Source organism: uncultured Salinisphaera sp. (assembly GCF_964012375.1).
In the GTDB taxonomy this organism is placed as follows: domain Bacteria; phylum Pseudomonadota; class Gammaproteobacteria; order Nevskiales; family Salinisphaeraceae; genus Salinisphaera.
The window spans coordinates 1-44,849 of record NZ_CAXGSH010000018.1 but is presented as its reverse complement, the minus strand read 5'-3'; the positions used below and the strand labels follow the sequence as shown (position 1 = coordinate 44,849).

Annotated in this window: 36 protein-coding genes and 1 pseudogene; 12 read left to right on the top strand and 25 right to left on the bottom strand. The window is 64.0% G+C overall.

Features of this window, described 5'->3' with window-relative positions:
• The first annotated feature begins 125 nt into the window (after positions 1-125).
• On the top strand, positions 126-848 hold the full coding sequence (locus ABNU97_RS05155; RefSeq protein WP_348765678.1) for an aspartate/glutamate racemase family protein: 723 nt from the start codon (positions 126-128) through the stop codon (positions 846-848).
• Between the two features lie 12 nt (positions 849-860).
• Here the strand turns inward: ABNU97_RS05155 and mprF are convergent, their stop codons facing one another.
• The gene (gene mprF, locus ABNU97_RS05150; protein ID WP_348765677.1) at positions 861-3,461 is read right to left on the bottom strand and encodes a bifunctional lysylphosphatidylglycerol flippase/synthetase MprF; all 2,601 of its coding nucleotides are present in this window, start codon (positions 3,459-3,461) and stop codon (positions 861-863) included.
• A 360-nt stretch (positions 3,462-3,821) separates the two neighbouring features.
• On the opposite strand from mprF, the gene ABNU97_RS05145 reads away from it, so the two are divergent.
• Both ABNU97_RS05145 and ABNU97_RS05140 read left to right on the top strand, forming a co-directional pair.
• Positions 3,822-4,178, top strand: a complete 357-nt coding sequence (locus tag ABNU97_RS05145) for a hypothetical protein (protein WP_348765676.1) — start codon at positions 3,822-3,824, stop codon at positions 4,176-4,178.
• Entirely contained in the window at positions 4,175-5,797 is a 1,623-nt protein-coding gene (locus ABNU97_RS05140) for a hypothetical protein (RefSeq protein ID WP_348765675.1), read from the top strand. The genes ABNU97_RS05145 and ABNU97_RS05140 overlap by 4 nt, the downstream gene beginning before the upstream one ends.
• 69 nt (positions 5,798-5,866) lie before the next feature.
• Here ABNU97_RS05140 and bla read toward each other — a convergent pair whose 3' ends face one another.
• Positions 5,867-6,751, bottom strand: a complete 885-nt coding sequence (bla, locus tag ABNU97_RS05135; RefSeq protein ID WP_348765674.1) for a class A beta-lactamase — start codon at positions 6,749-6,751, stop codon at positions 5,867-5,869.
• A gap of 190 nt (positions 6,752-6,941) precedes the next feature.
• Here bla and ABNU97_RS05130 point away from each other — a divergent pair, with 190 nt between their 5' ends.
• The 3 genes from ABNU97_RS05130 (at position 6,942) to ABNU97_RS05120 (ending at position 11,178) form a co-directional block, all read left to right on the top strand.
• Positions 6,942-8,108, top strand: a complete 1,167-nt coding sequence (locus tag ABNU97_RS05130) for an acetyl-CoA acetyltransferase (RefSeq protein ID WP_348765673.1) — start codon at positions 6,942-6,944, stop codon at positions 8,106-8,108.
• Between the two features lie 182 nt (positions 8,109-8,290).
• Positions 8,291-8,743 (top strand): hypothetical protein, encoded by a 453-nt coding sequence (locus ABNU97_RS05125; protein WP_348765672.1) that lies wholly within the window; start codon positions 8,291-8,293, stop codon positions 8,741-8,743.
• A 419-nt stretch (positions 8,744-9,162) separates the two neighbouring features.
• Positions 9,163-11,178: a nitrate- and nitrite sensing domain-containing protein gene (locus ABNU97_RS05120; protein WP_348765671.1), complete on the top strand. Its 2,016-nt coding sequence runs from the start codon at positions 9,163-9,165 to the stop codon at positions 11,176-11,178.
• Positions 11,179-11,504: 326 nt separating this feature from the next.
• Here ABNU97_RS05120 and ABNU97_RS05115 read toward each other — a convergent pair whose 3' ends face one another.
• The 3 genes from ABNU97_RS05115 to ABNU97_RS05105 all read right to left on the bottom strand — a co-directional run bounded on the left by ABNU97_RS05115 (position 11,505) and on the right by ABNU97_RS05105 (position 15,445).
• A complete protein-coding gene (locus ABNU97_RS05115) occupies positions 11,505-12,665 on the bottom strand; it encodes a diguanylate cyclase (protein WP_348765670.1) in 1,161 nt (386 codons plus the stop codon).
• Positions 12,666-12,827: 162 nt separating this feature from the next.
• A complete protein-coding gene (locus ABNU97_RS05110; protein ID WP_348765669.1) occupies positions 12,828-13,742 on the bottom strand; it encodes a bestrophin family ion channel in 915 nt (304 codons plus the stop codon).
• Positions 13,743-13,942: 200 nt separating this feature from the next.
• Positions 13,943-15,445, bottom strand: coding sequence for an NAD(P)/FAD-dependent oxidoreductase (locus ABNU97_RS05105; RefSeq protein ID WP_348765668.1), 1,503 nt, complete (start codon positions 15,443-15,445; stop codon positions 13,943-13,945).
• Positions 15,446-15,984: 539 nt separating this feature from the next.
• On the opposite strand from ABNU97_RS05105, the gene ABNU97_RS05100 reads away from it, so the two are divergent.
• Entirely contained in the window at positions 15,985-17,361 is a 1,377-nt protein-coding gene (locus ABNU97_RS05100) for a PAS domain-containing methyl-accepting chemotaxis protein (protein ID WP_348765667.1), read from the top strand.
• A gap of 307 nt (positions 17,362-17,668) precedes the next feature.
• Here the strand turns inward: ABNU97_RS05100 and ABNU97_RS05095 are convergent.
• A pseudogene (locus ABNU97_RS05095) lies at positions 17,669-17,785 on the bottom strand (MFS transporter); the annotation flags it as partial.
• A 219-nt stretch (positions 17,786-18,004) separates the two neighbouring features.
• Between ABNU97_RS05095 and ABNU97_RS05090 the strand changes: the two are divergent.
• Positions 18,005-20,221: a saccharopine dehydrogenase NADP-binding domain-containing protein gene (locus tag ABNU97_RS05090; RefSeq protein WP_348765666.1), complete on the top strand. Its 2,217-nt coding sequence runs from the start codon at positions 18,005-18,007 to the stop codon at positions 20,219-20,221.
• A gap of 236 nt (positions 20,222-20,457) precedes the next feature.
• On the opposite strand, the gene ABNU97_RS05085 is transcribed toward ABNU97_RS05090, so the two are convergent.
• From ABNU97_RS05085 to ABNU97_RS05030, 12 genes are all read right to left on the bottom strand, one after another.
• Positions 20,458-21,852, bottom strand: coding sequence for an amidase (locus ABNU97_RS05085; RefSeq protein ID WP_348765665.1), 1,395 nt, complete (start codon positions 21,850-21,852; stop codon positions 20,458-20,460).
• A complete protein-coding gene (locus ABNU97_RS05080; protein ID WP_348765664.1) occupies positions 21,849-22,049 on the bottom strand; it encodes a hypothetical protein in 201 nt (66 codons plus the stop codon). Before ABNU97_RS05080 ends, ABNU97_RS05085 begins: the two co-directional genes overlap by 4 nt.
• Positions 22,050-22,283: 234 nt before the next feature.
• The gene (locus ABNU97_RS05075) at positions 22,284-23,135 is read right to left on the bottom strand and encodes a hypothetical protein (protein WP_348765663.1); all 852 of its coding nucleotides are present in this window, start codon (positions 23,133-23,135) and stop codon (positions 22,284-22,286) included.
• Positions 23,136-23,308: 173 nt separating this feature from the next.
• Complete coding sequence (locus tag ABNU97_RS05070) at positions 23,309-24,646, bottom strand: diguanylate cyclase (RefSeq protein ID WP_348765662.1); 1,338 nt, start codon at positions 24,644-24,646, stop codon at positions 23,309-23,311.
• A gap of 432 nt (positions 24,647-25,078) precedes the next feature.
• The gene (locus ABNU97_RS05065) at positions 25,079-25,498 is read right to left on the bottom strand and encodes a hypothetical protein (RefSeq protein ID WP_348765661.1); all 420 of its coding nucleotides are present in this window, start codon (positions 25,496-25,498) and stop codon (positions 25,079-25,081) included.
• Between the two features lie 18 nt (positions 25,499-25,516).
• Entirely contained in the window at positions 25,517-25,876 is a 360-nt protein-coding gene (locus ABNU97_RS05060) for a DUF971 domain-containing protein (protein ID WP_348765660.1), read from the bottom strand.
• A 117-nt stretch (positions 25,877-25,993) separates the two neighbouring features.
• Positions 25,994-27,334, bottom strand: a complete 1,341-nt coding sequence (gene hslU / locus ABNU97_RS05055; RefSeq protein WP_348765679.1) for an ATP-dependent protease ATPase subunit HslU — start codon at positions 27,332-27,334, stop codon at positions 25,994-25,996.
• A 64-nt stretch (positions 27,335-27,398) separates the two neighbouring features.
• Positions 27,399-27,941: an ATP-dependent protease subunit HslV gene (hslV, locus tag ABNU97_RS05050; RefSeq protein ID WP_293623558.1), complete on the bottom strand. Its 543-nt coding sequence runs from the start codon at positions 27,939-27,941 to the stop codon at positions 27,399-27,401.
• A gap of 178 nt (positions 27,942-28,119) precedes the next feature.
• The gene (xerC, locus tag ABNU97_RS05045; RefSeq protein WP_348765659.1) at positions 28,120-29,034 is read right to left on the bottom strand and encodes a tyrosine recombinase XerC; all 915 of its coding nucleotides are present in this window, start codon (positions 29,032-29,034) and stop codon (positions 28,120-28,122) included.
• Positions 29,035-29,059: 25 nt separating this feature from the next.
• Entirely contained in the window at positions 29,060-29,788 is a 729-nt protein-coding gene (locus ABNU97_RS05040) for a DUF484 family protein (protein WP_348765658.1), read from the bottom strand.
• An 81-nt stretch (positions 29,789-29,869) separates the two neighbouring features.
• Entirely contained in the window at positions 29,870-30,712 is an 843-nt protein-coding gene (gene dapF / locus ABNU97_RS05035; RefSeq protein WP_348765657.1) for a diaminopimelate epimerase, read from the bottom strand.
• A 7-nt stretch (positions 30,713-30,719) separates the two neighbouring features.
• Positions 30,720-31,343, bottom strand: a complete 624-nt coding sequence (locus ABNU97_RS05030) for a copper chaperone PCu(A)C (protein WP_348765656.1) — start codon at positions 31,341-31,343, stop codon at positions 30,720-30,722.
• A 62-nt stretch (positions 31,344-31,405) separates the two neighbouring features.
• On the opposite strand from ABNU97_RS05030, the gene ABNU97_RS05025 reads away from it, so the two are divergent.
• Positions 31,406-31,840, top strand: coding sequence for a MerC domain-containing protein (locus ABNU97_RS05025; RefSeq protein WP_348765655.1), 435 nt, complete (start codon positions 31,406-31,408; stop codon positions 31,838-31,840).
• A gap of 266 nt (positions 31,841-32,106) precedes the next feature.
• Positions 32,107-32,601: a Fur family transcriptional regulator gene (locus ABNU97_RS05020; RefSeq protein WP_348765654.1), complete on the top strand. Its 495-nt coding sequence runs from the start codon at positions 32,107-32,109 to the stop codon at positions 32,599-32,601.
• 486 nt (positions 32,602-33,087) lie between these two features.
• Here ABNU97_RS05020 and ABNU97_RS05015 read toward each other — a convergent pair whose 3' ends face one another.
• The 7 genes from ABNU97_RS05015 to ABNU97_RS04985 all read right to left on the bottom strand — a co-directional run bounded on the left by ABNU97_RS05015 (position 33,088) and on the right by ABNU97_RS04985 (position 41,849).
• The gene (locus ABNU97_RS05015; RefSeq protein WP_348765653.1) at positions 33,088-34,770 is read right to left on the bottom strand and encodes an AMP-binding protein; all 1,683 of its coding nucleotides are present in this window, start codon (positions 34,768-34,770) and stop codon (positions 33,088-33,090) included.
• Positions 34,771-34,848: 78 nt separating this feature from the next.
• Positions 34,849-35,760 carry a 3-hydroxyisobutyrate dehydrogenase gene (mmsB, locus tag ABNU97_RS05010; protein ID WP_348765652.1) on the bottom strand — a complete coding sequence of 304 codons (912 nt, stop codon included), beginning with the start codon at positions 35,758-35,760 and terminating at the stop codon, positions 34,849-34,851.
• A gap of 54 nt (positions 35,761-35,814) precedes the next feature.
• Positions 35,815-36,954: an enoyl-CoA hydratase/isomerase family protein gene (locus ABNU97_RS05005; RefSeq protein WP_348765651.1), complete on the bottom strand. Its 1,140-nt coding sequence runs from the start codon at positions 36,952-36,954 to the stop codon at positions 35,815-35,817.
• Positions 36,951-37,742, bottom strand: a complete 792-nt coding sequence (locus tag ABNU97_RS05000) for an enoyl-CoA hydratase (RefSeq protein WP_348765650.1) — start codon at positions 37,740-37,742, stop codon at positions 36,951-36,953. Before ABNU97_RS05000 ends, ABNU97_RS05005 begins: the two co-directional genes overlap by 4 nt.
• Entirely contained in the window at positions 37,739-38,899 is a 1,161-nt protein-coding gene (locus ABNU97_RS04995) for an acyl-CoA dehydrogenase family protein (RefSeq protein ID WP_348765649.1), read from the bottom strand. Before ABNU97_RS04995 ends, ABNU97_RS05000 begins: the two co-directional genes overlap by 4 nt.
• 9 nt (positions 38,900-38,908) lie before the next feature.
• Entirely contained in the window at positions 38,909-40,435 is a 1,527-nt protein-coding gene (locus tag ABNU97_RS04990; RefSeq protein WP_348765648.1) for a CoA-acylating methylmalonate-semialdehyde dehydrogenase, read from the bottom strand.
• Between the two features lie 100 nt (positions 40,436-40,535).
• Positions 40,536-41,849 (bottom strand): GntP family permease, encoded by a 1,314-nt coding sequence (locus ABNU97_RS04985; protein ID WP_348765647.1) that lies wholly within the window; start codon positions 41,847-41,849, stop codon positions 40,536-40,538.
• 145 nt (positions 41,850-41,994) lie between these two features.
• Here ABNU97_RS04985 and ABNU97_RS04980 point away from each other — a divergent pair, with 145 nt between their 5' ends.
• Both ABNU97_RS04980 and ABNU97_RS04975 read left to right on the top strand, forming a co-directional pair.
• Positions 41,995-42,933 (top strand): AraC family transcriptional regulator, encoded by a 939-nt coding sequence (locus ABNU97_RS04980; protein WP_348765646.1) that lies wholly within the window; start codon positions 41,995-41,997, stop codon positions 42,931-42,933.
• 361 nt (positions 42,934-43,294) lie between these two features.
• Positions 43,295-44,849 (top strand): sulfatase (locus ABNU97_RS04975; RefSeq protein ID WP_348765645.1); only part of this gene is annotated, 1,555 nt, incomplete at its 3' end.

Here is a 44,849-nt window from a genome sequence, read left to right as displayed (position 1 = left end):
TTGCATGGCTTGGTCATAGGATGGCCATGACGCGGCGCCATGCGCCTTGTATCGAGGCCTTTTGGGACACAAACGCGATCCGTGCATGAACAGATCAAAGGTTCCCCAACTTAAAAGAGCATTGCATGCGAATTCTTATCGCCAACGTCAACACCACCACCTCCATGACCGACGCCATTGCCGCCCAGGCACGGCGCGTGGCCGCCCCCGGCACCGAAATTGTCCCCCTTACGCCCGCGTTCGGCGCCGAATCGGTGGAAGGCAACTATGAAAGCTATCTCGCCGCGATCGCGGTGATGGAAACCATTCGTGCCTACGAGGGCGAATACGACGCCATCATCCAGGCCGGCTACGGCGAACACGGCCGCGAGGGGCTACAGGAGCTGTTCGACGTGCCGGTGGTGGATATCACCGAAGCGGCGGCGGCGAGCGCGATGTTCGTCGGCCACAAATACTCGGTGGTCACCACGCTCGACCGGGCCGTGCCGCTCATCGAAGACCGCCTGCTGCTGGCCGGCTTCGATCGGCGCTGTGCCTCGGTACGGGCCAGCGGGCTAGCCGTGCTCGATCTCGAACGCGACCCGGACGCCGCTATCGAGCGCATCGTCGAACAGGCCGTGGCCGCCGTGGAAGAAGACCGGGCCGAGGCGATCTGCCTGGGCTGTGGCGGCATGTCGGGGCTGACCCAGCGCGTGATCGAGCGTACCGGCGTGCCGGTGATCGACGGCGTGGCCGCGGCCGTGTGCCTGGCCGAAGGGCTGGTCCGCCAAGGCCTGACCACCTCCAAGAGCCGCACCTATGCGCCGCCGCGGCCCAAGCAGTTCAAGAACTGGCCACCCGGCAGCTAAGGCGGGCTGGGCTCAGCCGTGGCCGAGAATACGCCGGTAGCCGCCGGCGATCAGCGCCGCGATATCGATCTGTAGCGTCGATAGCGGCGTGTTGGGTGGATAGGCCAGATAGACCGAGTGCCACTCGGGGTGCCATTTGTCCTTGAACGCTTTCAGGCCCTTGTAGTTGTAGAAGCGGTTGCCGTGTTCGAAGGCAATACGGGCCAGCTGTTCGGCCGGGCGGGCCCAGGGCGTGTCGCCCACGCCGGCCAGCGGCGCCACGCCCAGACAGAACCAGTCATAGCCGGCCGCCTGTGCGGTCTGCATGAGCCGCACGAACAGGAAATCCATGGTGCCGCCGGGGGCATCGCCCATATGGCGCATGAGGTCGATGGAATACTCCTCCTTGTGGCCGTAGCTGGGCAGAATGCTGGCAAAGGCGATGATGCGCCCCGAGGCCTCGCGTACCACCGCAATCGGCGCGCGCTGGAGATAGTCGCGATCGAAACAACCCAGCGAGAAGGCCTTTTCGGCCGGCCTGTCGCCCAGCCAGTCGTCGGAGACGCCGGCCAGATCATCCAGCAGGGCCGTCTCGAACGGTGGTTCGAGCACTTCGAAGTCCAGCCCCAGACGCTGGGCACGATTGAGGGCCCCGCGCTTGTTTTCGTTGCGTTTGCCGGTCATGGAGAAGTCGGCGAGGCTCACGCGTGCGATCTCGCCCAGCTTGAACAGCACGAAGCCGTTGTCCAGATAGGCCGATAGATCGTCCGGGCCAACCTGATAGAACACCGGCGTACAGTGCTGGGCCTCGGCCAGACGCCGAAATTCGGCGATGGCCGTACGCCGGGCCGCGGCATCGCCCACCGGGTCCGACAACGCGATCAGGCGATTGCGCACCGCCGCATAGCCGAGCAGCGCTTCACGGTTCGCGCCGCTGTAGAACAGGGCCTTGTCACCCAACAGCAGCAGGTGGGAATAGCCGTTGGAGCCGTGCGCGTTCAGCCACCCCACCAGATCGTCGAGGGCGGGCCCGTCCGGTTTGTCCAGCGTCGGCTCCGGCCAGCGCGGCCAGGTCCAGATCACCAGCACGACCACGCTCAAGGAGGCCACCAGCGCACCGCGCAGGAATCGTGTCGAATGGATATCGAAACCGAACACCAGCGGGTTGAGCGGTCCGCCGTTATAGAACACCTGGCCGAGCAGCAGATAGCCGACGAGTGCAACCAAAAGCGCCAGCGTCCACGGCCAGGCGCTGAGCTGGCGCGACAGGCTGCCGTGTCGATCGAAGGTATCGCGCCCTGCCCACAGCAACGCAGCAACCGCAAGCAGCAGTGCACTCGTGCCCCAGTCCAGACCGCGTATCAGACCGAACAGGGCGCCAGCCAGCAGCAGCGCGATCGCAAGCCAGAGCGCGCGCCGCAGCCGCAGTGCCAGCCCGCGGGCCGCCACGATGAGCGTCAGGCCGACCACAACGCTTGCCAGATGACTGACCTCGACCGCTGCCAGCGGCAGCCATTGCGACAGCAGCCGGTTGTGCGACAACAGGTTGGGAAACGCCGCGCCGGCTAGCAGCAGCACGCCGGCCACGGCGGTCAGCCCGGATAGCAGTCGCAGCCCGAGATTGACGGCCTGCGACAGCGGCCAGGCCAGAATCGAAACCACCGGATGACTGCGCAACGTCGCCGCCAGACGCGAACGGGCCAGCATGTCGGCGCCCAGAAACAGCGCGACGATCAACGGCACCAGATAATAGGCGACTCGATAGAGCACGAGCGCGGCGACCGCGGTTTCGGTATCGCTGCCCTGGGCCACGAGCAGGCCGACCAGCGTGGCATCGAACACGCCGAGCCCGCCCGGCAGAAAGCTGAGAATGCCCAGCGTCGCGGCCAGCACGAAAGATGCAATCAGCACCGTCGGCGGCATCGCTTCGCCCAGCACGAACACACAGCTCCACAGCACGGCGACGGCCAGCAGCCATTCGATGACCGACATCGACACAAAGGCACCGGCCTGCGTCGCGCTCAGGCGCTCCACGGAGGCGAAACGCCCGACCCGCCCCAACGAAGTCATGGCCAGCAACAGATAGACCGGCAGATACAGCGCCACCAGTCCGAGCGCGGCGAGCACGAGCCATTCCGGCATGGGCGTGGCCCCCAGCACAGCCGGGCGCGCGATCAGGGTGAGCACCGCCAGCGCCGACAGCCCCAGCGGCAGGGCCGCGGCCACCAGGCCGGCATAGCGCAATGCTGCCGACGTGGCGACCCCGTCGCCGCTGAGCAGGAGCACGCGCAGACTGGAGCCGGTCAGCCCCGACAGACTGGCGACGTTGTTGATGCCGGTCACGATCATGCCCACGCGCAGGCCGGTGAGCAGACGCCGCCGATAGCCGATCACGCGTGCTGCGATCACGTCGTAGCCGGCCGTGGCGCCGCTTGCCAGCACGCCGCCGAGCGCGAGCATCAGCAGATAGGGCGGTGCGACCGCGGCCAGATTTTTCTGAATCGCGCGCAGATCCACATGCCGCGCTTCAAAGACCAGCAGCGCGACGACCACCCCAACCACGACGAACGGCATCACCCGTGCCAGCAAACGCCAGGGCGACGGCGATTCCATCACTTCGTTTTCGCGGGTCATTGCGGGCGCCATCCTCGTGCAGGTTGTGCAGAAGTTAGGCCGTTTCGGGCCGGCAAACAACAACACGCGGGCTTTTTGAACCGGCCTGAAAATCGGGGCACCGACAAAGCGTGCGGCACTGAACACACAACGACCCAGAATCGGCCTTTTGCAGGCCGCATGGCATGCCCAGGCCAAACGCGGCAGTATGCCGATCACCACCGCACCCTCTTCTGTTGCATGCCCCTCGCATCCGAATCCAAGCCAAACGCCCGCGCCCCGGCGCGCGCGCCGCTAAGCCTGCGTCGGGCGCTGCAACTTAGCTGGGCGGGGACGTGGCGCTTCGCCCTGGCAGGGCCGCCGATCGGCACCGCGCTATTCGTGGTCCCGGCAATGCTGCTTTCGCCTACCGGTTCGCCGTTGACCCATGACGAAGTGCTCGGCGGCTGGCTGTTCTTCTCGATATTCGCCTATTTCTTTGCCGGCCCCTCCGCGGCCGTGGCCGGGGCGCTGTATGGCTGGATGAAATACCGCAGCAGCCATCGCAGCCGCTGGGGCCTGGGCGCGCTCGCCGGCACGCTGGGCTGGCTGCTGCAGATTTCGGTCGCTGCGCTATGGGCCGCCGACGCAGAGCACCTGCAGGCCGTCGCTTTCACCCCGCTTGCACTGGCGGCCGGCGCGCTGTGCGGGCGGTTGTTCGACCTTGACCGCTCGACAGCCGGCGCTCCGCCACCATGAGAACGACGCCGACCGTCGTCTGTAGCGGGCGTCGTCGCCTCTGGCCCGCTGCCCTGCTGTCGCTATTGCTCGCGCTGGTGGTGATCGGCTGTAGCGCGCCTTCCGAGTCGGTCGCCGATATCCGCATGGTGCCTTGGCGCGGCGCCGACGGGCAGTTCGGTTTCTCGACCCTAGAGGGGCGCACGCTCGTCGAGCCGCGCTTTGCACAGGCCCGGCCTGGCGGTCACGGTTATGCGCCGGTCGCCACCGCAGCGGATCGCTGGGGGCTGGTCGATGCCCACGGCCGTATGGCGCTGGATTTTGACTATACAGCGATGGAGTTCCTCGACACGCCGCATGCCGCGCTGGTCGTCACCAAGACCGAATACAACGCCTGGTGGCGGGTGTGGGAGTGGCGTTTCTGGCCGGAGTTCAACATCCTGAGTACGTCGCATAACGGGCCCACGCTGGTAACCCGGGTGCCGCGCGCGATCTGGCGGGTGTACAACCCGAACACCGGCCAGACCCTCTATGAAAGCAACCGGGCCGACGACAAGAAGGGCGGCGCCCCCAGCCGTTACTGGCGCGACGACTGGAAGCCCGAGCGTTATCGCCCGGCCGATCTGTGGATCGGCCATTGGCCCGACGGCGCAGTGGTTATCGACGACACGCTGTATGCGAGCGACGAGGCCGGCCGTTTCGTCGCCGTGGCCGAAGATATACGCGACCGCCTTGCCGACGGCACCTTCCTGCAACGTATCGAAGATAAGCGCCATCGCCGTGTCGGCCGCGACGGCCGGCCGGTCGATAAGCAGATATTTACCGAACGCTTCGGCGTGCCGGTCAAGACCGACGACGGCGATACGATTATCTTGGCGCGCAGCGAGGTTTTCGAAGACGAAAACGGGCGCTTCTATCTCTTCCCGGATCTGTCGCGCGCGTTGCCCGCTGCGCTACCGGACTTTCGTTTCGACGATGGCAATTATCTGGCCACCACGGTGTTCGCCCAGCCGGGCGCGGTGGCTGCACTCACGCCGGTCCCGAACAGCCGGTGGTTTGCGCTCACGTCGCGGGTGACGCGCACCGGCCGAATCGAGCCGGGCACGACGCTGACGTTCTTCTTCGACAGCGACGGTCAATGGGCGCCCGATTGGGAGCCGCGCCCTGGCTTTTACTGCATGCTCGCCGACGGGCGCATGCTGTTTCGCCATGCCGAGCCTTATGGCGTGCTCTCACCCGATCTGACCTTCGAGTCGCTGCCCATGACCGACATGGGCAGCGGCGCGCTCGGCCCGCACCGCTATGCAGGCACGGACAGCGAAGGCCGCAAGGGCATCTACGACACCGAACACCACCGCTGGGTATTTCGAGCAGCGAACATCGCCCTCGACAGCACGGCGCTCGCGCCCGACCGGGTCGTCTACCGCGCCAAGAACGGCGAGGGCAAGGCTGTTGGCGAAGGTCTGCTCGACAGTCAGAGCGGCGACATCGTCGTCGCGCCGGTCTACGGCTATATCGAAGACGACGGCCGCGTGCTGTTCGAACCGGACACCGGCGAGCCGATCCACTTCTATATCGACCTGCAAACGGGCCGCGAATACCGCGACGGCGCAGCGCGACGGCCGTCGACTCAGCCCTAAGCCCGTGTGCGTACCGGCGACCGCCAGGCGTCGCGCCGTACGCGGACCTGGCGGTTCAGCGATACGTATTCACGCTGAGGCATGCCAACGCGCCACCGCCGCACCCACCTCGGCGAGCACGCGATCACGTTGGGCGTTCGATGCGTCCGAGCCCGTGTAATAGGTGGCAATCAATACCGGCGCGGCACCATGGGGCCTGGCAATGGCGATATCGTTGCCGGTGTTGTTGCCGCCGGAACCGGTCTTGTCGCCGATACGCCAGCCTTCGCCCAGGCCGGCACGCAGGCGGTTGTCGCCGGTTTCATTGGCTTCGAGCCATGCAATGAGCTGGTCGCGCGAGGCCGAAGTAAGACGATCACCCAACAGAAGCTTCTGCATGAGTGCCACCATCGCTCGCGGCGTGGTGCTGTCGTGCGGGTTGCCGGGGATGTATTCGTTGAGCGCTGTCTCGTAGCGATCCAGCCGGGTCACGTCATCGCCGAGCGAACGCATGAAGGCGGTGAGCGCTTCCGGTCCGCCCAGACTCTCGAGCATGAGGTTGCCGGCGGTGTTGTCGCTCAACGTGATCGCGGCGCGACAGATCGCGCCCAGACGCATGCCGCTGCCGGCATGCTTTTCGGTCTCGGGCGAATAGGTCACGAGATCGTTCGTGCTGTAGTCGATATGTCGGTCGAGCGACTCTTCGTTCGCGTCCACGCGGGAGAGGATCATCGCCGCGGCGACAACCTTGAACGTGCTGCACAAAAGAAAGCGCTCGTCGCCGCGATGGGCGATATGTCGATCGTTGCCGGTATCGAGCACGGCGACGCCGAGGCGGCCGCCGTGGCGCTTTTCAAGCTCGTGCACCGTCGCCGCGAAATCGTCAGTCTCGCGGGCAACAACCGCCGGCATACCGAACACTGATAGCGCGGCACCCGCGGTGAGTTGTTTCAGAACACGACGACGTGTGGCCACAAGACATATCCATGATGAGAACCGCGCGCGAGCTTAGCAGCGGTGTCCCCTGGGCATCGCCAACGGCCATCGAAGCACCCGGCCCGGCAAAGCTCGCTTCGCGGTTGCGTAATCGCTGCCGCACTCGTAAAACGGTCGGCATAAGCGCCCCGGTTTATGGCGTCTACCTGTCCAACCCGAGACATACAATATGAGCAATACAGTGGCGATCGTCGGCAGCGGCCATACGAAATTCGGCCGGCTCGACGACAATCTGGAAGCCCTGATCGTGGCGGCTACGCGCGAAGCAGTGGAAGAATCCGGCCTCGCGCCCGAGCAGATCGACGCGGTCTTTCTCGGCCATTTCAACTCCGGCATGGTCACCGACGGCTTTGCTGCATCGTTGATTCATCAGGCCTATCCAGAGCTGCGCTTCAAACCGGCCATGCGCGCTGAAAATGCCTGTGCCTCAGGCTCGGCGGCCATCCATGCCGGCATGAACACCATCCAGGCCGGCAAGGCGAAAACCGTGCTCGTGGTCGGCGCCGAGAAAATGACCCATCGCTCGACCGCCGATGTCACCACGGCCCTCGCCGGCGCCGGCTATCAGAACGACGACCATGAAAAGACGCTGAGCTTTCCGCAGGTGTTCGGCGTGGCCGCGAACCAGTACGCCGAACGCTATGCGAGCCCGCTCGATGCGATGGCGCATATCGCGGCCAAGAACCACCACAACGCCATGCGTAACCCGCTGGCCCATATGCAGAAGGAATTCTCTTTCGAGGCCTGCAGTCAGGTCAGCGACAAGAACCCCGAGATTGCCCCGCCGTTGCGCCTGACCGATTGCTCGCTGGTCACTGACGGCGCCGCCGCGATCGTGCTCACGGCTGGCGACAACGCCGCGAACTTCGATAACGCCGCCCGTTTTCGCTCGGCCGTACACGTAAGCGATTTTCTGCCCATGGGCCGTCGGGATTTCGTGGCCTTCGAAGGCCCGGAACGCGCCTTCGCCATGGCACTCGAACAGGCCGGCGTGGCGCTCGCCGATATCGACTTCGCCGAAGTCCACGACTGTTTCACCATTGCCGAGCTGCTCACCTACGAAGCCATGGGCCTCGCGCCCAAAGGCGAAGGCGCACGCGCGATCGAGGACGGCAGCGTCTACCGCGACGGCCGCCTGCCGGTGAATCTGTCCGGCGGACTGAAAGCGAAAGGCCATCCGGTGGGCGCGACCGGCGTATCCATGCATGCAATCGCCTATCGCCAGCTCACCGGCCGGGCCGGCGAGCTGCAGCTGCCCAACGCCAAGCTGGGGCTGATCTTCAACATGGGCGGCGCGGCGGTAGCGAACTACGTATCCGTGCTCGAAGCGGGTTAGCGGTTACCGCGTAGGTTCCGTACGACGGGCGGCGGCGCGAGCCGAATACCGAACTTCATGCAAAATCGACACTCGGTGATCGGCTGTTGCGCCAAACCACGCCCGGCGCTGGACATTATCCGCGTTTGAACATCGCGTTGCCGGCATCGATACTCTCGACAACCGTACAAGCAACGAACGCCATGAGTGAAGACGACCTGATCGAAGCCAACCCCTGCAAACTGCGTAACGGCGACTGGGGCTGCAAAACGCAAGAGCCCGTTCAGGTGGGCGATACGGTGCAGATCGTCACCCGGGCGAACAAGCAATGGCCGGCGCAGATCACCCAAGTGGTATGGACCGATGGACAGGTCTGTATTTGTGCGACCGCCAGCGAAAAGCAGCAATCCAACGGCACCGACGACGCCCAAAAGCCGCCGCGCAAGAAGCCGGCGCAGAAGAGCGGGCAGGCCGCGCCGACCGCCCCCGCCGCCCGGGCCGACGCGGCGGAAGAAAATGCGCCGCCGGCCCCGCCCCGCTTCGACGTACCGCCCACCGACGAACTCGATGCCATGGCCGACAGCGCGGCCGAACAGGGCGACGATGACGACGACCTGATGAACGCGCTCAGCGAGTTCGAGCGCGACCCCGGCTAAACGCTCGAGGCTCGTGCCAGCCTGACGCTCTGGCCGCCCGCCGGCTGGCATGAGCCGGCTAATGGAAAACACCACCGTGCGGGCCGGCCGCCGGCCGAGATGCGCGCCATGGTGTTTGACCGACTCTGACGGCCGCGCTGGCGAATGCATCGGCCCGAATCACGCAGCCACACGAAGCCAACCCACCACCTGATACAGCCGAGCCGGGCCGGGCAGCGACCCATGCGTGGGCGCGGTCGGCCCGGCCACGATACTTGCGCTATGCGCACAGCCAACGCGTAACGCATGCCAAGGCGATCTTAAAAAAAACAATCCTCCCGCCGATAGGAAGCCAGAATCTCGACATCCCTGCCACCAAAGACAGTGGACGAGCCGTTTGTTCATGGGCTCGGCACGCGTCCCCAATCTTTACGCGGACCATGAAACACTTACTGCATCGTATCGGTATCAGTCGCAAGTTCTTGCTGGCATTGAGCCTGCCCGCCTTGGCCATGCTCTACTTTGCCGTGACCGGCATCGTCGAACGCCAGCAACTCGTCGGCGAAATGAAGCGCCTGCAGTCGTTGACCGCCGTGGCCCAGCAGGCCGGCGGGCTGGTGCATCAACTTCAGCTCGAGCGCGGCATGACCGCTGGCTTTCTGGGCAGCGCCGGCCAGAGCTTCGACAACGAACTGCGCGAACAACGCCCGGCCGTCGATAGCGCGGTCAAGTCCTTCATCAATCAGCTCGCCGCCCTGGACGACAATCACCTAAGCGCCGCCATCCGCGACCGGATCGACGACGCTCGGCAACGCCTGAATGCGACCGCCGCCATGCGCAGCCGCGTGGATGCGCTGTCGGTACCACTGGCGGATGCGCTGGGCCACTACACGAGCACCAACGCCGCGCTCATCGGTCTTGCCGGCGAACTGGGCGATATGACCAGCGAAGCCCCGATCGCACGCGCGCTGTCCGCGTACTACAATCTGCTGGAAGCCAAGGATCTCGCCGGTATCGAGCGGGCCGTGCTGGCAAACGCATTCGCCGCGGACGCGATGCCGCCGGCGCTGTACCGGCGCTTTCTCAACCTCATCGGTTCCGAGAGCGCGTTCCTGAAAGCCTTCGACACGCTGGCTGCCCCGGCCATGCGCGACGCATATCAAACCGCCTTGTCCGGTCCCGAGATCGACCGTCTTGGTGGCCTGCGGCAACGCGCCATCGAGCGCGCTGACCAGGGCGGTTTCGGAGTGGATCCACAGCAGTGGTTCGACTGGCAAACGGTCAAGATCGGCCGGCTCAAGAGTGTGGAAGACACGGTTACCGCGGATATCGTCAGCATGGCCGAGGCCTTGCGCAGCCAGGCCCGAACCGACCTCTGGGCTTATGCCGCCATCGCGATTCTGGCATCGCTGCTGACGCTGGCGCTGACCACGGCCATCGTGCGCGCGATCGTAGGCCCGCTCAAACGTGCACTGCATGACATCACCCATCGCGATGGCGATCTGAGTCAGCGGCTGGCGGTGCCCGGCACCGACGAACTATCGCAGCTCTATCGCGCTTTCAACGAGGCGACCGAAAGCACCGCCCAGCTGGTGCGAAACATTCAGCGCAGCGCCCTGTCGGTGGAAGTGGCCAGCGGTGAAATCTCCCAGGGCAATCAGGATCTGGCGCAACGAACCGAGCAGCAGTCGGCCTCCATCGAGGAAACCGCTGCCAGCCTTGAGGAAATCAACGCCACGGTCCGCCACACGGCCGAAAACGCGGGCGAGGCCCAGCGTCTGTCCGAAGACGTGTCCGAGCAGGCCTCGCAGGCGCGCGCGATCGCCGACAACGCACGCAAGGCGATGAACGATATCCATAGCGCCAACCAGGAAGTCACCGACATCGTCGAAGCGATCGACGGCATCGCCTTCCAGACCAACCTGCTGGCCCTGAACGCCTCGGTAGAGGCGGCCCGGGCCGGTGAACACGGCCGCGGCTTTGCCGTGGTTGCCTCGGAAGTACGCCAGCTCGCCAGCCGCAGCGCGAACGAAGCCCAGCGTATCCGCCAGTTGATCGAACGCAACGTATCGACCATCGATACGGGCAACAGGCTGGTGGGCGATACGCACACCACGTTGACGGATATCGCCTCGCGTATCCGCCAGGTTGCCGCACTGGTGACCGATATATCGAGCGCCACGAACGAACAGTCGCAAGGGATCGAACAGATCAACCAGGCCATTGCGCAGCTGGAATCGGTGACGCAGCAGAACTCGGCCCTGGTGGAACAGGTGGCTGCGGCCAGCAAGTCGCTCGACGAGCAGGCGGTAGAGATGACCCGCGAAGTCGGCCAGTTTACGGTCGACGAGCAAGCACCGGCCCACACGGACGCCACCCACACGCATGGTTCGCCCGTAGCGACGTCCCGCGCGCCGTCCGGCGGCATGGCGGGCGCACTCGCGCTGGGCAGCTAGCGCTGACGCAGGCCAGGGGCGACGGCGCCGATCCGCGAAGTGCGGTCGGCGCTTTTTTATGCGGCCGGTTTATGCGACCAGGCCGTGCAGGCCCCTTCGAACACCCGGCGTACCCGGGCCGACGGCCCGCCCGCTGCCGGGGCTGGCGTGACCGCGACGACGAGCCCATGGCCTGGCGTTATCGACGACTAAGACAGGCATTCGGTTCGGACACGGCGGCTGGGCCTGCATGACCCGACGCGGGCGTCGGTCTTGGCGCGTGCTCCGCGGGCCGCCAAGCCGGCGTTACACCGACGCTGGCGCGCCCCTTTGCGCGGCCGTCTGAACTAGTCGCCCAGAAAGCCGCTCTCCGTGCGATTGCGGCCGAGACTCTTGGCGCGATACAAGGCTTGGTCGGCGGCATCGATCGGTTCCCGTTTGGGCGCGCCGGGCGTCCAGTCGAGCGTATCGAACCGGCTGTAGCCGACGCTCACGGTGACGATGCCGAACGCGTCGGGGCGATAGGCATGCTCGATTGCCAGTGCTTCGACGGCGGCTCGCAGCCGCTCGGCCGCCGACCGGATATAGGCCGCGTCGGCCTGCGGCAACAGGATCATGAATTCTTCACCGCCGTAGCGCGCCACTATGTCGAAATCGCAGCGCGTGGCACCACGCAGGGCAGTGCCTATGGCATGCAGCGTTCTGTCGCCAAGCAGATGGCCGTAGTGGTCGTTGTAGAGCTTGAAATAGTCGATATCGCATAGCACGACGCCGACGGTCGCATCGGGCGTCTGCGACCAGCGCACCAGAAAGGCATCCACGGCGCGACGATTGGGCAACTCGGTGAGCGCATCGGTCGCACTCAGACGCTCGAGTTCCCGATTCGTCCGTCGCAGGCTCTGCTCGACGACGTCAATCTGATGCCGAAACAACAGCATGAAGGCGCTGATCAAAGCGACGGCGGCGGCCGCACTGAAGCCGAACGCCACGGAACGCGCCGTATCGGGCACGAGCAACGGCACCGTGCCGTTGCCGAAATACTGATCGCAGATCCAGAACAGCAGCACGTTGGCAAACGCCAGCGCGCCGATCGTCGTGGCCCGGGCCCGTTCGAACAACAGCGGCAGAATGCTTACGATCGTGAAGTAGAACAGGTGTACGCCCAGACCACGGCCCAGATACCAGGTCACAACCGCGAGTTGGATCATCGCGACTAAGACGACGAAATTGCGTGCCGAATCGTGCCGGCGACGGTGGTTGGCCCGCAGTGTCCACAGATAGCCCGACATGATCACGACATTGCTGGCGAACACCGGCGCATAATAGGTAAACGCCGTACAGGCATAGAACAGCTGATAAGGCAGGGTTGTCACGGCACCGAACACGGCGAGCTGATTGCTGAGCATGATTCGCCGTCGCATGGCCGGATCGGTGTCGCGGGCCCCGATCTTCCAGAGTTTGGCCAACCATTTCAGCATTGTATCGGGGCCGCCGTCCTTGGCCGGCATTGAAGGTGTTCGCGCGGGTATCGGCCGCACGCGATCCGCCGCAGGCCAAGCCAGACCACGGCTGCGCAGGGTGCGGCGCTATGCATGCCACCGCTGTCTTATCGGTATCGGCCGATGCGGGCAGAACCTGATCACGCCGCGCCTCGTTTCAACGGCAAGCGCCTACCAAAGAACGCCTTTAACCGGCTGGGTCGCCGGCGGGGCCGGCCTGTCGATCGATTCCATGAGATCGATTTCGATGGTGGTACACATGGCCTCGAGCGGCAGATCGTGCGCGTTGTTGGCAAACGGATCGACCAGTTCATCGCCGATGTGCAGGGCGGCCAGAAACATCAGCGCGACCAGCGACGAGCCGATGGGCGTGAATATGCCCAGATACGGCGCGATGCCAATGGGCAGCAGGATACAGAAAAGGCGTACGAACAGCTGCGGGAAAAACCGATACTGCATGGGCAGCGGCGTTTTCTTGATGCGCTCCATACCGCCCTGCGAATTGGCGATATCAACATTCACCGCTTCCATGCGCGACTGCTGGATCGTATCGATATAGCCGTGCGCCAGCGCCTGGCCGGCCAGACGCCCGTTTTCGTTGAGCAGGGCGTTGGCCGCATTGGTGTAGGCAAGCACGCGTTCGGCCCGCTCGGGCGGCAGCAGCCGATAGGCCGGCTCCGAGCGATCCGTACCGCGCAGCTGGCAGCGCAGGATATGCACGTAGGCGGCCTGATTGACCACCATCGCCTCACGCAGCTCGCGTGCCCGTGCATCGGCCGAGTCGATACACGACAGGGCCAGGCGCGTGATATTGCGGGACGCGTTGATCATCAGCCCCCACAGCACCCGGCCTTCCCACCAGCGCGCATACGCCGAGTTCGATCGAAACCCCAGAAACAGCACGATGACCGTGCCGAACAGGGTGAGCGTGGTTCGCGACAAGGCCGACGACTGAAATTCCTGGTAGCGCTCGGGCTGGGCGAAATACAACAGCGTAATCAGCACGTCCCAGATGAACATCAGCAGCAGCGGCCACCAGATGCCTTTCAGGATATGACGGAAGCCCGGAATGGTGGGAATGATCATTGTTCAGGCGCGCACCTCGGGGCGATCGCTAAATGGCAACGGGCGATCGCGCTGCGGCGCAGCAATCAATCGCGGTCGACTTACTTGCTTGACCGCGAATAGGCGCGCTCGTTCGCCTCGCCCGGCAAATCACCGGATCTCCAACGCGGCCCAAGGTTCGCCGCAGGTCGCTTCGAGCGCTCCAGCGCCTGCGTTCGCGCTTACACTAGCCGATGGTCGTCGCGCTTGAAGTTCTCGGCCATGCGACGGTAGGTGAACGTAAAGCCCGGGAACATAGCCGTCACGCGACCGGAAGCGCTCTTGTACCAGCTGTTACAGCCGCCGGTATGCCAGACGGTCTGCGCCATTTCGTCATGAATCTTCGCGGTATAACGCGCCTCGGCTTCGGGCGTGACCTCGATCTGGCCGGCGTCGCTTTTGAGCACCTTCTCCACGCACTGGATGATGTATTTCAGCTGCGATTCGATCATGAAGATATGCGAGGTATGGCCGATGCCGGTATTCGGCCCCGTGCCGATGAACAGATTGGGAAAACCCGGAATTGCGGTGCCGAGATAGGCCCGCGGATAGTCGGCCCAGAAATCGGCGAGCGTCTTGCCGTGGCGACCGATCACGGGGTAGGAAATCATGCCGTCGGTTGCGTCGTAGCCGGTAGACCAGACGATACAGTCCAGATCGATTGCTTCGCCCTGCTTCGTGCGAATACCCGTTTCGGTGACTTCTTCGATGCCGTCTTGCGCGTCGTGCAGGGTGACGTTGTCACGCATGAGCGCCGGGTAGAGCGTGTTCGAGAGAATGATGCGCTTGCAGCCGATGGTGAAATCCGGCGTAAGCCTGGCGCGCAGCGCCTCATCCGGCACCTGTTCTTCGAGATGCTTGTCGGCCTTTCGCTGGGCGATGAGGTTGAGCATGGTGCGCGAATACTTGAAACCGATGATGCGCGACTCCAGCCCCCAGTAGATCGCGGTGCGTACCGCCTTGTAGACCGGCTTGATCGCCAAAAGCCGCCGCGTGAGCGCGCCGAACTTGCGGTCCGGTCGCGGAATGACCCAGTGCGGGCTACGCTGGAACACGTGCAGCTCGGCGACGTCGGGCGCGATGGCCGGAATGATCTGGGCCGCGCTCGCGCCGCTGCCGATGATGGCCAGGCGTTTGCCGCGGTGATCGAAGTCGTGGTTCCAGTCGTTGGTATGAAAGCTTTCGCCCTCGAAGCGCTCACGCCCCGGAAAATTCGGGATGACAGGCGTCGATAGCGGCCCGGACGCGTTGATGAGCACGCGTGCGCGAATCGCGGGCCGGTCGGCCACCTGGATATGCCAGACGCCCTCGTCCTCCTGCCAGGCCACCTGTTCGACGTTGTGAGACAGACGGGTTTTCTCGCGCAGGCCGTATTTGTCGATGACGTGTGCGGTGTATTCGGCCAGCTCCTCGCGCTCGGCGAACATCTGCGTCCAGGGCCAGGGCTCGAACGACAACGAATACAACGGCGACTGCACATCCACGGCCGCGCCGGGATAGCTGTTCTGCTGCCAGGTGCCGCCCATGAAGTCGCGCCGCTCGAGCATCAGGAAGTCGTCGATATCGCGGCGCAGGAGGTTCACCGCCGTAGCCTGGCCGCCAAAACCCGTGCCGATGATGACGACCGGCCAGATGCGTTCTTCAATCGAACCGGCGCCGGCGGTCGCAGTATCGCTGGTATCCATTCACGTTCTCCATGCTTGTTAGAGGCCAAGTCGCTCAGCCGCTCAATGCCACATGGTCAGCTTACAGCGTCCACAAACCGGCTCAGACCGAAGGATCGCACCGACCCGCTTGAGCTTCAGACGGCACCGCCGGTCCAGGGCTCTACTCATACGATGGCCTGCGTTCTGCCGCCGCCTTGACCGCTTTGGCTTTGCCTCGACAAAGGCAGCCCAGCGCGATGGCCCGTCGTACACCCGGCGGTCGCCACGCCCGCATCATCATGCCGGAGCGTCACAGTTCGACTGAGTGCCGAGTGCTGCCATTTTATCGAGACTTCTAGCCTCAGCAGGCGCCTTCTACACTTCTCTAACTGCATTCTGGCGCCAGTCTGACGGATTTTTCTCAAGTATTGCTCGCGGCGAGCCGATGTTGCCGTCATGCGCCCAATAAAACTCATATACCCAGAACGGGCAGCGGCGCCTAACGGGGAGAAAAAGACGTGTTCAAATCGGAGGCAGCTTGCCATAAAACCGCGCTAATCAAGGCTATTCATCGATCCATGGCCGTGATCGAATTCGATCCGCAGGGCAAGATCCTGTGCGCCAATAGCGCGTTTCTGGAAACCACCGGTTATGACGCCGAGTCGATCATCGGCCAGCATCACAGCCTGCTTTGTTCTCGGGAATACGCACAAAGCGCGGATTACGCAGCGTTCTGGGCGCGGCTCCGCGAAGGCGAGTTCGTCAACGGCCGCTGCGAACGTTTGACCCAGGCTGGCGAGCGCCTGTGGCTGGAGGCTTCTTACAACCCTATCCACGACCGGCGCGGGCGCGTCGTTCGCGTGATCAAGATCGCAACCGACATCACGGCGAAGGTTAACGAAGAACAGGAAGTCAGCCGGCGGCTGCGGGCTATCAACCGCTCCATGGCGGTCATCGAATTTACGCCGAGTGGGCAAATCCTGACCGCCAACGACAACTTTCTGGCCACCGTGGGTTATACGCTGGATGAGATCGTCGGTGCTCATCATCGCATCTTCTGCGGTCGCGAGTTGGCCAGTAGCGCCCAATATCGCGATTTCTGGGCACGACTCAACGAAGGCAAGTTCATGGCGGGGCAATTCAAACGCTACGACCACGCCGGCCGGGTGCTGTGGCTGGAAGCCACCTACAACCCGATCTTTGACGAAGACGGCCAACTCTACAAAATCATCAAATTCGCCAGCGACATCACCGAGCGGGTCGACCGCGAAAGCGAAAGCATACGCACCGCCTGCCGTATTTCCGCCGACACCGAAACCGAAGCCGGCGCCGGCCAGCGCGTTATCGACGACACGGTGTGTGAAATCCGCAGCATGGCCGATCAGATCAGCGTCACCTCGAACCTGCTCGGCGAACTGGCCGGGCAGACGGACGCCATCACGGTCATCGTGGAAACCATTCGCTCGATTGCGTCGCAAACGAATATGCTTTCGCTGAACGCAGCCGTCGAAGCTGCACGAGCCGGCGAGCACGGCCGCGGCTTTTCCGTGGTGGCCCACGAAGTACGCCAGCTGGCGCACAGAACCGCCGAAGCGGCGAGCGAAATTTCCGAGATGATCGGCAAGCTGCAGACGCTTTCCGGCGACGCCACGGCCAGCATGCAAAACTGTCGCGGCAGCGTCGATCGAGGCGTCGATATGGCCCGCCATGCCGGCGAGGCCATCGTGCGCATTAGCGACTGCACCAACGGGCTGGTTACCGCGGTGCGCAACATGGCCACCACCGCAAATCTCGATGATGCGAAAGCGCTACACCAGGGAAGACCCTGTAGTTCATCCCCTCCACAGACGCGGCCGCCGCGCGCAGCCGCGAACCACGATGAGATCAGCGACGCTGACGCCGCCGCCAAAGCGCCAGGCGGTGAGGAATCGAATACCGTGCGCATCGCCTCGTAACGGCCGTATCAATTCTTCGCTATTGCGAGACGATCAAGGTAACGCTTGCCAGACCAACGAATCCGGCGCCGGGCCCCGGACACCGCGTGCACCCATCAAGCAGCCGGTCCAAGTGCATAGCTGGTGACATCTCAGTTTCGTTAATCTCGAAATAGGGTCAGTTTTTGACCCCTGTCAAAACTGCCATACCTCGTCTGCGGATCACTCGGCCGACGTATCGCCAAGATCGCGCTACGAGCTAGAACATAACCGTGCACGGACGACGCGCCATCTGCGTCGAAGCCTGACAGGCACTACGACCTGGGCATAGAGTGAGGCCAGCCAATAGGCGCCCGGTGGCGGTAGCCGACCAGCCCGGCTGCACATATAACGGCGGCAGCCATGCAAGCACCCGCGCATAGGCCGAGGTGCCGCCCCCAATAAAGAACGCAGGCGCCACGCCCGGGAAGTCGAACAACGCCGTCGATGCCTCTCCCGTCTTGTGGATTCGATCAACCGAGAGCACGAGAAATAGCAACGGCGACATCTGCTACGCGTGTTTTGAGGGGCGCGGCATATCCGCCGACGGTTTCACCGCAAAAACCCCTCGTTGCGAACTGTCACACGAGCAGACCTAGACAAAAGTAGTATGTTCGCTTAATTATTGCCCACGAAAACGCTTGGCTTATCTCGCGCCTCGAGAGGCTCTGGAGCACCGCTGCCGTGTCGCGGTCGGAACTTGAACCCACCGTCTCCAGGACAAGCAGGCGCCGGTGATCGTAAGACCTCGCGCCCAGAGCAAGTTGTTCGCACAAGAAAACGGACTGGGGAGCTGGCTTTGAAACACGTCATTTCCGTCTCGATGGGCCCGTCCGCGCAGGACTATTCCCTTAAAACCAAATTTTTGGGTAAGGACTTCACCGTCACCCGCCAGGGCGCGGACGGCGACGCGGATCGCGCCTGGGATCTGCTGCGCCGCGCGCAGTCCCACGCCGATGCGGTGGGGCTGGGTCTGATCCGCGACTACTGCGACGTGGGCACACGGCGTTTCGTGGATAAAGACAAGCTGCTGAAGGTGGTAACACGGGTACCGGCGACCACCGGCGCGCATCTGCGTCGCATGCTGCAGCTGCGCGCGGTGCGCCATGTGCACAAGACGTTGGGCAGCTACTTCAACAACAGCCGGGTGTTGTTCATGTCCGGCAGCTTGAACTACGACATCGCCGTCGAGATGTCGCATTACACGCCCAATTTGAGTTTTGCCGACGCGCTGTTACAGACGGGCACGCCCACCATGTTGTCGTCTTTGGCACAGCTGGAACTGTTCGCCACTGGCAGCGCCATGGCCAACGGCATCTGGGCGACACGCAAGCTAGGTGCAGTGCTGCCCAGGCTGGCGAAGATCAAGCAGCGCCTGCTGGCCCAGGAATTGGCCAAGTCGCATGTGATTGTCGGCGCGATCGAGGATATCCGCTCCTTTGCTGGCGACGGCAATCTAAAGGGCAAGACCCTGCTCAGCTCGGCGATCGATGAACAGAGCCTGGCCTGGCTGAAGGCACAGGAGGTCAATCTCGCGATCGATATCTGCCCGCAGCCGTTCAAGCAAGTGGTCGACGTCGACGTGATCGAGGCGATGATCCTCGCGGCGACCGAGCTTGAGCCGCAGGAGCTCTCGGACGAAACACGGGCCGGCATCATCGACGAGCTGGAGCTCACCGCGCAGCTGCTGCACCCCACCGGGCACTTCCGCAACGTGCGCCGTTTCGCGTTCATTATCCATCCGCTCAGCCAGCAAGCGATCCGGAAGGGCTTACCGCTGCTACCGAAATCCACACCCAAGCGCCTGATGGATCAGGTCGAAAAAGCCGCTGCCATGTTGCCGCCCATGGAGTACTGCAAGATGACGAACATCATCTCGCCGACCGGCGCGCAAGCGGAGGGCTGGCTGATTGCGGTAGGTGGCACGCCCAAGGAGATGCTCGCCCGTAGCCCGGAATTCACCTATCGCCGGCTGCTCGCGGCCGCGGACAAGGCACAGAAGATGGGCGCCCAGATCATCGGCCTGGGCGCATTCACGAAGGTTGTCGGTGACGCGGGCATGACCGTGGCCCAGCGCGCGAACCTGCCGGTGACCACCGGCAATAGTTACTCGGCGTCCGGCGCGCTCTGGGCCGCCGCCGACGCGATGCGCCGCATGGGCCTGGTGGAAGCGCCGAAAGGTGGCCGCGTACAGGCCAAGGCCATGGTGATCGGCGCGACCGGCTCGATCGGCTCGGTGAGCGCGCGCCTGCTGGCGATGACGTTCGACGAGGTCTATCTCGCCGGCCGCGATCAGGACAAGCTCGAGGTGCTGAAGGCATCCATCCTCGAAGAGACGCCCGAGGCGAAAGTGGTCGCGGCGGCCGACTACGAGGGGCATTTAGCCGAGATGGATATGATCGTCACCACGACCTCGGGCGCCGGCAAGAAGGTGCTGGACATCACCGCGGTCAAACCCGGCTGCGTAATCACCGACGTGGCCCGCCCGCTCGACCTGCCGCCCGAGGAATGCGCCAAGCGCCCGGACGTTCTGGTGATCGAATCCGGCGAAATCGAACTGCCCTCCAAGGTCCGCGGAATGCGCGATATCGCCCTGCCGGAAAACATCGTTTATGCCTGTCTCGCAGAGACCATCGTGCTGGCGTTGGAAGGCCGCTTCGAAGCGTTCACGGTCGGCCGCGATACCGAGTGGCGCAAGGTCAAGGAGATTTACAAGCTCGGCCTCAAGCACGGCATGAAGCTGGCCCCTATCGCGGGCGTGAACGGCGTTTATACGGACGAGGATATCGCCAGGGTCGTCGAGCTGGCGCGCGAACGGCGCAAGACCTGGGCGTCCGGCTAGGGGCTGCGACCAGACTGGCCGAACATCTCGCGATATCTGGCGCGATCTCTGGCGACAGGATGCTTCATCCCGGATTGCGGAAACCGATTAGCCCAAGGCTTTGAGCCGGCGCCACGAATTCGACATACAACACCCGAATGACCCTTCATCGCGGGGCAGTACAGCTTCATCGGGATAGCCAGTGGCGGCGCGGCTCAAGAACCGGATCGTTGTCGCCGCGCCGCCTGAACCTGTACTCAGATACCCGGGCGGCGTTGGTGCCAATCCGTCGCCGCCTCGTAGGCCGCACCCAGACGCAACACCGTGGATTCGTCGAAGGGACGACCGATCGCCTGGAAACCAATCGGCAAGCCGTTTTCGGTGAAACCGCAGGGAACGCTCATGGCCGGCAGCCCGGTGACGTTGCCGGGTACGGCAAAGCGTGTATAGGCCGACATCAGCGATTCTTCGCGGCCGTTGGGCCAGGTGACGGACTCGGTGCCTGCAGTGACCGCCGGGGCCGTGGTGGTCGGTGCGACGATGACATCGACCTGCTGGTAGAGCTGGCTGAATTGCTGCTGGATGAGATGGCGCACGCGCTGGGCACGAATATAGGCCGTTGCCGGCACGAGTTCGCCCGCCTCGAGCAGCACGCGCACGTCGTCGTTATACAGCTCGGCCTTCTCGCGCAGCATATCGCGATGATAATCGCTGGCTTCGGGCATCATGATGCCGAACTCCACAGGCACGAACTGATCGGCCATGGGCAGTTCGACCTCGACCAGTTCGGCCCCGAGTGCCTGAAGCTGCTCGTAGGCCTGGCGCACCGCGGCTTCGATTTCGGTGTCGACCCGGTCGAAGAAATAGTTCGTCGGCACGCCGACGCGTAGACCCTGGATGCCGTTGTGCAGGCCGGCCAGATAATCTGGCACCGGCTCGTTGACGCTGCCGGGGTCGCGCGGGTCGTAGCCGGCCAACGCCTGCAGCGAAAGCGCCGCGTCTTCGACCGTACGCGTCAAAGGCCCGGCATGATCCAGCCCCCAGGAAAGCGAGGTGATGCCAACGCGGCTGACACGCCCAAATGTCGGCTTCAGGCCCACGGTGCCGCACAAGCCGGCCGGAATGCGAATGGAGCCGCCGGTATCGCTGCCCATGGCCATGAACGCCCCGGCCGAAGCCACGGTGGCACCGGAGCCGCCGCTGGAACCGCCCGGCGTGCGCTCGGTATCCCACGGGTTGCGCGTGGTCGGCGTGCTGATGCCGTAGGCGAATTCGTGGGTATGGGTCTTGCCGAGAATCACCGCCCCGGCCTGCTTCAGCCGTTCGGCGGCGGCGCTGTCGGTCGTCGGCGTCCAGTCTTCACGCACGCGCGACGAGGCGGTCGTGGGCACATTCGCCAGATCGTAGAGGTCCTTGAGGGCCACCGGCACGCCGTGCAACGGCCCACGCCAGTCGCCGGCAGCAATCTCCTGTTCGGCCTGGCGGGCAGCAGCACGGGCCTCGTCGGCCAATACGCGCACGTAGGCATTGAGCTTGGGCTCGGTGGCTTCGATGCGTTCGAGGCAGGCCTCGACGGCGTCCACCGGCGACAGGTCGCGGGCCTTGAGTTTGGCGCCGAGCTCGGCAGCAGACAGCGAAAGTATATCGTTCATCGTTCTGCCTCCCAACGCGCATCGAAGGAATGAACCGGCACCGTTTCATCCACCTCTACGTCGTATAGGCGATCGAGCTGTTGCAGCACGCCGTCGAGCACTGGCCGCAACACTTCACGGCGCTCGGGCGAGAGTTCCAGCGCGGCCGCGGCGGCGAGCGTTTGCAAACGGGCATCATCCAGGGGCGGTCGAGACATCGCTAACCTCATATCGCTAAAGCAGTTCCTGTGAAACTACTACGCACAAAAATTGCGGTAAAGCGCGATGAGGACGTATCAGCGGCGCGCTTACGCTAACCCCGCTCGTCACCGCCGAAGCCCAGCAAGCGCGATCGACAGCCGGCGCGTCATCCGGGCGTCGGGCGGATAATTCAAAAAGCGTTGTCGCAATTACGACTCGTCACACCGGCCCAGCCTTGCCCACCACAGCGCCTACGCTTTGCCGGCGAGCCGTTCGCCGTAGCTGCTGGGCCTGAAGTTCGGGTCCAGCCGCTTACGCACGGCCAAGTAGAGCTTGTTGATCAGGTAACAGCCCAGCGCGACGATCGCGAAATCGGCGAGCAACGCCAGGAACAGAACCATGAACCCCGTTTGCAGCCATTGTTCGGTCGGGAAAAAATAGAGATACCCCGACGCCCCGATGACAATGCAGCTGATCACACCCGCGAACGTGCTTATGCTCTCGCGAATCAAGTAGTGGCGGCCATGCCGATTAAACACGGTATCGATATCAATATAATCGGCGAGATAAACAACGAGCGCTTCCTTGTTCGTGTCAACGCTTTCGCCGCCCGCTTTCTGCTTCGAGCGGGTTTCGATAAAAATGACGTCCAACTCGGTTTCGCGATACCCGTTTTTCTCGTTAGCGACAAAAGAAAGCAACGACGTGAACGGCGGCAACCAGAGCGTGATGTCTCCGACGAAGAACTCTTCTGCTCGTGAATTCTTGACGCGATGCGTGATGTAGGTGACGGGGCCTTTCACGGTGCACACGGTATCGCCCAGGACAGCACGTTTTCTTAGCCCCTGCCTGCCAATCCCCCGGCCGGCGTATATACCGATACCGATGGTCGGTATCCCCACAAACAATGTGGCCGGAACTCCCCCGCGACTCAGCACGAACGGTAGCGCCGCAATCAGCAGGCACGCCATGGCCAGGAGAAAGCCGCCAACCACAACATAAGCACGAAGCTGGAGATGTTTGAGCAGCAATACCTGCTTCGCATACGTTCGTTCATTGGCCGTGATCTGCCGCTCACCCTGAACAGTCACACGTGCGTTCATACCAATTCCTTCTCATCCGCTGCACCATGCGTCGGCCGGCTGAATGTTGCCATGGTTCGGGTATCGCGGCGCAGCGAGCCATATGGCCACGGCAGGCAGATATGTTGTCGGTGACGACGCGCGCCGTCAGCGCTGCACCCACGGCTCTGGCATTCAACGCCCGAGGGGGACGATCAACCGGTGTCGGCGTCTGGCGGGGTTGCGCGCGGCGTCTTCTTTTCGGCGTACATGGCCTGATCGGCCCGGCGCAGTAGGTCCTCGGCTCGTTTGCCATCCTGTGGGTAAACTGCGACACCGATACTCACGCCCACATGCAGACGCTGGCCCGATGCATCGAACGGCCGGCACAGCGCGATGCGTAAATTCGCCGCCACGCTTTCGGCTTCCGCAGGCGTGCGTAAATTCTCAAGCAGCACGACGAACTCGTCCCCGCCCAGACGCGCCACGAGGCTGGTTTCGCGCACGCTATGGCACAGGCGCCGGGCCGCAAGTTCGAGCAACGTGTCGCCCAGGGCATGGCCGTATCTATCGTTGACGTGCTTGAAGCCGTCCAGATCAAGATAGAGCACCGCCAGCCCGTTCGGTTTCGTGCCGGGGGAATTCAGCGCCGCGCGCAGGCGTTCGTAGAAGACTTCGCGGTTGGCCAGACCAGTGAGTCCATCGTATCGGGCCATATATTCCAGACGCTGAAACAGGCGCTTGCGCACGATGGCCTGGGCCACCTGGGTGGATACGAACTGCAACAGCTCGCGATCATTTTCGTCGTAGTACTGGCTGTCGCTATAGCTTTTCACCACCAGCGCGCCGATGGTGCCGTTGCCGCTGGTAAGCGGCACGCCCAACCAGGAGTGTTCGCCGTCCCAATCCGGCATGTCGTGCGGCGCCTCGTCCTCCAGCGCATCGGGCTGGGCCGGCAGCAACAGCTCGCGACCGTGGCGGATGAGCTGGCCGCATAGCGTATCCGCGCTCAGCCGGGCCGGCGCCGGCGGGCTGACGCGCTCGTCAATATGGTAGATATAACTCAGCTCGTCGCGGTCCACATCATGCAGGGCCACCGAGAAATTTTCGGCCGGCATGAGCGTGCTAATGACGGCGTGGATACGTGCCGACAGATCCGTCAGGTCGGCCGACAGATGCGCCGCTTCCGAAATCGCATAGACCGCGGCCTGGCGTTGTTGCGCCTGTTTGAGCGCCGTCACGTCCCGTGCCACGCCAATGCGTACCTCATCGACGTCCGACCAGCGTGCCGTCCACATGATGTGCGCGATTCCGCCGTCCTTACGGCGATAGCGATTCTCGAAATGGGTTTCGATGCCGCCGCGCATTACTCGCGTGGCTGCTGCCCGGGTCCGCTCGCGATCCTCTTCGAGCACCAGATCGAGCATACGCACCCCGACCAACTCGGCCGGCGTGTAACCAAAGATCCGTTCACAGGCCGCGCTCGCGGACACGAACCGGCCTTCCGCATCGACGACGCAAATCGCGTCCAGCAGTAGATCTGCGTAGTCCATGCGGTCCCCTCGCAAAACCGGCAGCCCACGGCCCGAATCGCATCGGGCCAGCACACAACGTTCGATCCTGTACGCCGACGCGACTCACAGGCAACGCGCGCCAGGCGACGGGAAGAACACTACCCCTCCTCGTCAGGGTAATTACGGAGTGTAGAGGAGTTACGGGAGCGGCGTCGGAATGAGAATCAGGCGCTTACTTTTCCGCGGGGGCAACGGATACTTAGGCACCGTATGGTTCGAAATAGGTCGAAACTTTTCGATGTGTGGCGCGAGCGCGCCGCTAGAGATAGTTCGTTCGCGCTGATAACGAACTACGAGAACGGTCAAATTCGCCTCGTCGGTGATTCCTAACAGGGCGAAATCGGCGGGGCTGCCGAAGTGTATGACGCGTTCACGCAATACGGCGTTTCTTCGGACGCCTTGCTGCAGGACCTAGGTAGAGCAGCGACCGTACTTGAACGCCCCCGGCGCGGCGTCCTTGCCGTATTCGCGGCGTATGAGCGTCTGGCCGTTGTCTTGCACGTCCAGGGCCATGTCGCGCTGCCAGGTCATGCCTTCGCCGGTGAAATCGAAGCTCGCGCGCAGGTGCGTCGCATCGATCTCGCCCAGCGTCGCGGTGGCTTCGTAGAAGCGCATCTTCTTTTCGCCGATCACCAGCAGGCCCTTGGCATCGCTGCGGCCCGGCTCACAGTCGGCCGGCACCAGGCCCCAACGGCCCTGGATTGCCTCGGGGATAATCTCGGCTTTGGGCGTATCGGCCGTCGGCGGCACATTGCTTTGGGGCGCTGGTCCGGTCGTCGCGCAGGCGGTGAGTAGTATTGCGGCGACAAGCGCCACAATCGATGAACGCATGGTCCTATCCGTAAACGTTCAATGCCAGAGTTTATCCCGCGAGGCTTCGGCCTTTTCCAGCCGGCCGAGGTATTCCTTCCAGTTCTCTTCGTACTGATCGCCGAGTTCGCGCAGCGTCTGCCAGGAGAAGATGCCGGTGTTGTGGCCATCGTCGAAGTAGAGCTGGATGGCGTAGTTGCCGACCGGTTCGATCTTTTCCACGCCGACGTCGCGCTTGCCGGTGACCAGCTGCATGGGGCCGCCGTGGCCGCGTACTTCCGCCGAGGGCGAGTACACACGCAGGTATTCCAACGGCAGCTTGTAGTTCGCGCCGTCGGGGAATTCGACCTCCAGAACCTTTGATTTCTGGTGCAGGGTGATGTCGGTGGGTGCATCCATGGCGTTCGCCTTGGTTGAGGACATGAAAAAGCCGGGACAGGATAAACCCGCCCCGGCTCGTTCGAGCAATGCCGCACTCGAGACCGACCTGTCGGACTCGAGCATAGCGCGCCCGCGTTACAGGATGTAGCGCGACAGGTCTTCGTCGGCCGCCAGATCCTTGAGCTTGGAGTCGACGTATTCGGCGTCGACCTTGAGCGTTTCACCGGCCTTGTCCGGGCCTTCGAAGGAGATTTCCTCCATCAGCCGTTCCATGACGGTATGCAGGCGCCGGGCGCCGATGTTCTCGGTGCCTTCGTTGACCTTGAAGGCCATCTCGGCGATGCGGTGCACGCCGTCGTCGGTGAACTCGATGGTTACGCCTTCGGTGTTCATCAACGCGCCGTACTGTTCGGTGAGCGAGCAGTGCGGCTCGGTGAGGATGCGCACGAAGTCTTCGGCCTTGAGCGCGTCGAGTTCGACCCGAATCGGCAGACGGCCCTGCAGCTCGGGGATCAGGTCCGAGGGCTTGGCCACATGGAACGCACCCGAGGCGATGAACAGGATATGGTCGGTCTTGACCATCCCGTACTTGGTGGACACGGTCGAGCCTTCCACCAGCGGCAGCAGGTCGCGCTGCACGCCTTCGCGCGACACATCGCCGCCGGACGAGCCGCCCGCATCGGAGCGCTTGCAGACCTTGTCGATCTCGTCGATAAAGACGATGCCCGAGTTCTCCACCTGATCGATGGCCTGGGTCTTGATCTGCTCTTCGTCGACCAGCTTGGCGGCCTCTTCGTCCACGATCTGACGGTAGGCGTCCTTGATCTTGATCTTCTTGCGCTTGGTCTTGTCGCCCTTCATGTTCTGGAACATGGACTGGAGCTGGTTGGTCATCTCCTCCATGCCCGGGGGCGCCATGATCTCGAAGCTCTGGCCGCCCTGCTGCAGCTCCAGCTCGATTTCCTTGTCGTCGAGCTTGCCTTCGCGCAGGCGCTTGCGAAATACCTGACGCGTGGCGGTGGACTCGACCGCCTTTTGGTCGGATTCGCCGGCTTCTTCCCAGCTGCTGGGCTTGGGCAGCAGCGCATCGAGAATGCGTTCTTCGGCGGCGTCTTCGGCCTTGATCCGCACGGCCTTCTTGGCGGCTTCGCGCGTCATCTTGATGGCCACTTCCACCAGATCGCGGATGATGGAATCCACTTCCTTGCCGACATAGCCCACTTCCGTGAACTTGGTCGCCTCGATCTTGGTGAACGGGGCATTGGCAAGCTTGGCCAGCCGGCGCGCGATTTCGGTCTTGCCGACGCCGGTCGGGCCGATCATGAGAATGTTCTTGGGCGTGATCTCGCCGCGGATGGATTCATCCAGCTGCATGCGCCGCCAGCGGTTGCGCAGCGCGATGGCGACCGAGCGCTTGGCTTCGCCCTGGCCGATGATATGGCGGTCGAGTTCGGCCACGATCTCGCGCGGCGTCATTTCGTGGCGCGGCAACGCAGCGGTTTGTTCGCGGTTGTCGTCGGCCATGGTCTCGGAGGCTGTATCAGACATTGTCCAGCACCTCGACGGTGATGTGGTGATTGGTATAGATGCAGGTATCGGCTGCGATATGCATCGCGGTTTCGGCGATAGTGGGCGCATCCATGTCGGTATGTTCGACCAGCGCGCGACCCGCGGCCTGGGCATAGGAGCCACCCGAGCCGATCGCCATGCAGGCGAATTCCGGCTCCATGACGTCGCCGTTGCCGGAAATCATCAGCGTGGCGGTTTCGTCGGCCACCAGCAGCAGCGCTTCCAGGCGCCGCAGCGCGCGGTCGGTACGCCAGTCCTTGGCCATTTCCACCGCGGCTTTGACGAGCTGGCCGCCGTGTTCCTGAAGCTTGCCTTCAAAACGCTCGAACAGCGTGAAGGCGTCGGCCGTGCCGCCTGCAAAGCCGGCGAGCACCTTGTCGTTATAGAGCCGGCGCACCTTGCGCGCATTGCCCTTGAACATGGTGTCGCCCATGGAAACCTGGCCATCGCCGGCCAGGGCCACCTTGCCGTTATGGCGTACGGCGAGAATTGTTGTGCCGTCGAATTGTTTCAAAGCGTTTGCCCTGCGTTGACGTCGATCTGTTTCGAGTTGGGGCCATGCGCGAGCCGATTCAAGCGATCGTCTCGCGGGGCCGTTCGGCCACCGTTCAGCTTAGCGGTCAAAGCGCATGCAGGGCGTTGTACAAAGGTCGGAGTCGGCGCTGGGGGCGGAGAAGCCGCTCGGGCTGAAGCTAAGCCTCGTCGGAATCGGCGCGGCGACCGGCGCGCGGGTGGGCAGCATCGTAGACCTTGGCCAGATGGGCGAAGTCCAGATGGGTATAGATCTGGGTGGTGCCGATATTGGCGTGGCCCAGCAGTTCCTGGACCGCGCGCAGGTCGGCGCTGGATTCGAGCAGATGGGTGGCAAAGGAATGGCGCAGCTTGTGCGGGTGCAGATGCACGGGCAGACCGTGCTGTTGCGCCCAGCGCTGCATGCGGGCGGCCACGCTCGAACGCGACAGCCGGCTGCCGCGCTGGGAGACGAACAGTGCGGTTTCGTTGGCTGCGGCCAGCTGCGGGCGGACCTTGAGCCAATTTCGAAGTGCGGCGATCGCCCGCGAGCCGATCGGCACGCTGCGCTGGCGCGAACCCTTGCCGAGCACGCGCGCCTCACCCGCGGCCATATCCACGTCGCTGATATCCAGGCCTACGGCTTCGGCCAGACGCACGCCGGCAGAGTAGAACAGCTCCAGCAGGGCATGGTCGCGAATTTCGAGATCGTCTTCGGGGGTCACGTCGAGCATCGCGGCCAGATCGTCGACGTCCACGGTTTCCGGCAGGCGTACCGGGCGTTTGGGCGCGCGCACGTCGGTGGCCGGGTTGCGTCGGGCCAGACCCTCGCGCATCTGCCAGACATAGAAGCTGCGCAGCGCGGAAACCAGCCGGGCCAGACTGGCCGGCTTCAGGCCGGCGCGATGACGGCCGGCCACGAACTCGCGCAGATCGGCGGTGGTGATACGGCCCCAGTCCGTCAGCCCCCGCTCCTGCAGCCAGCCAGCGGCACTGCCCAGATCGCGTGCATAGGCGGACTGGGTATGCGCGGACATACGCCGTTCATGGGCGAGATGAGCCAGAAAGGCATCGACCCGGTCAGTGAGCGCGCTCACGGTGTGATCGGTGCCCGAATCAAGTCTAGGGCAACGCGTCGCGGCCGAGCAGGCGTTGCAGCGCGGCGGTGACGAGTTCGCCCGTCAGTTCCAGAAACAGCGTGCCCACCTCCGGCACGAAGCGATCGCCCTTGCGGCTGGCCAGCACCAGGGCCCCGTGCACGCCGCGCGCGCCCAGCGGAATCATGGCTGCGCTCGCCATGGCCGGCGCATCGTTGCTGCGCGTGGCAAACAGCGCTTCGGACTGCTGTTCGGAGATCGGCCCGCAGATCGGCTTGCCGCGGCGATAGACGTTGGTGAGCGCCTTGCCGGCAGGACTTTCGTCGGTAATCGCATGGATCTGGCCATCGGCCAGGGCTTCGACATCGGCGGCCGTGCCCGACAGCCCGACATAGATATCGTCCACGTCCAGATGCTGTTGCAGGCATTGCGTAAGTTGCGGCACCAGTTCGGCCGCGCTCTGCACGGTGACAAGCACCTTGGCCATGCGATTGAGCTGGACCACGCGCTGTTCGTTGTCGCGGGCGGTTTCCACCAGGTCGTTGAAGCGGGCCTGCAGCTGGCGGTTGGTGGTGCGCAGGCCGGCAACCTGGCGCTCGATCAGCGAAACCGCGTTGCCGCTGTCGTGGGACACCTCCAGCGCTTCCAACACCGCCGGATAGCGGTCGATCAGGCCCGGGTGTGCCTGCAGGTAGGCTGCAACTTCGGCTTCATCCAGGGCCGGCGCTGGCGTTTGTTTTTCGGCTTCGTTCATGTCGGAGCATCTCGTCCAAGAGGTGTAAAAGTGCCCGTTTCCAGGCAACGCACGAATCGCGCCATGCCGCGGCTATTCGTTTCAACCGCCCGCCTTCGACGATACCAGTTCGCCGTCGAATACGCGCTCGGCCGGCCCACTCAAATATACCTGCCTACCCTCACCAGCCCAGTCCACGGTTGCCGTGCCGCCGGGCAGCTCGACGGCCACGCTGGGTTCGAGCACACCGGCGCGCATACCCACGATTGCCGCAGCGGCCGCGCCGCTGCCACAGGCCAGCGTTTCGCCGGCGCCGCGCTCGTAGACCCGCAGCCGAATATGCTGCGGCGTGACGACCTGCATAAAGCCCACGTTCACCCGCTCGGGAAAGGCCGGATGGCTTTCCAGCGCGGGGCCGACAGACTCGACATCGGCGCTATCGATATCATCTACGCGTAAAACCGCGTGCGGGTTGCCGATCGAGAGCGCCGCGAAACGTATCGTACGCCCGGCGACATCGTCGAGCCGGTATTCATCGGCCGTATCGAAGCCGCTCAAGGGGATATCGGCCGGGTCGAACGCGGGTATACCGAGCGCCACGCGATAGTGTTCGTCGCCGAGGCTTTCCAGCACCATCTGGCCGTCGCGCACATCGACCACGATCTCGTGCTTGTCGGTCAGCCCCTGCTCGCGCACATAGCGCGCAAAGCAGCGTGCCCCGTTGCCGCACTGGCCGGATTCGCTACCGTCCGAGTTGAGAATGCGATAGCCGAAATCGGCGTTGGCGCTACGCGCCGCTTCCACGATGAGAATCTGGTCGCAGCCGATACCGAAATGCCGATCGGCAATCGCCCGGGCGGAGACTTCGTCGAGGGACACCGGCGCCTGCGTGCCGTCGAGCACCACGAAGTCGTTGCCCAGACCGTGCATCTTGGTAAAACGCATGAGCTTCCTATTCGGCGCTGGCCGAGTCTTCGTTGGCGCTGCCGGCATTGTCGCTGTCCTCGGACAGCGCCGGTTCGTCGTTTTCGTGCGCGGCATCGCCGTGATTCATGTCGCCCATGTCGTGCCCATCGTGCTGCATCTGTTCGTCCGGGCCGTCCGCGCGCACGGTGGCGGCCACCGGCAGCTCGGCCTGATCGGCACCGCAGGCCAGCACCAGCTCGACCTGGTCGCCGGCGGCATAGGCCTGGCTGGGCGAGAACAGCATCACGTGACGCCCGCCGGCTTCAAAGGCAACCTCTTCGCCTGGTGCCACCACCACGCGCTCGATCGGCTGCATGCTCGCCTGGCCATCGTCGTTGACCACGGTTTCGTGCATTTCGGCGCGGTCGAACTGGGTACTGGACACGCCATTGACCACCACCTTGTCTTCGCCGTCGTTGACGAGGGTGAAATAGGCGCCCATCACGTCCGCGCCTTGGGGCGCGGCACGCACCCACGGCTCATCCACGCGCAGCGCGCCGCAGTCGGGCGCCTCGGCCGTGCCGCAGGCCACGAGCGGCAGCGACAGTACGCCGGTCACGGTAAACAGCAGCCACCGCCGTGCCTGTTGCCCGATAAATGTCTGTCCCATCGCTTGCTCCGCTTAAAATGTTATATACTAACGATTGAATATTTTTCGTTCAGGGCATCGCCGTGAGCCTAGGCTCGTCTTCCAATGTTACCGGCAAACTCGACAAGGCCGCAGTCATCCTTTCGGGCATCTGTCTGGTTCATTGCCTGGTGCTTCCGCTGCTGATCGCGCTGTTCCCGGTGTTCGGGTTTTCCTTCGTTTCGCATACCACTTTCCACCAGATCATTCTGGTGGTGGTTGTGCCCACCACCGCCATCGCGCTCGGCATGGGGTATTGGCGCCATCGGCACGCGAGCGTGCCGGCGCTGGGCGTGTTCGGCGTGTTGATGCTGGTGCTGGCCGCATTCGGCGCCCATGCGCTGGGCGCAGAAAGCCTAGAGCGCGGGGTGACGGTTGTCGGTGGCTTGCTGCTGGCCGCGGCCCATATCCAGAATTATCGACTCACACGCAGCAATCACTGCCCCCATCATGAACGTGCACACGTATCGGGTGTCTAGGGCCTGTTAACGCTAATGAAATCGTCGCGCCGCGCTCTATTTTTTCGCAAGACAAGGCGCAGTACGCGTTGTGTAGCGAGGCTACATGAGCGCGCTGCAACGCCGGATTGCGAAAAAATAGCGCGCGTCCCTTCGGATTGCGCCCAAAATCCTGCCATACGGCGTTGCGCGGCTTGTCTGCCACGATTTTGAGCAGCAACGCGGCGATTGTCATTAGGGTTAACAGACCCTAGCCTTTTAGACTCGAAGCGTGCACGCTCGCATTTATGATTGAAGCCCCCGCGAACTCCGTATTCGATGCCAGCGGCCACGACCACGGTGCCTGTATCCACGATGCCCTGGCCCGCGCCGAAACGCTTTGTGCGCAAAAGGGGCTGCGCCTGACCGCGATTCGTCGCCGCGTGCTTGAACTGATCTGGGAAAATCACCGGCCCACCAAGGCCTACGATCTGCTCAATTCGATCAACGCCGAACGCGGCAACGCAGCCCCGCCCACGGTCTATCGCGCGCTGGATTTCCTGCTCGATGCCGGTCTCGTTCACAAGATCGAATCGCTCAACGCCTTCATCGGCTGCGACGCCGCCCATGGCGACGGCCATCCGAAGTTTCTGATCTGTCGGGCCTGCGAGCGCGTGGCCGAAATCCCCAGTCCGGCCGTGGACACCGCCCTGGCACGCGAGGCCAAGCGCGCCGGTTTCACCATCGATCACGAAACCATCGAAATCGGCGGCACCTGTGCCGCCTGTGCGCAACGCGACTGACGCCCACTTTCGCCTGGCGCATGCAACGGCTGGCCGCGAACCGCCCCAGCCAGTAACGTCGTACGGGATGACACGGCGGCCCACACGAAAGCAAACGCACGACAGCTGGGGCGAGCGCCTGGCGGGCGCGGCGGCCTCGCTTTTCTTTACCGTGCCAACCGCAGTATTCCTATGGTTCGCACTTAACGCCTCGCCTTTCATGCTTTGCCGTTTTATGAGGGATCGGTTGGGGGCGGGTGGCTGATTGGCGCCATCGTCTTACTCACCGGCTTCGCTTTCCTCTTGCCGCGACGATTCACGCGTCTGCTTGGCGGCACCTGGCATGTGGTGCACCGCCTGACCACTGGATGGTGGTGAGGCCGACACGCGAACGGGCCAGCTGATAAGCCGATTTCCAGACAAGGCCGGCTGATTCCAAACACTGGCACGCCGCGATGCCGGGGCTGCGGACAGCCCCGACCAGAGCCCTGCTTTTTGTAGCCCGTGCTATGTCTTGAGCTCGGGAAAATCGGTTTCGCTATAGGCGAACTCGCCCCTGTCGTCGCCGGCGGCGTGCGCGCGCAGCTCGACGCGCCGGATCTTGCCGGAAATGGTCTTGGGCAGCTCGGCGAACTCGAGTTCGCGGATACGCATATAGGCCGGCATGCGCTCGCGGCTGAATTCGAACAGCGCCTTCGCCGCCTCGCGTCCGGGTTCGTGGCCACGTCGCAGCACGACATAGGCCTTGGGCACGTTCAGGCGCAGATCGTCGGGCGCGGGCACCACGGCCGCCTCGGCCACGGATTCGTGCTCGATGAGGATCGACTCCAGCTCGAACGGCGACACCCGATAGTCGGAGGACTTGAACACGTCGTCGGCACGGCCGACATACCAGTAGTAGCCGTCTTCGTCGCGGCTGGCGACGTCGCCCGTGCGGTAATAGCCGTCGTGCAGGGCCTGGGCCATACGCTCGGGGTCGTCGCGATATTCCTGCATCAGCCCGAGCGGACGGTCGGCACGTACGTCGATAGCGATCTCGCCTTCGTTACCCTCTTCGTCGAAAGCATCGAGCAGCGCGATCTTATAGCCCGGCAGCGGCCGGCCCATGGAGCCGGACTTCATCGGCTGACCGGGCGGGTTGCCGATCTGGGCGGTGGTTTCGGTCTGACCGTAGCCGTCGCGAATCTTGAGGCCCCAGAGGCGTTCCACCCGGGCGATCACTTCCGGGTTGAGCGGCTCGCCGGCGCCGACCAGGCTTTTGAGCTTCACATCAAACGCCGACAGATCCTCCTGGATGAGCAGCCGCCAGACGGTGGGCGGCGCGCACAGGCTGGTCACACCCTTGTCGGCAATGACCTGCAGCGCTTGCGGCGCCGAAAAACGCGCGCTGCGATAGACGAACACGGTACAGCCGGCATCCCAGGGCGCGAACAGATTGGACCAGGCATGCTTGGCCCAGCCCGGCGAGCTGATATTGAAATGGATATCGTCCGGCTGCAGGCCGAGCCAGTACATGGTCGACAGCGAGCCGACCGGATAGCTCTGGTGCGTATGCAGCACCAGCTTCGGCTTGGAGGTAGTGCCGGAGGTGAAATACAGCAGCATGGGATCGGTGGCGTGGGTGGCGTCCACGGGCTCGAACTCGGTGGCACATTCGTAGGCCGCTTCATAGCCGATCCATTGGCCGGCGGTTTCACCCGCGGCGATACAGGTCAGCCCGTCGGCCACGCCTTCGAACTTGGCGATATGTTCTTCGGCGGCCAGGATATGGCTCACGCCGCCCCGGCCGAGGCGATCGCCCAGGTCCTTTTGCGACAACAGGGTGGTGGCCGGGATGACCACCGCGCCCAGCTTGATCGCGGCCAGCATCGTCTCCCAGAGCTCCACCACGTTATCGAGCATCACCAGCAGCGTATCGCCGCGGCCGAGGTCGTGGTCACGCAGGAAGTTGGCGACCTGATTCGAGCGCTGGCGCAGGGCCTCGAAGCTGTAGCGCTGTTCGCTGCCGTCGGCGTCGACCAGCCATAAGGCGATCTTGTCGTTGCCCCGGGCGTAGTCGTCGAACCAGTCCAGCGCCCAGTTGAACTCATCGAGTTCGGGCCACTTGAACGCCGCGTAGGCCCGAGCATAGTCCTCTCGCATGTCCAGCAGTTGCTGGCGTGCGGCCTTGAATGCGTCTGCCGATTGCATCGTGGTCTCCTTCTCGCAGTCGGCGGTCCGGTGTTCGGCCGCCGTGATTATGTTTTTTCGCCTTGAAAACGCCGCTGTTCAGACATCGACGCTTTTGTCGTCATAGCCCTTGAGCAGGTTGAGAATGCTCGAGAAATCGTCGCCGCCGTGCCCGGCCTGGCTATGCACCGAGTAGAGGTTGCGTGCCATCGAACCCAGCGGCGTGGCCACGCCTTTCTTCAGGCTGGAATCCATGGCCAGCCCCAGGTCCTTCAACATCAGATCCACGCCGAAGCCGGGCTTATAGCCGTTCGAGGCCGGGGCGTTGTCCATCACGCCGGGATAGGGGTTGTAGACGTTGAGCGCCCAGTTGCCGCCGGAGGCGTTTTTCATGATGTCGGACACCACGCTCGGATCGAGGCCGTTGGCCACGGCCAGATTGATGGCCTCCGAGGTGCCGGTCATGAGAATGCCCAGCAGCATGTTGTTGCACATCTTGGCGACCTGGCCCGCGCCGGCCGGCCCGGCATGGAAATAGGTCTTGCCCATGACGTCGAACAACGGGCTGGCCTGTTCCACCGCGTCGGCCTCGCCGCCCACCATGAAGGTCAGCCCGCCGGCCTTGGCGCCGTTCACGCCGCCGGATACGGGCGCATCGAGCATCGGCAGACCGCGTTCGCTGGCCGCGGCCGCGACCTGGCGCGCCGTTTCGGCGTCGATGGTCGAACAGTCGACGAGCAGCGTACCTTCGGCCACCGCAGCCAGCAGGCCGGCTTCGCCCTGATAGAGTTCGGCCACGTGCTTGCCCGCCGGCAGCATGGAGATGACGATCTCGGCACCGCTGGCCGCATCGGCCGCGCTATTGGCGCGCTTGGCGCCCTGGGCCACGGCATCGGCCATGGCCTGCTCCACCAGATCGAACACGGTGAGCTGATAGCCGGCTTCGATCAGGTTGGCGGCCATGGGCGCGCCCATGTTGCCCAGGCCGATAAAAGCGATTCTGGCAGCCATATTCTCCTCCTTGTCTTGAGTCTTTGATCTTTTTTAACCGCTGGTTGGCGACCGCTAGAGGTCGGCCAGCGGATGCTGTGCGTAGTCGTCGGGCAGCTCGAAATGGGCCGCGATCTGTTGTTCTTCGACCGCGTCGAGCGTGGCCGGCGACCACTGCGGGTTCTTGTCCTTGTCGACCAGCAAGGCACGTATGCCCTCGGCGAAATCGGGCCGGCGCGTGCAGGCAACGGCCATCGCCAGCTCGCGTTGAAAAACCTGTTCTATCGACCGTTTCGGATCGCCGGCGAGCTGGCGATGCACCACGGCCAACGACAACGGCGACGCGCCGGCCATGGCCTTGGCACCGTGGGCAAACCAGTCGTCGGTTTCGGCCTGTCGGGTTAGGCGCTCGCAAAACTCGGCCACGGTGGCCGCATCGGTAAGTCGGGCGATGCTGTGCTGACGGGCGAACAAGGCGGATTCGCGGCGCGCCTTATCGCTCGCAGCGCCATCCTCGAAATCGCGCAGCGCGCGGGCCAGCACGGCATCGTCGGCACGGCGTTCGCCTTGCCAGTCCAGCTCGGTGAGCGATGCAAACACCGCCTCGCGCTGGCCGGAGTCGACAAGGTAATCACCCAGGCCCAGCCAGAGCGCGTCGCCCGGCTGCATGGCCGTCGTCGTAAGCCCGAGAAACAGACCGATATGCTGCGGCATGCGCCCCAGAAACCAGCTCGCGCCCACGTCCGGAAACAGGCCGATGGTGACTTCCGGCATGGCAATCTTGCTGCGCTCGGTCACCACGCGATGACTGGCGCCTGCCATCAGGCCGAGCCCGCCGCCCATCACCGTGCCGGTGCCCCAGCACAGCACCGGCTTGGGATAGCGGTGTATGCGGTGGTCGAGGCGGTATTCGTGGGCAAAGAAGGCCTCGGCTTCGGCGCTGGGGGCAGCGCCCGTAGTCGTCATTGCCTGGTAGAGACCGATAACGTCTCCGCCGGCACAGAACGCCTTTTCGCCGGCGCCGTGCAATACCACGCAGACAATATCGTCGCGCTCGGCCCAGGCATCGAGCTGGGCCTGGAGACGGTCGATCATCGTGCGCGAGAGCGCGTTCAGGGCGCGCTCGGCGTTGAGCTGGGCAAAGGCCACGCAGTAGCCGTTGCCGGCGTCGCGTTCTTCGAACAGCACCTGGGTGTCGCTCGCCTGGGCATTCATTGCGTACTCCTGAGATGGCCCCATACGGGCTCGCGTTTTTCCAGAAAGGCCGCCACGCCTTCGGCCGCGTCGGGCGCCTCGAACAGCCGGCCGAAGGCCGCGCGCTCGCGCGCCAGCGCCTCGGTCAGCGGAGCATGCCAGTTGGCGTGGATAAGTGTCTTGGCGGCCGCAAGCGCGGCCGGGCTCTGACGCATGGCCTGATCGGCGAGGGCGAGCCCGGCGTCGCGGCTGGCACCCTTCGCCACCGCTGCCTCGATCAGGCCGATGCGTTGCGCGGTTTCGCTATCGAGGGTTTCGCCGCAGAGAATCAGCCGCTTGGCCCAGCCTTCACCGACCTGCGCGGCCAGCGTGGCGGTACCGCCGCCACAGGGCAGCAGGCCGACCCGCCCTTCCGGCAGGCCGAAGCGGGCATGGGCTTCGCCGATCCGCGTATCACAGGCCAGCGCGCATTCCAGCCCGGCGCCGAGACACCAGCCGTTGATCGCCGCGACCGTGAGTCCGGAAAACCCGTGCAGGCGGGTCACCACCGCCGCCAGCAGGCGGGTGAGTTCGCGGGCCGCGGCCGGGCTGACGCCGACATACATATTGAGATCGTCGCCGGCACAGAAGAAGCGCTCGCCGGCGCCGGTAAGTACCAGCGCAGCGATATCGCGCTCGGCTTCGAGCGCGTCCAGCTGCGCAGCCAGTTCGCGCAGCCCGGCCGCATCCAGCGTATGCGCCGGCGGGTTATCGAACGTCAGGACGGCCGTGCGGCCGAGGCGTTCGATACGCAACGGTGCGCCGCTCATCGCAGAATATCCCCGTCGTGATCGGCCAGCACCCGGCGGGCGATGATCAAGCGCATGATTTCGTTGGTGCCTTCCAGAATCTGGTGCACGCGCACGTCGCGCACATGGCGTTCCAGCGGGTATTCGCGGATATAACCGTAGCCGCCGTGGATCTGCAGCGCGTCGTTGCAGATATCGAAGCAGCGATCGGTCGCCAGCCGTTTCGCCATGGCACAGAATGCGGTGGCTTCGGCATGGCCGGCATCGAGACGGCTGGCCGCCAGCCACACCATCTGGCGCGAAGCAATCAGTTCGGTAGCCATATCGGCAAGCTTGAACTGCAGGGCCTGGAAATCTTCCAGCCTGCGCCCGAACTGCTGGCGTTCGCTCATGTAGCGGCGGGCGGCGTCGAGTGCTGCCTGGGCAGTACCCAGCGAACAGGAAGCGATATTGATCCGCCCGCCGTCGAGGCCTTTCATGGCGATGGAAAAACCCTGGCCTTCCTCGCCCAGGCGGTTGGCCGTCGGCACGCGCACATCCTCGAAGGTGATGGTCCGCGTGGCCTGGCTGTTCCAGCCCATCTTGGGTTCCTTGCGCCCATAGCTGATGCCGGGCGCATCCGCTGGCACCGCAAACGCGCTGATACCGCCCGGCCCGGCCTGGCCGGTCCGCGCCATGACCACGAGCAGATCGGTATCGCCCGCACCCGAAATGAAGCACTTGCTGCCGTTGAGCACGTAGGCGTCGCCGTCGCGCTGGGCCTTGGTCTTGAGCGATGCCGCATCCGAGCCCGCCCCCGGCTCGGTCAGGCAATAGGAGGCCAGCTTGTCACCCGCCGTGAGCTCGCCGCACCACTGCTCGCGCACGTCGTCGCCGCCAAACGTGGCGACCATCCAGGTCGCCATGTTGTGGATGCTGATATAGGCCGCGGTCGAGGTGCAGCCGGCAGACAAGGCTTCGAAGATCATCGCGCTGTCGAGGCGGGCCAGCCCCAGCCCGCCTTGAGCCTCGGGCGTATACAGGCCACAGAAGCCCAGCTCGCCGGCCTGGGCGATCACCTCGCGCGGGAAATAGGCCTCGGCGTCCCATTGCGCGGCGTTGGGCGCGAGTGCCGAGCGGGCGAAATCCTCGGCGGCCTCGCGCAGTGCGATCTGGGTGTCGTTGAGTTCGAAATCCATAGCCGCCTCCTACCGCATGTTGATCGTCATGTTCGGCCCCGAAGGCACATCGTCCTCGGGCCAGCGCGAGATCACGGTCTTGGTTTCGGTATAGAAACGCACCGCCTGCTTGCCATAGGCATGCAGATCGCCGAAGAAGGAGTTTTTCGAGCCAGTGAAGGAGAAGAACGGCGCCGGCACCGGAATCGGCAGATTGATGCCGACCTGGCCGACTTCGGTTTCGTACTGATACTTGCGTGCGGCCGCACCCGACTTGGTGAAAATCGACGTGCCGTTGCCGTAGGGGTTGGCGTTGACCAGCTCGATCGCCTCTTCGAGGGTGTCGACATGCATCACGCACAGGGCCGGTCCGAAGATCTCTTCCTGATAGATCGCCATGTCGGTGGTGACGTTGTCGAACAGCGTGGGGCCGATCCAGTTGCCGTCGGGATAACCGTCGACCGTGCAGTTCGAGCCGTCGAGCAGTACGTCGGCGCCCTCGGCGGCCGCGCCCTGGATCAAGTCGCGTACGCGGTCGCGTGATTTCTTGTTGATTAGCGGGCCATAGGCGGCGCCCTCGTCGCCCGGCGCGCCGGGACGGATATCGGCCAGCGCGTTCTTGATATCGTCGACCCAGTCGCGGGTGGATTCGCCTACCAGCACGGCCACGGAAATGGCCATGCAACGCTGGCCGGCCGCGCCACAGGACGACCCCACCAGCGACGAAACCACCTGATCCTTGTCGGCATCGGGCATGACGATCATATGGTTCTTGGCCCCGGCCATGGCCTGCACGCGCTTGAGGTTGTGCGTGCCTTTTCTATAGACGTGCTCGGCCACCGGCACCGAACCAACGAACGACACCGCCTTCACATCCGGGTGATCAAGAATGGCATTCACCTGGCGTTTGTCGCCGTGGATGAGCTGGAGCAGCCCCTTGGGAAAGCCCGCTTCGGCGAACAGCTCGGTAAGCATCACCGGCGTGAGCGGATCCTGCTCGGATGGCTTGAGAATGAAGCTGTTGCCGCAGGCCACCGCCAGCGGATACATCCACAACGGGATCATGGCCGGGAAGTTAAAGGGCGTGATGCCGGCGCATACGCCGATCGGGTGCACATAGCTGTGCGTATCGATATTGCGGGCCACGTTCTCGGCGGTTTCGCCCATCATGTGGGTGGTCATGCCGCAGCCGTGTTCCACCACTTCGATCCCGCGCCAGACATCGCCCATGGCGTCGGCAAAGGTCTTGCCCGTTTCTTCGGAAAGCACCCTGGCGATGTCTTCCTGACGTTCCTTGAGCAGGGCCTGATACTTGAACAGATAGCGCACGCGCTCGACGGTGGGCACGTCGCGCCACGCCTTGAACGCCGCCTTGGCCGATTCGACCGCGCGCTGCATTTCATCGTCGGTCGCCACCGGCACCTGGGCGATGACCGCCTGGCTGGCCGGGTTGTTCACCTCGATCCACTCCGAGGTGGCGCTGTCGACGAATTCGCCGTCGATGAACAGCGGCACGTGGCCACTCTTGCGTATGTTCTGGATCTGGGACGAGGTCATGGCATTCACCTTTTAGCTTTCAAATGGTCGGCGCTGCTCAAGCCGCCGAATCAACGGATGTCTGTCGAAGCATGCACCGGGTTGTGCTGCGTTCGCCGGGTCAAAAAATCGTGTAAAGCACCACCGCGATCGCGAGCACGATGGACGGCACCAGCACGCTGGCCATGAAGATCGCCGGATAGGCGCGTTGATGCGTTTCGTTACAGATCACGCGGACGGTGGTCACCACATAACCGTTGTGCGGCAGGGAATCGAGCCCGCCCGAGGCCAGCGCGGAAATACGGTGCATGGCGCCGTTGTCCAGCCCCATGCCCTGATAGATGGGCGCCAGAATCGGCAGGGCGATCCCCAGCCCGCCGGAGGCCGAGCCGGTGATGCCGGCGATCACGGTCACCGCCATGGCAAGGCCGGCGTATTCCAGGCCGGGCATGCTCGTGAGCTGATCGACGATCTGATCGAAGGCCGGCGTCTGCGACACCACCGCACCGAAGCCCACCACCGCACAGGTGTTGGCGGTGGCGACCAGGGCGTTATCCGCGCCGCTGCCGAGGGTGCGGATACGCGCCGCCAGGCGTCGGTTCAACAGCACGAAGCCGAGCACCAGGCTGATCAGGATCGCGATCAGCAGCGCCTCCACCGCGCGAATATCGAAGACGAAGGAGAAGACGTTGAACGACCCCACGAGCACTACCATCGGCGCGAGGGCAGCCAGAATGGGCACCGGCCGATCCGCCGGCGTGGACGCCGCACGGGCAGCGGCCGCAGCCGGCGGATCGAAGGTTTCCCCCGCGGCCACTGCCCGGCCGATGGTGCGGCGGATAGCCAGCGAACCGATGACCAGGATCAGCAGACCGCTGAAAATGCCGATCAGGCCACCCGCAATCGGCGTAGTGCCGAAATATTCGGTCGGAATGAGGTTCTGAACCTCGGGCGAACCCGGCGAGGTCATCGTGAAGGAGATCGAGCCGAACACCATGGCCACCGGGATGAAGCGATGCGGCAGATCGGCGCCGCGAAACAGCTCGTAGGCGATGGGGTAGACGCTAAAACCCACCACGAAGACGCTCACCCCGCCATAGGTAAGAATCGCGGCGGCGCCGACCACGGCCGCGACCGCCCGCTTTTCGCCGAACCACTGCCGCGACTTGCCGGCGATCGCCTTCGCAGCGCCGCTGTCATCCATGAGCTGGCCGAAGATGGCGCCGAGCAGAATGGCCGGAAACCAGGTGGTGAAAAAACCGGTGAATCCATCCATGTAATCGACGAGCATGGCCTCGCGCAGCGGCACCTGGCTGCACAGGGCCACCAGCACCGAACAGCCAACTGCGGCCACGATGATGTTCACACCGCGCATGGTCAGCGCGACGAGCAGCACCAGGCTCGCCAACAGGCCGAAATAGCTGAGCACCAGCATTTCGTCTCCTCCGTCTTATTGTTATTTCTCGACGACGATCGGCCGCTTGGGCCGTCGTGCCGATTTCTAATTTATTGCCAATCAGATCATGCTGATCTACCGTCTGAAATGGCTTTAATTGACCCGGGCTGGACAAAATTGCTTGATGCGTGATCTAGCGGATGCCGGCATAGAAACCTCGCGCTGGCCGCTGCCCGACACCGGCCGGCGCGTGATCATTCCGCAGGGCCTGGTCGATGCAATGGCAGGCAACCCGCTGTGTCGCCACTGTCTGCCCCACGGCGTGGGCTACTATCCAACCGCGGCCGGCCATCGCATGGGCCGGCGCAATCCGCGCGATCATCTGCTCATCTACTGCCTGGCCGGCTCGGGTATTGCACGGCGGGACGGCCATCAGCAGTCGATCGGCCCGGGCGACGTGCTGCTGCTACGCGCCGGCGAACGCCACAGCTACTGTGCCAATCGCAACGACCCGTGGTCGATCTACTGGGCGCATCTGGGCGGTGATGCCGTCGACTGTTTCTTCGACGAAATTGCCGAGGTGAGTGAGACGTTCGTGGTGCCGGTCGGGCTGCATCCACGCCTGACCGACGACCTGAATCTGCTGCTCACGGTGGCAGAACGCTTTCGCGATCACCACTTCGTGTATGCCGCAAACCTGCTGCAGAGCATTCTGTCGTTCATGGCGCTGGTGCATCGCCAGCACAGTCAGCGGAGCACGGCACTCGATATCGATCGCGTCCAGGCCTGGCTGCAGGCGCATCTGCATGACCGTATCGACCTCGACGCGCTGGTCGCGGCGACCAGCTCGATATCGCGCTATCACTTCATCCGCGAATACAAACGCCAGACCGGGCAAACGCCCATGCAGGCCTTCCAGCGCCTGAAGATCAGCCGCGCCTGCTATCTGCTCGATATCACCGAATGGAGCGTGACCGAGATCGCCTGCGACCTGGGCTACGACGACCCCTATTATTTTTCTCGGCTGTTCAAGAAGGTGACCGGCATTCCGCCACGCGACTATCGGCGTGAACATCAGGCGGTGGACACGATTGCCCCCGCCGACCACCGCCACGCCTTCTAAGCCGGACAAAAAAAACCGGCATGCGCCAGGGGCGCATACCGGTATTTCTTACCGCACAACAGCTACCATGAAATCAGCCACCGACCGGGACCGGCGTCGGGACCGGCTCATCGGCTGCATTCTGATCCTACGCCCGGCGTTTGAATCGTTGTATTCGCCATTCGCCGTATACGCCGATTGGCCGACGGCGCAGTGGCTTGAAGCCGGGGCGTTCGCGCAGCCACCACGCACAGGCAAAACGCCACGCGCCGGTTGGGCGTCATCGCCAAGTGCCCGGATCGCGCCCGCTCCAGAAGGGACTATGAAACACTGGTACCCGCGGTGCGCCACCGAACACGGCCACCGCCGAGCGCTTTAGACCATGGAGCTTAACGCTTTGCCCGGTTTTCGTTTCGCCCCCGTTGCAGGCGCTGTCGTCGCGCTGCTGACGCTTTATGCGCTTGCCATCGTTCCCGGCCTGCCCGGCGGCGACTGGCGCTGGGCAGCAATCGAGCCGGCCCTGCTGCTCGCTGCGCTATTGCTGCTGGCGCGAGTACAGGACCGAGCCCTGCGTGCGCTGGTCACGCTCGTCTTTGCCGGTGTGCTGGCATTGACCTTGGCCGACTGGGCCACCGGCCTGGCCTTCGGCCGGCCCTTCAACCTCGCCCGCGACAGCCAATTGCCCGGTTTCGGCTGGAACGTATTCTCTCAGGCGATAGGGCCATGGCCGGCAGCCGCAGCCCTGATCGCGGTCGCCGGCGTTTTGTTGCTACTGCTGGCGCTGTTGTTTCATACCCTGGGCGCCTGGACACAGGCGCGCGGCCCACTACGCCGCGTGCTGGCCGCAGTGCTCGGCGTGTACGTCGCAGTGAGCCTGATCACTGCCTGGCTGGGGCCGCATGGGCCCACGCCGGTCTACGACCGCCTGGCGATGCACGTCGAACAATTCCAGAACCGCCATGCCGACACCGCCCGCTTCGAAGCCGGTCTGCGTGGTTCCCCCACCACGGGCGAAACGACCCTGGCCGGTCTGGCGGGCAAGGACGTGTTGTTCGTATTCGTCGAATCCTATGGCCGCACACTGTTCGAGCGCGCCCTTTATGCCGACACGGTCAAATCACGGCTGGCCGACTTCGAACGTCGTACCGGCGAGGCCGGCTTTGCCGCCCGCAGCGGCTGGCTGACCGCACCGACCGTGGGCGGCCAGAGCTGGCTGGCCCATGCCACGCTTTTGTCCGGGCTATGGATCGACAGTCAGCCGCGCTACGAGGCGCTGATCGCCAGCGATCGCGTCTCGCTGAACCGACGCTTTGGCCAGGCCGGCTGGCGTACGGCAGCGGTCATGCCGGCCATCACCCGCGACTGGCCGGAGTCCGCCTGGTTCGGCTACGACCGCGTCTATGCCAGCGACGATCTCGGCTATGAAGGCGAGCCCTTCAACTGGGTGACCATGCCCGATCAGTACACGCTGGCGGCCCTGCAGCGCGCCGAGCTCGACCCGGCAGGCGAGCAGCCGGTGATGATCGAAGCCGCGCTGATTTCCAGCCATGCGCCGTGGGTACCCATTCCGCCGCTGCTGGACTGGGCCACGATCGGCGATGGCCGGGTGTTCGACGACTATGCCCGTGCCGGCGACCCACCGGTCGAGGTATGGAAAGACCCGGACCGGGTCCGCGCCCAGTACCTGAAGTCCATCGACTATTCGTTGGCGACGCTGGCTTCGTTTGTCGGCGAGCGCGCGCACGACGATCTGGTGCTGGTCATCCTCGGCGACCACCAGCCGGCGCCCATTATCACCGGGCCCGAGGCCTCGCGGGACGTGCCGATCCATATCCTCTCAACCGATCCATCCGTTCTCGCCGCCATCGATAGCTGGCATGGGCAGACCGGCATGACGCCCGGCGCCACGGCCCCGGCCTGGCGAATGGACGCCTTCT

What these genes read in the sequence shown, in the direction of transcription:
- ABNU97_RS05085 (WP_348765665.1), bottom strand. Translation starts at nt 21,852, where the DNA reads ATGAACGATATACTTTCGCTGTCTGCTGCCGAGCTCGGCGCCAAACTC.
- ABNU97_RS05110 (WP_348765669.1), bottom strand. Translation starts at nt 13,742, where the DNA reads ATGATCATTCCCACCATTCCGGGCTTCCGTCATATCCTGAAAGGCATC.
- ABNU97_RS05125 (WP_348765672.1), top strand. Translation starts at nt 8,291, where the DNA reads ATGAGTGAAGACGACCTGATCGAAGCCAACCCCTGCAAACTGCGTAAC.
- ABNU97_RS05155 (WP_348765678.1), top strand. Translation starts at nt 126, where the DNA reads ATGCGAATTCTTATCGCCAACGTCAACACCACCACCTCCATGACCGAC.
- ABNU97_RS05115 (WP_348765670.1), bottom strand. Translation starts at nt 12,665, where the DNA reads ATGCCGGCCAAGGACGGCGGCCCCGATACAATGCTGAAATGGTTGGCC.
- mmsB (WP_348765652.1), bottom strand. Translation starts at nt 35,760, where the DNA reads ATGGCTGCCAGAATCGCTTTTATCGGCCTGGGCAACATGGGCGCGCCC.
- ABNU97_RS05065 (WP_348765661.1), bottom strand. Translation starts at nt 25,498, where the DNA reads ATGCGTTCATCGATTGTGGCGCTTGTCGCCGCAATACTACTCACCGCC.
- mprF (WP_348765677.1), bottom strand. Translation starts at nt 3,461, where the DNA reads ATGACCCGCGAAAACGAAGTGATGGAATCGCCGTCGCCCTGGCGTTTG.
- ABNU97_RS04990 (WP_348765648.1), bottom strand. Translation starts at nt 40,435, where the DNA reads ATGACCTCGTCCCAGATCCAGAACATACGCAAGAGTGGCCACGTGCCG.
- ABNU97_RS05080 (WP_348765664.1), bottom strand. Translation starts at nt 22,049, where the DNA reads ATGTCTCGACCGCCCCTGGATGATGCCCGTTTGCAAACGCTCGCCGCC.
- ABNU97_RS05120 (WP_348765671.1), top strand. Translation starts at nt 9,163, where the DNA reads ATGAAACACTTACTGCATCGTATCGGTATCAGTCGCAAGTTCTTGCTG.
- ABNU97_RS05030 (WP_348765656.1), bottom strand. Translation starts at nt 31,343, where the DNA reads ATGGGACAGACATTTATCGGGCAACAGGCACGGCGGTGGCTGCTGTTT.
- ABNU97_RS05020 (WP_348765654.1), top strand. Translation starts at nt 32,107, where the DNA reads ATGATTGAAGCCCCCGCGAACTCCGTATTCGATGCCAGCGGCCACGAC.
- ABNU97_RS05015 (WP_348765653.1), bottom strand. Translation starts at nt 34,770, where the DNA reads ATGCAATCGGCAGACGCATTCAAGGCCGCACGCCAGCAACTGCTGGAC.
- dapF (WP_348765657.1), bottom strand. Translation starts at nt 30,712, where the DNA reads ATGCGTTTTACCAAGATGCACGGTCTGGGCAACGACTTCGTGGTGCTC.
- hslU (WP_348765679.1), bottom strand. Translation starts at nt 27,334, where the DNA reads ATGACGCCGCGCGAGATCGTGGCCGAACTCGACCGCCATATCATCGGC.
- ABNU97_RS05000 (WP_348765650.1), bottom strand. Translation starts at nt 37,742, where the DNA reads ATGAGCGGCGCACCGTTGCGTATCGAACGCCTCGGCCGCACGGCCGTC.
- ABNU97_RS05060 (WP_348765660.1), bottom strand. Translation starts at nt 25,876, where the DNA reads ATGGATGCACCCACCGACATCACCCTGCACCAGAAATCAAAGGTTCTG.
- ABNU97_RS04995 (WP_348765649.1), bottom strand. Translation starts at nt 38,899, where the DNA reads ATGGATTTCGAACTCAACGACACCCAGATCGCACTGCGCGAGGCCGCC.
- ABNU97_RS04985 (WP_348765647.1), bottom strand. Translation starts at nt 41,849, where the DNA reads ATGCTGGTGCTCAGCTATTTCGGCCTGTTGGCGAGCCTGGTGCTGCTC.
- ABNU97_RS05140 (WP_348765675.1), top strand. Translation starts at nt 4,175, where the DNA reads ATGAGAACGACGCCGACCGTCGTCTGTAGCGGGCGTCGTCGCCTCTGG.
- ABNU97_RS05075 (WP_348765663.1), bottom strand. Translation starts at nt 23,135, where the DNA reads ATGAACGCACGTGTGACTGTTCAGGGTGAGCGGCAGATCACGGCCAAT.
- ABNU97_RS05105 (WP_348765668.1), bottom strand. Translation starts at nt 15,445, where the DNA reads ATGGATACCAGCGATACTGCGACCGCCGGCGCCGGTTCGATTGAAGAA.
- ABNU97_RS05070 (WP_348765662.1), bottom strand. Translation starts at nt 24,646, where the DNA reads ATGGACTACGCAGATCTACTGCTGGACGCGATTTGCGTCGTCGATGCG.
- ABNU97_RS05100 (WP_348765667.1), top strand. Translation starts at nt 15,985, where the DNA reads ATGGCCGTGATCGAATTCGATCCGCAGGGCAAGATCCTGTGCGCCAAT.
- ABNU97_RS05005 (WP_348765651.1), bottom strand. Translation starts at nt 36,954, where the DNA reads ATGAATGCCCAGGCGAGCGACACCCAGGTGCTGTTCGAAGAACGCGAC.
- ABNU97_RS04980 (WP_348765646.1), top strand. Translation starts at nt 41,995, where the DNA reads ATGCGTGATCTAGCGGATGCCGGCATAGAAACCTCGCGCTGGCCGCTG.
- ABNU97_RS05130 (WP_348765673.1), top strand. Translation starts at nt 6,942, where the DNA reads ATGAGCAATACAGTGGCGATCGTCGGCAGCGGCCATACGAAATTCGGC.
- ABNU97_RS05040 (WP_348765658.1), bottom strand. Translation starts at nt 29,788, where the DNA reads ATGAACGAAGCCGAAAAACAAACGCCAGCGCCGGCCCTGGATGAAGCC.